This window comes from Ignavibacteria bacterium (assembly GCA_016873775.1).
Classification (GTDB): Bacteria; Bacteroidota; Ignavibacteria; order UBA10030; family F1-140-MAGs086; genus JAGXRH01.
The window spans coordinates 1-57,671 of the sequence record VGWC01000008.1; the positions used below are offsets into that span (position 1 = coordinate 1).

Below are 57,671 nucleotides of genomic sequence, written 5' to 3' on the forward strand. Positions count from 1 at the left end.
ATATGGTTTTTCACCGCATCCGATATCAACTAATATTCCTTTTGCATATATCTTTAACGCTCGATTAATTTCTGGGTTGATAAGCCAGTAAATCAAAAAGTTGTAATAGCGAGAGAGTTCAAACTTTTTCACTTTCTCCCTGCAAGTATAGAAATTCTCTCACCAACATCATCATAGTTATGCAAGGGCGAAAGTTCAAACATAGAAAAATAATTTTGGTATTCTGCAACACTTCGAAAAACCCAATGTTTTCCGCTTGGTTTTTCACTTGTATTTTCTATTAAAAAAAGAAGACCGTGCTTGTTCAGAACACGGTTTATTTCTTTTACCGTGTGTTTCAATATTTTATTTTTTATTCCACCGAGCACTAAACAGCACCACACGATATCAGCGCTACAATCATCAAGAGGAATTTTTCCTTCGTCCATCACTTTGTAACTAACATCAGCATTGTTCGAAGCAAACGAAAGTATTTCCGCAATCGGATCAACACCAATTGCTTTTCCTTGTATCATTGAAGCTAAATCATTCGTGAATCGCCCAGGACCACATCCAAAATCAAGAACTGTTCTTTCTGTTCCATTTAATTGGCTTTTAAACAATGGGTAAATCTCGTCTTTCTGTTTCTGAGTAACAATTTCGTATTCTTCTTCTGTATGCGCAATATTCAGCACAGAACGTTTACCATAATTGCGTACACGTTTCTTCCAATAATTTATATCGTTTTCAAAAAAAGAAATCAAGTGTGAAACTAATTGCATAAAGAAAGAATAATGAAGTGAATAAATTTTCTCTACGCAATCAATACTATTTCCATCGCGAGATATTGTCAAAAATATAATTTAGTTTTTTTGACTTTTGCAATTCTTCATTCTCCTGATATAAAACATAAAAAAACGATATAATAAGACTTCCAAACGCAATCAATAAACTAAAGAGGACGCGGGGAGGATATGATTTTTTTTCCGGTTTTACCGGAGCATCAACTATTTGAAGAACAGGAACATTTTTTTGTTCTTCGAATCGCGCTTGCTCATACATTGGAACAAGGAATTCAAGAATTTTAGAATAAATTTCTACATTACGGTAATGACGTAGATACGCTTTTGCTTTTAGCGGCAATGTATTTAACGCCAAAATTACATTCTCCCCATTTTCTCCTGTCTTCATTTCATTTAATTTCTTTTGAAACTCAACAACTGTTGTTCGTAAGTTTTGCACTTGGGAGGAATTTTCAGAGAATGTCTTTTCTACGATTGATAATTCAATTTGCTTTGCCGTCAGTTCGGATTCGATAATTGAATACGCGTTGATAATAAGTTTTGTTTGTTCTTTTGCTTCAAACATTCCTGTTTCTTGCTGATATACCGACATTGAATCTTCTGCAAGGCGAAGGTTTTCTTTCATCTCATTATACCGTTCTTCGAGAAACATTCGATTGTTTTTCGATTTTGCAACGTTGAGTGCAATTTCACGTTTGTTAATAAGTTCAAGAATATAATTGGAAATATCAACTGCCTTTTCTGGCGAATATGCGTTCACCGTAATTTCATACGCGTTTTCATCTGTAACTTCTGTCTTGATTGATTTTTTAAATGCCTTCACAGTTTTTTCCATACTCTCCGGATCGTAGTCCTTTTGCAAATCAAATTTCCTTATGATATCTTCGAGTGTAGAACGGCTATTAAGAATCGTTGTGTACATATCTATTTCGGCTGAAGCAGAATTTCCTTTCAATCCTAAGGGCAAGTTTCCCAAATTCTTCATCAAAGAAGAAAGCCCGCTGATCTGTTGATTATCGCTGGGAATAATTACTGATTTCGCTTCGAATTCTTCTTGAATAAAAAAATAAATAAAAAGATACGATACAACAAAAACGCTTGCAGTAATAAGTAAAAGAAACTTTTTCCACTTCACCATAAGTACAAGGAAGTCAAAAAAATCTGTGTTCTTTGTTTCGAATATTTTGTCTTCAGTAAGCATTTAACTATTCGCGGACATTATGAAGCAATATTTTGCGGACGGCAGTAACAACATCGTTAACATCGTCATGAGTTAATTTTGGAGAAAGTGGAATTGATATTGTCCTATCTGCTACAAACTCAGTGTTTGGAAAATCTCCTCGCTGATAACCAAATCGTTCACGATAATACGGATGCAAATGCAACGCGGTGTAATGAACTCCACAACCGATATTTTCCTTCTGCATTAAATTCATAAAATCATCTCGAGTGATACGCAATTTATCTGTATCGAGTAAAAGGGTGTAAAGATGGAATGCATGCCGTGTATTGGGTTCAACTGGGGATGGGAGAAAAACAGGTAAATCGTGGAACGATTGATTATATATTTCCCATATCTCTTTGCGTCGTTTAGAGTAATCCTCAATTCGCTTCAATTGGTGAATACCAAGTGATGCTTGTATATCCATCATATTATATTTGAAACCAGGATAAATAACTTCATAGTGTTTATATCCTGAGTCAGAAAATCGTTTCCAAGCATCCTTTGTCATTCCGTGAAGTGCAAAAATTTTAAGTCTGTCTGCAAGATCCTTATCCTCAGTGGTAATCATTCCGCCTTCTCCTGTAACGATATTCTTTGTAGCGTAAAAACTATATGCTGTCATCGCACCGACATTACAAATTTTTTTACCACCATATTCTGTTTCGATTGAATGTGCTGCATCGTTTATGATAAGCGCCTTAGAATTTCTGGCTATCTCTTCAATTTCGTTCATCTCACATGCTCTTCCTGCAAAATGGACTGGAATAATGGCCTTAGTTTTCTCTGTGATTTTTTTTCTAATTTCTATCGGATCTATACACATTGATTTCCGATTAATATCCGCAAATACAGGGGTTGCCGTTGTGTGAATCACAGAGTTTGCAGTTGCACAAAACGTCATAGGCGTGGTAATGACTTCATCTCCTTCAGTAACATCAGAAACTACCATTGCAAGGTGGAGTGCAGCAGTACAAGATGATACAGCGATTGCGTATTTTGCAGCGACATATTCCGCAAACATTTCTTCGAACTTACTCACTTTTGGCCCAGTTCCAATCCAGCCAGAACGAAGTGAAGATACAACTTCTTGTATTTCATCTTCTTCTATCCGTGGGCTTCCAAAAACTAAAAAAGAATTTCTCACTATTGGTTAAATGACATTATTTAATGTTTGAAATTACGACAGCAATGCCAATTACCACACTCAACACACTCGCAACTTGGCTTGCGATTGTAGCATAATACGCAAACGAACGTTCCGGAACCTTTGGAATCCAAATATAGTCACCTTCTTCTATAACGGTTTCATCGGGTTCAAGCCACTGCTTTGATTTGGCTTTTATAATTCTGATATCTCCCTCACGTGCGTTTTCAGTAAATCCACCTGCTTTCTCTATATAATATTCAACACTTTTTCCTGTAAGAAATTCTACATTCCCCGGAGATTCAACCTGTCCAAAGACATAAATAAAATAATTAATACTCGGAATGTTAATCACATCCTCCGACTTCAATAAAACATCCTTCGATTTATCTTTTCGAAGAAATAGTTCTTCAAAATTTACGGTCACTGCTTCCTTCTTTATTCGCAAATTTGTTTCCACGACATAATATGAACTATCTTCCACGGAAACATTTCCACGCTGGCTTAACAATCTATCCAATTCTATCTCTTCCTGTTGAACAGAACGACGAATCAATTCCGCTGTTTTTAACGATGCAAACTCAGTGAATCCTCCGGCAATTTCGATCATACCGCTGAGTTTTGTTCTGTCTTTCGTAATAGGATAAGTTCCAGGATAACGGACTTCGCCGGTAATGGTAACAAAATAATCTTCCCGAAGTTCTACTTTCGGTTTCACAACAACTCTGTCTCCGGGTTGAAGTAAAAAATCTTTCTGCTTAATCATTATTTCATTGGAAGTAAACACTCGCGTTTCCAACGTTTTCCCTTCAAAATCCAAACGAGAAAACTCAATACTATCAAGCAACGCGCGCGGTGTAAAACCGTGTGCAATTTCAATCAAATCGTGAATGCTATCACCTTCGACATATTCATATCGTCCCGGTGTATTTACTTCGCCGTAAATGGCAACAACGTTTTTTGTTTTATCTTTTCTTGGAACAACGATGACATCTCCTTCGCGTAAATATGGATTCGATGTATTGTTTTTTATTGCATAAAACTTTGGTAAATCTACTCGTGTTTGCGTTCCATCTTTTCGTTTCAAAACAATATTGCGTGTTGATTGCTCTTTATCTATTCGTCTCAATTCTGCTTCTTGCTTTATGTCTGCTATGCTATTTGCTTCCTGAATTACTTTATCAACTCGGTTAATCGAATATGCTTGATAGGTTCCGGGATTCAATACCCAACCGCTAATCGTTACAACAATCGGGCGCGGCGTTACAAGTGTAACGGTGATTTCTCCTATAATATATTTTCTTCGAATCTCCGAAGTAACATTTTTCTTTGCTTCTTCAAGCGTTAAATCAGAAACTTTTACTTCGCCAACAGTTGGAATGATAAGCGTTCCTTCCGGTGTAACTGTTAAATTGAAACTCATCGGCGGACTAATCCAAACATTTACACTTATTACATCGGATGGTCCTACAATATAAGTTTTTGTATCAATGACATCTTCCATTGGTAAACCAACTTGCGTTTGTTGCGGAAAAGAAAATTCTTTTTTCTCAAGAAACGAATGTTTCTTTTCATCGGTAAATTGGGAAAAGAGAACTGAAGTTGAGAAAAGAAAAAGTATGAGAATATTTTTTACACTCATCTGTTTGCGTATTGTTGTATGTAATAGTTTTTGTATTCGCCAGAAAGGATTCGCTTCCACCAACGTTCGTGAGACAAGTACCACTCAATTGTTCCTTGCAATCCTGTTTCAAAAGTATGTTGCGGAGACCAACCAAGTTCTTTTTTTATTTTCGTTGCATCAATTGCGTAACGTAAATCATGCCCCGGTCTATCTTTTACAAACGTAATGAGCGATTCGGGTTTTTCTAAATTTTTCAAAATGAGTTTAACGATATCAATATTTTTCCATTCGTTATTACCGCCAATGTTATACACTTCTCCGACAACACCATCGTGCAACACAACATCGAGCGCCGAGCAATGGTCGTTCACGTGCAACCAATCGCGTACGTTTGTTCCTTTTCCATAGACAGGAAGTGGTTTATCATTCAACGCATTGATTATCATCAGTGGAATAAGTTTTTCCGGAAATTGATATGCACCATAATTATTAGAACATCGCGTTACAACGACAGGAATATTAAATGTGTGTTGATATGCTAATGCAAACATATCAGAACTTGTTTTACTTGCTGAATATGGCGAGTTGGGATGCAGTGAAGTGTTTTCTGTGAACTTTCCGCTTTCTCCTAATGAACCATAAACTTCGTCAGTAGAAACTTGTAAAAATTTTTCGACAGAATATTTTTTTGCTATGTCGAGTAATACTTGCGTTCCTAAAACATTGGTGCGAACAAATTCCGATGCGCTCAAAATACTTCTATCTACGTGAGACTCTGCAGCAAAATTTACAATTGCATCAATGGAATATTTTACCATCAATCCTTCTACAAAAGGGGCATCGCAAATATCACCTTTTTCAAAATGATATCGCGGATTGTCTTCTACATCTTCAAGATTTTCTAAATTTCCGGCATAGGTCAATTTATCCAGATTCACAATAGTGTATGCAGGATATTTTTGCAACATCCATTTTACAAAATTGGAGCCGATAAACCCCGCACCGCCGGTAATAAGTATATTCGTCATTTGTTATTTGTTAATCGTATTCGGAATTTTATTTCTATGAACTAATAACAGATAACTATGAACTTCTTCAATCAAGTTTATAAATTGTATTCGCGTCATCTTCGTGGCGAATTTCATCCACTGTTTCTTTCTTTCCGTTTCCCGCAAAAAGTTTATTGGGATAGTTTGTAACCATTCCAAGTTTTCCGCCTACATTTTTATAAGCGTGAACAACTCCAGGAGGAATCAATACAGATTTCGGTGAATCTTCTCCAGCGTACACCACCATTTTGTTATTATATGTCGGGGAGTTTTTTCTGTTATCCCACAAATACACTTTGAAATTCGAGGGACCGATAAACCCGAACAAATCCGATTGTTCAACGTGTTCGTGAGGTCCGCGAGCAATATCGGGATGAGTCACGGATATGTAACTCATAACGGGGAAAAATTGTTCCGCGTTGGGAATACTTTCTTTCATTTCGTCAATGCGAAATGTTTCAGCAAGCCAACCACGCTCATCAATAAATTTGCGAATGTCACGAATAACGACACCTTCGATCGTGCCTTTCTTAAACATAGGGTATAAAAATCTTTAAATAAAATGCCAAATGTATTTCTTGAGGTAAAAATTCTGTTCCTGGACTAAAGAGAATAGTATCAATAACTTGATAGAGAGATATGGTTTTGTGTAAAGAGATATTAAATTTTGGCGGCAAAAATTACAAAAGTTTGAAGGATTAGCAAAGAGAGAAATTTCTTTCTTCCTTATTCCTTATTCACTATTCATTTTCTCTTTTTTTACTTCTCGTTCTTTCAATAGTTTTCTTAACATCCGAACTGCAACTAAATGGTCTGCGTAATTAGTCGTGAACGTATGTCCTCCGCTTCCATTCGCAACAAAAAAAAATTTGTTGTGCTTGCTCGGAAACAGCACAGCGAGAATTGATTTCTTTCCTGGATTATTAACCGGTCCCGGTGGCAATCCATAATGGCGATACGTGTTAAACGGCGATTCGATTTTGTAATCGTGGTACGTTAATCGGCGCGATTTCCTTTCCAAGATATATTGTATCGTCGGGTCTGCTTGCAATGGCATATTTTTTTTTAAACGATTGAGATACACTCCCGCAATTACTGCGCGTTCCGAATCAATATGCGTTTCACCTTCAACAATGGATGCCAGTGTCAAAACTTCGTGCATTGTTAAACCAAATTTTTTTGCGTGTGATTTTTTTTCTTCTGAAAATACTGAATGAAATTTTTTCAGTTGTTTCGCAATGATTTCTTCTTCATTCATTTGCCACATTAGTTCGTACGTAGAAGGAAATAAATATCCTTCAAGGGAATGTGCTTCTATATGGAATTTCGAAAGAAATGTTCGTGAAAAAGCAAGTGACGCAAAACGCGCAGAATCTATTCCCACCGTGTTGCTCAATATGCGCGCCTGTGTTGTTATTCGCGTTCCTTCGGGAATAGTAACAATCACCGGAATTATTGCTCCTCCACTTCGCAACAATGCCAGCAATTCGCGATTTGAGAGTCCGCTCGGAATACTATATTTCCCAACAATTACACGATTTTCTCCCGGGAAAAAACGCATCATAATATCAAAATAAAATCTGCTGCGAAATACATGCTTCACTTCCAACAAGGAAAGCACGTCATCGAAATTCATTCCTTTATTGATAAAAACGATTTTACTTTGTCCTTCGGGAAAATTATTGGAAACAATGATGGCTTCGTACATAATATACACGCCGCCAAGCACAAGCAGCACCATACAAATAAGTAAGGTTGAAAAAAATTTCTTCATTGCTTCTCTTGTGAAATGCGTAAATTCGGAACAGGAACCAAATCAAACTCCGAATGAATGCCGCGTTGCAATTTCATTTCTCCCACTTTTGCAATCATTGCGCCGTTATCTGTGCAGAATTGCAGTTCAGGAATGTGAAATTGTAACGAATTGCTTTTACAAAGCGATTTAAGTCTTGAACGAAGTTCTGAATTTGCGCTTACTCCTCCTGCGATTGCAATAGAACACACATTAAACTTTCTTGCCGCAGTAAGAAGTTTCATTGTCAAAACATCAATTACTGCTATTTGAAAACTTGCACAAATATCCGCCCGTTCCTTTTCACTCAACGATTCGAGTGTTCCGTTTGTAAGAAAATGATTATCGCGTAAGTAATACAACACTGCAGTTTTCAATCCGCTGAAACTAAAATCGAACGAATCTTCATTCATCATTGCGCGGGGAAATTGTATGGCATTGGGATTTCCTTCTTTTGCCGCATTCTCGATTGCATGTCCTCCAGGATATCCGAGATTCAGCATTTTCGCAACTTTATCAAATGCTTCCCCTGCGGCGTCATCAAGTGTTTCTCCAAGAATATGATGTTGCAATGGTTTTTCTACAAGAACAAGTATCGTATGTCCTCCCGAAACGATGAGACAAAGAAATGGATATGCAGGATTTCGAACGGATAATAAATTCGAGTAAATATGCGCTTCGAGATGATTCACTCCAATAAAGGGTATGCGCAATCCGTATGAAAGTGATTTGGCGAAATTCACACCCACAAGCAATGCTCCCATTAATCCGGGACCAAACGTTACAGCGATTCCTTCAAGTTCGTATTTTGAAATGTTCGCTTTGGACAATGCGCTTTCCACAACGGGAACAATAAGTTGAATATGCGCGCGTGAGGCAAGTTCGGGAACAACACCGCCATATTTTGAGTGAACAAATTGTGATGAAATGACATTCGATTTCATTCTTCCGTTGATAAGAACTGCGGCGGAAGTTTCATCGCACGAGGTTTCGATTCCAAGAATTGTCATAATTTTTTCACAGAAAATAAAGAAAAAAGGATAATTATTTTCAAGTCCAATGGCGAATGTTAAAAAGAAAAAATTAAAAAACCCTCAATTTCTGATTGGGAAACTGAGGGTTTTGCATTTAATTCTCAATACTCAATTACACATTACTTCATCAGCAACATTTTCTTCGTTTCCGAAAACTTTCCCGCTTGCAACCTATAAAAATACATCCCGCTCGAAAGTTTGCTCGCATCAAATTCTATTTCGTGTTCGCCTTCTTGGAGTTCTTCGTTGTTGAGTAACGTTGTTACTTCTCTTCCAAGAATGTCGAAAACTTTCAATGTTGTTTGTAGGGACAATTCATGAATTGCCCCTACGGGAATTTCAAATCGTATTGTTGTCGTCGGATTAAACGGATTGGGATAGTTTTGTGAAATAGAAAACAACGGTGGAGTGTTTTCATTTTCATTGACAAATACAGAGCCGCCTTCAACAACTTCGTATGTCTGATTAGCGGAAAGCGATGAGAGAATATCAACCGTTCCCGATTGCCATTGCACAATTATACTATCTGCGGAAGTAAAGTTATTCAAACCAAAATGTGCCGTAGGCATATTTTGCGAACGATATCCGCTGCCGGAATTGATTTCGCGAAGCATACGGAGCGTTCCTATTTTTACCGATATCTGCGCCCCGATTCCCGATTTATTACTTTGCGTTCCGACAAGTTTTATTTTCAACCAATGGTTTGAAGAATTACCGTTGTTTTTGAACAAATGATTGCCATAACTTGAACTCCCTGTTGAATACAAATCCATACAGCCATCGTTATTGAAATCGCCCCAAGCAGCGCACAACTGCTGAATACTTCCGATGCCAACTTCCGCAGTTGCTTTGGTGAACGTTCCGTTGCCGTTATTTTTGTAGAGAACAGATGTTGCGTTTTGTCCTGCGCACGTTACAAATATATCTTCGAAACCATTATTATCATAGTCCGCAGTTGTAACTCCCCACGAAATGACATTATCGGTAATACCTGCTTGCGCCGCAATCTCGGTGAACGAATTATCTCCGTTATTTTTGAACAATTGAATCGGTGTTGGCGTTGTTCCACCTGCGTAGGGAGCAAAACAGAAATCCCAAAATCCATCATTATTGAAATCGAACCATTGCGCGCCGCGTCCTCCGCCGTTGAAACCAAGCGACGAAGCAATTTCAGAAAATGTTCCGTTTCCATTATTTTTATGAAAGAAACTTGGACCGGTGGATTGCAAATTACTGATGAACAAATCGGAAAAACCATCGCGGTTAAAATCTCCCCAATGCGTTGCTTGTTCAAGAATGCCGCTCACCTGATGATTAACCCCCGCTTGTTCGGCAACATTGGTGAACGTATAATCACCGTTATTCTTGTATAACACATCGGGCGAACTTGCAGAATTGGAAACGGAAATATAAAAATCCACAAAGCCATCGTTATTAAAATCAGCCCACGTTGGCATTTGTGCAGCGCCAACATTGACACCTGCATTTGTTTCAATGCTGGTAAATGTGGTGTCGCCGGATTCAAGATTGTTTCGCCATAACCGCACAGGTGCTGAAACGGCAGTGGTTATAAGATCGAAATCGCCGTCGTTATCCATATCGGCAAACGAAGATGCAATTGTATTCGCTATATCGTTCATTCCCACTAGTGAAGCAATATCGGTGAACGTTCCGTCTCCGTTGTTTTTGAAGAATTTATTGGCTGAATTTCCTCCTGTTGGAACATATAAATCCAGTAAACCGTCGTTGTTGAAATCTACCCACGAACATCCGCGAGCGGAGCCGTCTGCTAAACCGATTCCTGCGGAAGAGGCAACATCGGTGAACGTGGTTTGCGATGCAACGAGATGCGAAAGAAAAAACGAGAGAAGAAAAAAGAAAATGAAACGATGAAAAAACATTGGAACTCCGGGAACAAATGTTGTATCTTTTTATAAACCTTCAGGTTCGGAAATCTTGAAGGATTGAGTATTGCGTAATACGTTCAGTACACTTTGAAAATCGTTCGGCACATCGGATTCAAATCGAAGAAACTCGTTGGTTTTTGGATGAAGAAAACCGAGTGTTTTTGCGTGCAACGCTTGACGATGAATGCTCTGAAACAATCCTTCAACAAATTCTTTCTGTTCATTGCCGTGTTCTCCGTACGAGGATTTTCTTCCTCCATATTCACTATCACCAAAGACCGGATGAGCGATATGCTGTAAATGCGCGCGTATCTGATGAGTTCTTCCTGTTCGTAGCCGCAAACGAAGTAGAGTAAGGAACGAAAATTCTTCCAGAACAATATATTCCGTTATCGCATTTTTTCCGTCGTCGCGAACGGTAATGCGTTTTCGATTTTGGTTGCTTCGTCCCAATGGCGCATCTATGATACCGCTTTTTTCATTCGAAGATTTTCGTTTCGCAACAGGGAAAATACCCCAAACAATTGCCCAATATTCTCGTTCGATGGTATGCAAAGAAAATTGTTTTGCTAATCGGGAATGGGTAACATCATCTTTAGCGCAAACTAATAATCCCGAAGTATTTTTATCGAGGCGATGAACAATTCCCGGTCGCGTTTCATCATTTATCGTAGATAGTTGAGCATAGTGAAAGAGCAACGCATTGACAAGTGTTCCTGAATAATTTCCGAATGCAGGGTGTGTTACCATTCCTGCGGGCTTATTGACTACCAGTAGATATTCGTCTTCGTGCACAATGTCGAGAGGAATATTTTCCGGAACAACTTTTGGCAAAGGATTTTTCGGAAGCGTTATTTCAATAATTTCTCCGGGAGCGACTTTATGACTTTGTTTTGTCGGTTCTCCGTTGACAAGAACTAATCCGTGTTGAATAGCGGCTTGTACTTTTGTACGCGTTGCGTTTTCAATGCAATGCGTTAAATATACGTCTATGCGTTCCTGCGTTTTCCCTTGCGGTACATTAATGGTCAATGTTACAGACATCGTTACGAACGAGGAATGTGCTCCGTAGATTGTTTAGACGCCGGTGATATGAGAGGAATAGTTGAAGTAGTATTCTCTTCTTTCAATGTATCTGAAGAATGGTGATGTTGCGAAGTAAAGTAATGCGCAAACAATAAAATTACGATGCCAACCGTAACGGAAGCATCAGCAATGTTGAACACTGGCCATCGCGTCAATGAATAATGGAAAAGGTGAATGTCAAAAAAATCTACGTCAATAAAATCCACAACTTTTCCATAAAACAAATCGCCTTCGTTATAGAACACGCCGTAAAAAATTCTGTCAATAAGATTCCCGATTGCACCTCCTAAAATCAATGCAATAGGAAACTTCACGATGAAGCGTTCTCCGATAATTTTGTAAAGATAGACAGCAATAACAATACTCGCAACAACAGAAAAGAGAGAGAAGAAGAGTTTTCCCCCAATATCAATACCAAATGCCATCCCTGCATTTTCAATATACGTGAATCGAAGTAAATCGCCGAGCAACGGAATGCTCGTGTACAAAGGAAATCCAATCCATTCGATACCAAAGAATGGAAGAGAACAACCTTTAACAAAGACTTTAGTTGCCTGGTCAAGAATAACGATGATGGAACTAATGTAAAATATTCTCATGCTTCCTTGCTTATGAGAGGAGTTCCACTAGAATGATTTTTACAATCGGTGCACATTTGCGCATGAGGAACTGCTTCTAACCGTTTCTTTTCAATGAGGTTTCCGCACACCTTACACCATCCGTAATTCCCGCGTTCGATACGATTCAGCGCTTCATTCAAATTATTCAAAAATTTTGCTTCGCGCGAAACCATTAAAAACGCCTTTTCACGTTCCATCGAATCTGTTCCGTGTTCCATATGCAGCGAATAGAGCGAACTGCCTTGCATATACTCTCCCGTTGTAGGGTCAATAACCGTATCGCGTTCGCGTTCGATGTCTTCCAATACTTCTTGTTTTTTTTCAAGTATCACTTCCTTAAAAAACTTCAAATCTTTTTTCGAATAACTGCCTTTTCTCATTGGTGCAACAATGATGCTATCTTCCAGTCGCTTTCTCCTTGACTGTTTTCTTCGAACAGGAACTTTAATAATAGTAACGGTTTGCTCCGTTTTCTTTTCAACTTTTGGTGTTGTTCTTTTTTTCTTCTGAACCGTTGTTTTTTTCTTTGTTGTCGTTCGGGTTGTTCTGAATTGAGTTTTATTTCTAGTAGTTTTGGATGAACGGTTTTTTTTCTTCATCGGTTTTATTGTCATTTTTTTGGGTAAGTTAAAGTGTAATTCGGTGAATAACTATTTCGCACATTTCTCCGTTCACATCAAACGATTGAGAAACATCTCCATTATTGATTGTAGAGAATAATGAAAATGCAAGCGTCTCATTCTGAACATACTCTTTCATTGTTGAAATCGCGTTGTGCAATCGTTCTGTGGTTTTGTAAAAAATTTTTATTCTATCTGTAATTTCAAAGTTGGAATCTTTGCGCAAGTTTTGAATGCGGTTGACAAACTCACGCGCTAATCCCTCGTTGACAAGTTCTTCGGAGAGTTCTGTATCGAGCGCAACGGTGATTTCGTTATCCGATGCAACGAGCCAACCTTGTATATCTTCGCTCAAAATTTCTACATCACTTTTTTCGATGAGAACATTTTGCGATTCAACTTCGAGAGAAATTTTTCCTTCTACATCAAGGTGAAGTATTTGTTGCGAAGAAAGTTGCTGAACTGCCAGCGCAACTTTCGGCGTTAGTTTTCCGTGTTTTGCGCCAAGAGCCTTGAAATTCGGTTTTACTTTTCTGCGAATGATTGCATTATCCATTGCAACGTACTCAATCGCTTTCACGTTAATTTCTTCGATGATAACATTTTCCATTCGTTGAATCATTTCTTTATCGCGTTGATTTGCAATCGGGATGAGAATACGTTTCAACGGTTGACGAACTTTCAAATTAGATTTTGTTCTCATTGAGCGAACGAGAATGACAATGCGCTCTGCTTTGTCCATTCGCTGTTCAAGTTCTTTGTCAATCGCGTTTTCATTCACTTTCGGAAGCAACGCAAGATGAATGGATTCAACGCTTTCTTTTTTTGTTACGGAATTTAAATTGCGAAATAATTCTTCTGCAATAAATGGAGCAAACGGCGCGATGAGTTTTGAAATTGTAATCAAACATTCGTAGAGAGTTTGATACGCGGCAAGTTTATCGCTTCCCGATTCGCTCTTCCAAAAACGTCTTCTGTTTCTTCTCACATACCAATTAGAAAGTTGGTCAATCGTAAAATCGGAAACAGCGCGCGCGGCTTTCATTATCTCGTATGCATCCATCATTTCATCATACGATTTTACTAATGTATTAAGCGAAGAAATTATCCATCTGTCAATTTCCGGTCGCTCATTTAATGGAACTTCTCTCCACTGCGAGTCTTCGACTTTTTCTTTGAACGTAAATCCGTCAACATTCGCATACAACGAAAAGAATGAATACGTGTTGAGCAACGTTCCGAAAAACTTTCTTTGAACCTCCGCTAACCCCGCTTCATCAAACAATGTTGGTTTCCACGGCGGCGATGTTGTAACCAAATACCAGCGTGTTGTATCAGCGCCGTATTTTTCCAAAATCATAAACGGGTCAACGGTATTTCCTTTCGACTTCGACATTTTTTGTCCGTCTTTATCGAGAATCAATTCGTTCACAACAACATTTTTATACGCCGGCTTATCAAACAAAAATGTTGAAATGGAATGCAGCGAATAAAACCAACCGCGCGTTTGGTCAATGCCTTCGCAAATATAATCGGCGGGATGTTGCGCGTCGAAAATATGTTTGTTCTCAAATGGATAATGCCACTGCGCAAATTGCATTGCACCGGAATCAAACCACACGTCAATCAATTCCGGCGTGCGTTTCATTGTTCCGCCGCAAGAACATTTCCACGTAATTCCATCTACAAATGGTTTGTGCAAATCAAGTTGCGAGTTGCGAGTTGCGAGTTGTGAGTTATCCTTTCCCAAACTTGTAACTCGTAACTCGTAACTCGTAACTCTTTCCTCTAATTCTCGAACACTTCCAACACATTCCAACTTTCCACAATCCGCACAAATCCAAATCGGAAGCGGCGTTCCCCAAAATCTATCGCGCGACAACGACCAATCTTTATTTTCTTCAAGCCAATTTCCGAATCGTCCTTCGCCAACTTCTTTCGGATACCAATTTATTTGCTTGTTCAATTCCACCATTCGCTTTGCATATTTCGTTGTTGCGATATACCACGAATCTCGCGCGTAATACAACAACGGATTTTTGCAACGCCAGCAATGCGGATATTCGTGCGCGTATGGAAGATGTTTGACAAAATTATTTTTCTCTTTAAGATGAGAAAATATTTTTTTCTCTGTCGCTTTATCTTTCACATACAAACCGGCAAGTTCTTTCACATCACTTTTGAAATTGCCGCTTCTATCAACAGTATGATATTGAGGAAGTCCAACACGCTTTCCGAGTTGATAATCATCTTCGCCATACATTACTGCCGTGTGGACAACTCCCGTTCCATCGGTTGTTGTTACGAAATCTGCTGTATAAACTTTGTACGATGTTTCCGATTTCAACGTATCAACTTCAAACAATGGAATGTATTCTTTGCCGACTAAATCTTTTCCAAGAATGTGTTCAACTATTTCATACGAACCAAGTTGCGAGTTTCGAGTTTCAAGTTGCAAGTTTTCCTTTTCTGAACTCGTAACTCGCAACTCGGGACTTGAAACTTTTCCAACATCAGAAATTACACCAAGACAATCATTTGCAAGGATCCAAAATTCATCGCCGACTTTTATTTTTACGTAATCAATTTTTTCTCCAACAGCAAGCGCAATATTTCCGGGAAGCGTCCAAGGAGTTGTTGTCCACGAAAGAATAAACGTGTTCGCTTCATTCTTCAATTTAAATTTTATGAACACGGAATTATCCGTAACATTTTCATAACCAAGCGAAACTTCGTGCGACGAAAGCGGCGTTTCACAGCGAGGACAATACGGTTGAATCTTAAATCCTTTGTAGAGCAAACCTTTGTCGAAGTATTGTTTGAGCGCCCACCAAATACTTTCGATATAATTATTTTCAAACGTTACATACGGTTCATCGAGATTTACCCAATAACCCATTCGCGTTGTCATTCGCTCCCAATCGTTTTTATATTTCCAAACGGATTTTTTGCATTCCTCGTTGAATTTTTCAATGCCGTATTTTACAATTTCATCTTTGTGTTTGAAGCCAAGCGATTTTTCAACTTCGATTTCTACCGGCAAACCGTGCGTATCCCAACCGGCTTTGCGATGCACTTGAAAGCCGCGCATTGTTTTGTACCGGCAAATCAAATCCTTCAACGTTCGCGCAAACACATGATGAATTCCCGGTTTTCCATTTGCTGTCGGCGGACCTTCATAAAACGTAAATCCCGATTTTCCATCGCGCGTAGAAATACTCTTCTCGAAAATGTTTTGCTCTCCCCAAATCTTGAGAATTGCCATTTCAAGTTGCGAATAATTTATTTTATCGGTAAGTTCTTTGAACACTATCGTTTACTTAAATATGAAATCAACCAGAGAATGAAACTTAATCCAATGCTCAATACTATACTCGTCGTTAACGGAAAATACAATTGAAAGTTTTCTTTCTTTACGCTTATATCGCCAGGAAGTTTTCCGAGTAATGGAATTTTATCGAAGAACGTGAGCAGTATTCCAATTCCAACAATGATAATTCCAAGTATGATAAATGTTTTTCCAAACTCATTCATCTAATCTACTGACTTCTGACTACTGACTACTGACTACTTACTACTTACTACTCACTACTCATTTCATTCTCTTCACAACTTCCTTCATCATCGCAGTCAACTTCGGCTCTGCTTTATCTGCTACTCCAATTACTTCTTTGAGCGAAACAGGTTTCAGCGAATCAGGAAAACACTCATCCGTAATAATAGCAAACGCAAGCACTTCCATTCCCATATGCACTGCAACAATGTTTTCGGGAATCGTTGACATTCCCACACTATCCGCGCCAATCATTCGGAGGAAACGATATTCGGCGCGCGTTTCTAAATTCGGTCCTGCGACAGAAACATGAACACCTTTTTGCAACGGAAGTTTTAAATCGAGCGCGACGTGTTCTGCAAGTGCTTGCAATTTTTTTGAATACGGTTCGCTCATATCCGGAAATCGCAGACCGAGTGAATCATCGTTTGTTCCAATCAACGGATTATCACCGAGCAAATTGATGTGGTCAACAAGCATTTCGATATCGCCTTTGCGAAACATCGGATTGAGTCCGCCGGCAGCGCACGAAATGAGAAGCGATTTCACGCCAAGAAATTTCATTACGCGCACGGGAAACGTAACTTGCTGCAACGTGTAACCTTCGTACTTGTGAAATCGTCCTTGCATTGCAACAACATTTTTGCCTGCAAGTTTTCCGAAAATCAATTTGCCGTGATGCGATTCTACAGTCGAAACGGGAAAATGCGGAATGTGTTCATACTCAATCACAACTTGATTCGTAATTTCTTTTGCAAGTTTTCCCAATCCCGTTCCGAGAATTATTCCAATCGTTGGCTTCATCGAAGTTTTCGTTCGGATGAATTTTAACGCATCGTTTATGTTATTTTGTAATTCACTCATATTTTAATTTTGCCACTAAACCACGAAGACACTAAAAATATTTTTGTGCTTTTGTGTCTTTGTGGCTATTACAAATCTACCCAACTAATACTTTGACAATTTCCTCAATCTCTGCGTCGCGCTTTCGTTTTTCTTCCATCGCATCTGCATCGAGTACATCGCGCGGCAATGATGATTCTGCTTTATTCACTATTTCTAATTCGGTGGAAAGAAACTGTTTTAAATTTTCAACGATATTTTTTTGCTTCATTTCAAGAATGGAAATTTCTTCGCTCAGTTTTATTTTCTCTTTGTGCGCTTCTTCTATTATCACTGCCGCCTGCGCTTCTGCTTCTCTCCGCGATTGTTCTTCGTACAGTTTTGCGTTAGAGAGAAACTTGTTGCTCGATTCTTGCGCTTGAACCAGTGTTTGTTGTATTGTTTGTTCGAGTTGATGATACCGTTCCAATTCTTTCACTGCTTCGTTCAAACTTGTTTTCAGTGAAGCATTTTCCGTTTGCAGCGATTCAATTTCCGATGCAAGTTGCGCAAGATACGAGCCGACTTCACGGATATCATATCCACGTAAAACTTTTTTGAATTGTTGTTGTTGTATTTCTAAACGAGTCAAAGACATAAAATACCTTTTATTTCATCACGTAATTAAATTCCAAATTTCAAAACTCAAATTTCAAACAAATTCTAAAACACAAAATCCAAATTTTTTGGATGAAGTTTTCGAAAATGAAATTTGGGTTTTGTTTGACCTTTGTAATTTATCATTTGAAATTTTTCCAAAGCAAACGCAAAACTATAATGATGAATATTTTCTTTCTCCAAACAACGCCGTCCCAAGTCGAATCATCGTTGCGCCTTCTTCAATCGCAATTTCGTAATCGCCGCTCATTCCCATTGAAAGTTGCGGCGCGTCAATTCCGTTGTAGTATAGATCAGTTTTCAGTTTTCGTAACATTTTAAAACTTGGTCGCGCATCTTCTGCATTGTCCGATAGCGGTCCCATCGTCATAAGTCCGTTCAAATGTATGTTGGAAAATTTTTGCATTTCTTTTGCTATCAAAATTGTTTCTTCCGGTTTGATTCCGTGTTTTGTATCTTCATTCGTTGTGTGTACTTCGAGAAAAACTTCGATTGTCCGAGACGATTGTTCCGCGCGTTTGTTAATTTCTACTGCAAGTTCAACGGAATCAACCGAATGAATCACCGAAATCCACGGAGCGATATATTTTACTTTGTTCCTCTGTAAATGTCCAATGAAGTGCCAACGTATTCTTTCATCGTGAATCTGTTCTTTTTTTTCACGAAGTTCTTGAACAAAATTTTCGCCGATGTCAAAAAGATTTGTTTGTAATACTTCAAGAATTATTTCTTTCGGAAAAGTTTTTGTTACGGCAACGATTGTAATTTCATTCGGATTTCTTCCAGTGCGCTTGCAAATAGAAGCAATATTTTCCTTTACAGAGCGAACATTTTCAGCGATAGACTGCATTTTTGAGGGACAAATATACACTAATTGAAAACTGGAAAAAAACTTGTTTGGGAAAATGGAGTCCACGTTTCCTTATACATTCCAACGAGTATTTAATACAAATCTCTACTTACTAATCGACGTGGACTCCAATTGATACTTTTTCTGAAGTTTCTTACCTACGCTTTGATGAAACGCAAAATGTTTTGTATGTTTTGCATGTAAAAAATGAAAGCGAGAAAGCAATAATAAATGTCGCAGATATTTTTATATATCTACGCTAAACCGACACTTTTATTGCGGATTTGTAAATTAAAAATTATCAGAGAAGGATATGTCTAAAAATAACCTCATCAATGTAAAAAGGAACGGAGATTATTGTAATCAGTTCAACGGAAAGCGACTTCATTTCCATTACGGATATTGCCAGACATAAAGACAACGAGCACACCGATTCGATAATTCAGAACTGGATGAGGAATAGAAATACGATTGAACTTTTGGGATTTTGGGAAAGTATATATAACCCCAATTTTAAACCCCTCGAATTCGAGGGGTTTAGAAAACAAGCCGGGTTGAACAGTTTTGTAATGACTCCCAAAAAATGGATTGAAGCAACAAATGCCATAGGCATTACTTCCAAGTCAGGCAGGTATGGGGGAACGTTTGCACACAGAGACATTGCTTTGGAATTTGCTTCATGGATTTCTATTGAATTCAAATTATTCCTGTTAAAAGAATTCCAACGCCTCAAAGCAGATGAAAATGACCGACTGAAATTAGAATGGAATCTTCAACGCACTTTGGCGAAAGTGAATTACCATATTCACACCGATGCAATAAAAGAACATCTCATTCCTCCAACTCTTTCAAAGGAAAAAATAAATTTTGTCTATGCCGATGAAGCCGATATGCTCAATATGGCGTTGTTCGGTATGACTGCAAAACAATGGAGAGATGCAAACACGAAAGCCGAAGGAAATATTCGTGATGCGGCAACTCTTGAACAATTAGTTGTGCTTTCAAATATGGAAAGCATAAATTCTGTTTTGATTCATCAGGAATTAAAGCAAAACGAACGACTGGCACAACTCAATAAAATTGCTATCACGCAAATGAAATCGTTGATTGACAACTCACAAATCCGCAAATTGAAAAAGTAACGGATGAATTTGCTGTAGCAATAGATAAGTTTCCGAAAATTGTTTTCTCTCATACGTTGAAAAATATAGAATGGGAAAGTGCAACGTTGGCAAAAGGAGAACTTAAAGAAGAAGTTTTAGAACTCAAGCAGCAATCGGGAAAAGACATTTTTGTTTGCAGTCCGAGTTTAATTGTATGCGCAACGAAACTAAATTTGATAAACGAATATCAACTTTGTATTCACCACGTAAAAGCAGGAAGCGGTTTGACGTTATTTAAAAACATAAGTGAGAAAATTATGCTTAAACTTGTAAAGACAAAAACTTTTGGTTTTGGGGCGATAATTCTTTATTACGAGCCGATAAAAAATGACTGTGAAACTTGACGAGACACACTTCGTGCGAATAGCAATGTTTCACTTTCTCGTTACAGTCATTGCAGTTCAAAATTTTCAAAATATCGTTTAGATTTCAGTTCAGAATTTTAGTATTTTCAAAACGAATTTTTTTCAATGAACGTGAAACGTATCGCAATTCTCGGTTCCACCGGTTCTATTGGAAGGAACACGGTGGAAGTTATTTCCTATTTCCCTTCTGAGTTTCGTGTTGCATATTTAACTGCGCATAAAAATCTTGATTTATTGCAAGAACAAGTAAAGAAATTCCGTCCAAAAGGAATTGTCGTTACGGAAGAATGTGATGCTTCTGTGTTGAAAAAGATTTTCGATGCAAAGTTAGAAGTTCTCGTTGGCGAAGAAGGGTTATGCGAAATTGTTTCTCGCAACGATGTTGATATTGTCGTAAGTTCGCTCGTTGGATTTGCCGGATTATCTTCGACCATCAAAGCAGTTGAGTGTGGAAAAACTGTTGCACTTGCGAATAAAGAAACGCTTGTTGTCGCTGGAGAAATAATTACTTCGCTAGCAAAAAAATATAACGCGAAAATAATTCCGATTGACAGCGAACATTCCGCAATTTTTCAGTGCTTGCTCGGAGAAACTGTTGAAACAGTTTCAAAAATAATTCTCACAGCATCGGGAGGACCATTTTTTCGTCTGCGAAAAGAGGAATTGGAAAACGTAACTCTCGAAGAAGCGTTGCAACATCCGAATTGGAATATGGGAAAGAAAGTTACGATTGATTCCGCGACGATGATGAATAAAGGATTGGAAGTAATCGAAGCGCATTGGCTGTTCAACGTTCCGAAAGAAAAAATTGATGTCGTGATTCATCCGCAATCAATTATTCATTCAATGGTGGAGTTTATTGACGGCTCGGTAAAAGCGCAACTTGGAATTCCCGATATGAAACTTCCGATTCAGTTTGCGTTGAATTATCCCGAACGAAAACAATTTACATTTCCGCGAACAAATTTTTCGCAACTTCGTGAATTGACATTTTACGAACCGGATTATGAAAAATATAAATGTTTGCAATTTGCGTTTGATGCGTTAGAACTTGGCGGAACGGCGACAACAGTTTTGAATGCCGCAAATGAAATCGCAGTGCAATTATTTCTCGAAGAAAAAATTCGCTTTACTGAAATTCCGGAATTGATTCGCACGGCATTAGAATATCACACGCCGATTCAACATCCAACACTTAAACAAATTTTTCAAACTGATAAAGAAACTCGTAGTTACGTTTCAACGTTATACAAAGAACAAATTTTGATACACTAAAAAATTACTCACACACTTGTCATTCCCGCGCAAGCGGGAATGACAAATTGAACAATACAACTAAAACAACTTAATGCAATTTCTCAACTCACTACTTTATTTTGGCATCACCATTGGCATACTCGTTTTTATTCACGAGTTAGGACATTATCTCGCAGCAAAACTCAGCGGAATGCGCGTTGATAGATTTTCGCTTGGATTTCCACCGCGTGCAATCGGTTTTCATTTCGGAACAAAAAAGTTGCAACAAAAATTTTTACGCGATATCAAGCAATCCATTTTTGCTCATCTCACATTTCACCAGATTCATCATTTACTCACAGAACAACAACTTTCCAAAACGCACGATGAATCGCTTGAATTTCTTGCGACTGTTTTTTCCATCGAAGAAAATGAAATACAGCATACTGTAAAAAACGAAAAAGAATACAAACCTTCTCATTTAATGATGAACGAAGAATTTTTTCCTTCGCATATTGATGAGCGGTTCAAAGACGAATTGTTCGATTTATTCTCTAATACCCAATCACTCGTAGATGATTTCAGCGAGTATCTTGACATTCGTGATTGGAAACGATTCAAAGAATATTATGCAACGGATTATTGTTTGTCGTGGCTTCCGATTGGCGGCTTCGTAAAAATCAATGGAATGATTGACGAAAGTTTCGATACAGAATTTCTACACCACAAACCAAAACCGTGGGAATTTCGCGCTCGTCCGTTGTTACAGAAAATGTTCGTCATCACTGCAGGAGTATTGATGAATCTAATTCTCGCTCTCGGAATTTTTTGGGGAATAAATTACACGCAAGGAAAAAATGTTTTGCAAACAACAGAAGTAAGTGTTCGCGCAAATAGCCCTGCATCACGATTTGGATTTTTACTCGGCGATAGGATTTTGAAAATCAACAACACCGAAGTAACAAACTGGAACGATGTTTTTGAAACGCAACATCTCGCCGCATCAACAAATGAAAACAATGGCATCGTAAGTTTTCTTTTTGTCCGAAATGGAAGAGAACAAACTATTTCCGTTGATAGAAGCGCAATCAATGATACGTTTGGATTATTTCCACGCGGCATTTTACCGAAAGTCAATCTTGTGGAATCAGGGAAACCTGCGGACAAAGTCGGCTTGCAACCAAACGATATAATCACCGCAGTAAATAATAAACCGATTGATTTCTTTTCGCTTTCTTCGACGATTCACAGTTATGCGGGAAAAGAAATTGCGCTTGAATGGAAACATAACGGCGAAACAAAAACCGCAAACATAACCGTTCTTGATGAAGGAAGAATTGGTATTGCGCTCGATACTGCAAACACGATTCCAACTCAGCATATTCAATATTCTCTGCTTGAAGCGCTTCCCATTGGTATTGCGTATGGAATTCAAATTTGTGAAGTATCGTATTCCAATATTCTTCAACTCATCACGGGAAAAGTTTCGTTGAAATCTTCTCTTGCTGGACCAGTTCGTATTGCGCAAATGTCAGCACAAGCGGCGGAAAATGGTGTGTCGCAATTTCTCACCTTCGTTGGATTGCTCAGCATTAGTTTGGCGATTCTCAACATACTTCCCTTTCCTGCGCTCGATGGCGGACATTTTATGTTTCTTCTGTATGAAGGAATTTTTCGCCGTGAAATTCCGGTGAAAGTAAAACTCGTAATTCAACAAGCGGGATTTTATATGTTATTGTTGTTGATGGTAATTATTTTGTATAACGATATTTCGAATTTGTAAAAAGTGAAATCTAATTTGTTGACTTTACTTCCTGAAACATTTTCTAAAGAAAAAGAAAATGGAGATAATGGTGTGTACAATCCACTCAACAAATTGAATAATCTAACAGGAAAAGAATGGATTAAATTCACAAAGAGTTGGTTTATTCATCGCCCGATAGCGAGAAAAGAAAATGAAATTTTACATCCAGCAAAATATCCCGAATCGCTCGTAAAAGAATTCATCGAGTTTTTTACGAAGAAAGGTGAATGGGTTTTAGATCCTTTTCTTGGAACTGGCTCTACATTAGTTGCGGCAAAATCGTGTGGCAGAAACGGAATAGGAATTGAACTTCTCGAAAAATATTTTCGCATTGCAAAAAAACGAGCGCAATACAATGAAGAAGAACTTGGATTCGTCAATGAGGTTTCTGAAATTGTTTTGAAAGGAAATTCTTTAAAACTCAAAGAACTTTTCAAAGAACATCATTTAGAAAAAACTAAAATAAAATATTGCATTACTTCTCCTCCCTATTGGAATCAACTCAAACGAAATTCTATTCGACAAAAAAATAGAAAAGTTCAAGGATTAGATACGCAGTATAGCGAAGTTTCTAATAAAGAAGATTTAGGCAATATTGATGAATACGATGAATTTGTAAAATGGCAAGCAAAAGTTTTTGATGCAGTGTATGACGTTTTAGAAAATGGTGGTTATCTTACAGTAATTACGAACAATGTTTTTGCCGATGGTCGAGTTTATCCTCTTGCATACGATACAGCAATAAGTTTAACGAAACGTGGGAAAAAAAGTTGGATAATGAAAGACGAAAAGATTTGGTGTCAAGACGATAAAGCATTGTTGCCGCTTGGTGTCAATAGTGCTTGGGTTGGAAATCGCCACATCAATATTGTTTGATATTTCGGAAAGAAGAAAACATCGAAGTATAATGGAAGAATCACAAGTCGTCGCTCATTTCAAAGCGTATTTGCGGAATGAAAAATGGAGAGTAGAATCGAAAGTTACTGCTGGAGAACTTTTTGAGCGATGGAAATTTGAACCTGATGTTGTCGCAATCAAAAATAAAATTATGTTGGTTGGTGAAGCAAAAGGTTCTGTAGATTTACACGAATTGTTTACCGGTATAGGACAATGTATTTGCAACACACAATACGGTGGAAATCTCGTTTGCTTAATTGTTCCTTATGATATCGAACAAGAAGCGAGATTATTGATACGAAGTTGTTCACTCGTCGGAAATGGAAGAATTGGTTTGTATGTTGTCAAAAAAACTGGTGATGTAATTAAAGCAATTGAATGTAAAGCAATAAAACTTAATCAAAGACAACGAGAACTTGGCCTTTCACATTTACACAAATTAACATTTATTCGTGATTTAAGAATCAGTGAACTCGGACGATTGTTGGAAAAAATATATTTGCTCAAAAATAATTTTGAAAACAAATCTTCTCTCTACACAATCTTTTCCAAAAGCGATAAAGATTATTTTTTTCGACAAGAAGTACAATGGGAGATTTAAAAGAAAAATCGTTCGGCAATGCTTTTATTCCGCCTACAAATTTAGGATTGATGGATAAGAACGGGCATCTTACATCAGAAGGTATTTCGTTAGCGAATACTTTTATTTCAAACAGAAAAGATTTTCATAATGAATTAGCATACCTGCTTTTGACGCGTGGTAATTTTCTTGCAATTCTTCAATCCATAGAAAAATACGACCACAAGATTTCTCCAACCGAACTTATGAATAAGATTACTGAATTTTTGAACAAAGAAAAACTTATCATTGGAAGTAAAAACTTGAAAGATTTTGCAAATCGTTTAAGCGGAAATCATCTTCATTGGCTTGTAGAATTGGAACTATTGACTAAAGACAAAAAAGGTTATAGAGTAAATTGGGTTCGCGTTTGTAACATTTTACGTTCATCACAATAATTTTTGAAAACAAATGTCCTATCTCGTAACAGCACGAAAATGGCGACCGAACACATTTGAAGATGTGGTCGGTCAAGAGCACGTAACCAAAACGTTACAAAATGCAATCGCGCAAAACCGCATTGCACACGCGTATATATTCTCCGGTCCGCGCGGATGTGGAAAAACAACTTCGGCGCGACTTCTTGCAAAAGCAATTAATTGCGAAAGCAGAAAAGGATTTAATCCGTGCAACAAATGCTCGCAATGTTTGGAAATCACGGAAGGTCGCAGCGTTGATGTGTTTGAAATTGACGGAGCATCGAATCGAGGCATTGATGAAATACGCGACTTGCGGGAAACAGTTCGCTACAATCCCACGCGCGCGAAATATAAAGTGTATATCATTGACGAAGTGCATATGCTCACTCCACAAGCATTCAATGCGCTGTTGAAAACGCTTGAAGAACCTCCTCCCTATTTACTTTTTATTTTTGCGACAACGGAAATTCAGAAAGTTCCTGCAACAATTCTTTCGCGTTGTCAGCGATTTGATTTCCGGAGAAACTCGATTGAAGAAATAACTTTGCGATTACAATTTATTGCGAGCGAAGAAAAAATTTCTATTGACGATGAAGCGCTACTGATTATTGCGAAGAAAAGCGATGGCTCGATGCGTGATTCACAAAGTATTTTTGACCAACTTATTGCTTTGTGTGGAAAAGAAATTGCAGGAGAGCAAGTTCGTCACTCGTTGAATATTGTTGACCAGGAATTGTATTTCAAAATCACGGATTGTATCATTGCAAAAGATATTTCTTCTGGATTGAAACTTGTGGAAGAAATTGTTGAATTCGGTTACGATTTTCGTGAAATGATGCGTGGATTGATTGAGCATTTCCGAAATTTGCTCGTCGTTGCAACGACACATTCGACAAAACTTTTGGAAATGACAGAAGAATATAAGAAGCGTTATGAAACACTCGCGGCTGAATTTTCCGAAGGAGATATTCTGCGCTATTTGAAACTTGCAATCGAGTTGGAAAATGATTTGCGCTTTTCTCCCGTTCCTCGTTTTCGTATTGAGTTGGGATTAGCGCAAATGATAAAAATGGAGAAAGCAATTTCGCTCGAACAGTTACTTTCACAACTTGAAGAATTGAAAAAATCAAATTCAACTTCTGTTACAAAAGAACCTTCCAACAAATATTCTACGATTTCTTCGTCTTCATTATTTGAAAAACGCGAAACGCGATACGCTTCTCCTTCACTTGTTATGGAACCACCTATGAAACTCGCAGTTGCGAAAGAACCATCGGTTGGAATTCCGGGAACAAAACCAACATCCGCATTGCGAACGGAAATTTCACTCGCAGAGTCGAATCTGAGACAAACATTGAAACCGATTTCCCTTTCCGAAATTTCCAGTCAATGGCAGAATATTGTAAGCGAAGTGCAAAAAGAACGCCGATGGATTGGAACTGTTCTCTCCGAATCGAAAGTAGTACAATGCGATAACGGTTTGGTAACGCTCGGCTGCACAAATAAAGCATTTGTTTCTTCGCTGAAGCAAAATCAAGATGTTGTAAGTGCAACGTTGGAAAAAATTTATGGAATGAAATTTCGGTTGGAAACAATAATGATGGAAGGCGAAAAAGGAGAACTCGAAACAGTTTCATCACCGCAAGAAACCGAACATCCGTTTATTGAAACATTGAAACGGGAACTTGGCGCGGTAGAAGTAATTTAATATCCGCGAAGTTCACGAACAAACACGAAGACTTTTTTTATGAAATCTATTTACACATCAATACTGTTGCTATTCTCAGCAATGCCTGTATTTTCTCAAACAACAATCGGAAAATATGGCGGAGAATTTCTTTCTCTTGGCGTTGGAAGTCGTTCGTTTGCAATGGGCGGCGCATCGGTTGCGTTAGTGAACGATGTTACAGCGGGTTATTGGAATCCTTCCGCGCTTACTTCATTACGCAACACACAACTCGCTTTGATGCACGAAGAACGTTTCGGAAATATCCTAAACTACGATTATGTAAGCGTAGGATTACCGTTCGAAAATAATTCCGCATTGGGAATCAGCGCAATTCGTCTCGCTGCAGATAATAATTTCGATACACGAGGCGCATTGATTGATGTGAACACGGGGCAAACAATTACTAACATTAACAATCCGAACGCGCGCATTGACGTATCAAAAGTAAAAACATTTTCTGTAGCCGATGTTGCAATTTTTTTCAGTTACGCGAAACAGCAGTTCGATAATCTTTCGCTTGGCGCAAATGTGAAATTGATTCGCAGAGATAATGCTGAGTTTAATGCATTCGGGATTGGTTTTGATGTTTCAGCACAATATTCGGTGAATGAAAATTTTCTTCTCGGCGCAAATTTTCAGGATGTAACGACAACGTTTCTCTCGTGGAACACCGGGAGAAACGAACTCATCTCTCCTACTTTAAAAATCGGCGGCGCGTATTTGTTCGATGTAATCGGAGGACAATTTGCTCCCGCGGTTGATTTCGATGTTCGATTTGAAAACAGACAATACGCTTCCAATTTTCATCTTGGCGGAATGAGTTTTGATGTGCATACCGGAGTGGAATATCTGTACAAAAAACTGCTTGCCTTTCGAGCGGGATATTCGGAAATCGGGCAACTAACGTACGGCGGCGGAATTCATCTCGGAAAAATGTTGATTGATTATTCCTTTATGCAATTCAGCGCTACGAATCAATTCAATACTCACAGAATTTCACTTCTCTTTTCCTTTGAATCGCAATCGAATATTTTGAAAACTCAGTGAACACAAATTGGCTGTTTATTCTCTGTTATCAATCCACATTGCAAAACTACAAATCAGAATTAAGCCCTAATGATGAATTGGGATGACATCAGTAGAAATTTATTCTTGACTTTTCCCCCTCCATTTCTCCACCGTTTCTATTACCTCTTTGAATTCCAAACACTTCATCAATTCCATACGCAATGCAGATGCTCCGGGAAAACTGTGTAAATAACCGCTGTAGTATTTACGAAACTCTATGACTGCTTTTCGTTCTCCTTTGTACTCAACGGATGAACGTAAATGTTCAAACATAACTTCAATTTTTTCTTCCACCATACTGTGCATTGGTTCTTTTCCTGTGTTCAAAAAATATTTTATCTCGCGAAATATCCACGGATTTCCTATTGCCGCACGCGCAAGCATTACTCCATCGCATCCCGTCACATCGAAAACAAATTTTGCTTTTTGCGGCGAAGTAATATCGCCGTTCACAATTATCGGAATTTTCACTGCTTCTTTTACTTTTGGAATCAGTGAATAATCCGCTTCTCCCCTATGTCCCTGCGAACGTGTGCGACAATGAATAGTTAAAGCAGAAGCGCCGCAATCTTCAACCATTTTCGCTACTTCAACAATTTGAATTGTCTGTGCATCCCATCCTAATCGCGTTTTTACCGTAACCGGAAGTGCAACGGATTTGACAACCGTGGAAACAATTTCACGCATCTTCGGCAAATCGCGCAAGAGTCCGGAACCTGCTCCCTGTCCCGCAACATTCTTTACCCAGCAACCACAGTTAACATCGAGTAAATCCGGTTGCAGTTCTTCCACCATTTTTGCCGCCGATTCCATCGAAGAATTATTTGCTCCGTAAATTTGTATTCCAAACGGACGTTCTTCTTCACTGAAATACATCTTCCGTTTTGTCTTTTCAGAATTTCGAACAAGTCCTTCTGCGTTGACAAATTCTGTGTACACAATATCGGCGCCAAATCGTTTGCAAATGTTCCGAAACGGATAATCCGTAACATCTTCCATCGGCGCAAGCAACACTGCATTATCAATTGCAATCGTTCCGATGTTCATTATGCATTATTCATTTCATTTTTTCTTGTTCTTCCCACAACCATTTCCAACAATGCAAACACAAGAGCGCATACAACAAAAAATTTCCACAACTCCACACCGTACCGCGATTGCATAATAGACGATTCAATTCGCTCAACATCATTCAGTTGAAATACATCATCGGAGCGAATACCGATTGAAGCATACAATCGTTCCATTTCGCCATCAGCAATTACCCGTATATCTGATTCACGCGCATCAATATTTACCGATAGTATTCCAATAGTTTTTTCATTTGCAACAAGAGTATAATTCCCCGCTTGTTCTTTTTGCGAAGCAGTAAAAACAGTTCCAGCAGTTCTTTCTGCTTGCGCGCTCTTGAGTTTTTCATCTTGATAAACTTCATTGCGAAGCACAAGTTGTTTTGTTCCTTTCAATGCGCTGTACGGAACGTTGATTGTCGGTTGTTCTCCAACAAGAAACGCATACGAACGCCCAGTTCCGCGAGCGCAATACAGTACGGAACGATACATCAACGGAACAAAAATTCCTCTGCGTGGAAAATCGCTCCATGCAAACGTTGGTGCAATTGCATACACAAGTAATTTTCCTTCACCAATAGTGTACTCACTCAACAACGAAAAACTTGAATGCGCCGCCATTACCGATGTTCCTTCTTTTCCCGCAATGCGCTGCACCATTGTATAAATTATCGGCAATTCAATTTTTCTGTTCGGTTGTGTTTTCATTTCACTTTCATTTTCAAATACTCCGGAAAACAACGGATGCCCGTAATCAATATTTTCAACGAAAGAAATGCGTTGCCCGTTTTCCGAAGGACGAAGTATTCCCTGAATCTGCGGCACGTTCATTGGTTTGAAGAAATTGATATTGAATGACGTTATATCCATTTTTTCTCCCGGGAAAAATATTACACCGCCGCCGCGTTGCAAAAATTGCATTAACTGTTCTCCTTCCGATTTTGAAAGTGAAGCGACGTTCGATACAACGATAACATTATGCATATTCATTTGTATTCTTGAAAGTTCAGAATGAATCATCGTTTGCGTATGAAAAAAAGAATGCAACGAATCATCGCTTGCATTCATCGCAAGTAAAGGAAAATGAATATCGCGTTCGCTTTCGGACACAAACGCAATGGAAATACTTTCAGGAACGTAAAATGAAAAATATCGTTTGTTATCATCGTCCAACGCATCCGATTCGATTTCTGCGTAGCCCTTTATCCATCCGTACGAATTCGGCAACACGGAAAATATTTCGGTTTTCCTGCTCCAAGCATCAATACTGATATTTTTTTGTGCAACGCGTTTTCCTTCAAGAAAAATACTGAGCGCATAATCATTCATTTTATGTTCACCGTAATTTCTTGTCGTTATGGAAATATTTACCGGATTATTGTGTTCGATAATTGATGTCTGCACCGCTACGGTATCAAGCGCAATGTTCTGTTGCTGCGCTGAAAATTTTGCGACAAACACACGCGTGTTTTCCAATGTAAAAACATCTGTTGTATCGTTTTTATTTCTCCAACTTGAGTATTGAAAATCGCTAAACACGTACATTTCTTTGTTCGAGTTCTGCGATTCCTGCAGTAAGCGCTTTGCAAGAATCAACGCATCGTGAAACGCAAAAGATGATTGACTTTCTTGCGTTTCGCGTATCATTGTTTTAATTGCGACAACATCATGCATTGGCGTTTCGGTAACGGGCAAAGGAAGTTGAGACGTACGAATCAGAAACAATTCATCGCCTTCGTTCATCATATCTGCAACACGAAGAGCAAGTTCTTTTCCTTGTTTCAACAATGCGCCGTGTTCGTTCCGGAGTCGCATACTCATACTGTTATCGAGAATCATCACGATTGTTGTACGAGCGCGAGTTCCCACCGTTCCGGCTATTGTTCCTTTCATTGCAGGACGAGAAAACGCCAACACAATTGCAACGATAAGCAACGTTCGCACGATAAGCAGCAGAAATTGGCGAAGTTTGATACGCCGAATTTTCGTAGTTTGCAATTCTTTGAGAAATGCAAGTGTGGAAAATTCTATGGTTTTCAGTTTGCGAAGATTCAAGAGATGAAGAATTACGGGAATTGCCGCCGCCGCAAGTCCGAACAACATCAGTGGATTAAGAAATTGCATCAAATTGTATAAAGAATATATTTATGTGGTAAAAATACGAAAGCATTAAAGAACAAAAAACCCACGAGTTTTACTACTCGGGAGATTGGTAAGTACGAATACCTGCACAATCCTTTCGACGATGCAATCCAAAGCACTCCCGAAGAATCAACAGAATATGAAAAAGTATTTCAAAAATTTCAAGAGAAATTTATCTTGAACTTATCAAGTACCTAAAAAATACAAAAGCGAAAGATAACCGTTCACATACATGTATGAATCCAATACAATATTTGGATTTGAATTTGTAGCATTGAAACGTTTTTCATTGTTGCATAAGAAATGGAACGACGATTTTGCATTCGCAATATCGCTTCAGAACGAAAGATTGTAAAATGTTTTTCCTTTTGCTTGGAGAGTTTTCATATTTGCGCCGACAAGTACGAATGTAGAATTTTCCTCATAAAATTTCCCAGTGATAAACAAATTCCAAAATACCACAAACGTCGGCGTTGCTTCCGAATCCACTTTTACTGTTCCTGTAATTACCATATCGCGTTGAATGATGAGCGAATCGCTGTTGGAAACTATCAATGTTCCAATCACATTCAACGAAGAAAATGTACCTCCATCGTTTCATTGAAGTTGGGTAATACCATCAATGATTGAGGAGAAACGGATAATACAGAATGGCTCGTACGGATGGAATCAATTACAAGAGTTTGCGACGAATTGTTCGTAGCCGAATATGAAAAAAGCAATGTTGCTCCCAAATGCAAAAACAACTTCGCTTCCTTCGGTTTTTGATGAGATAAACAAACGAATAATCAGCACCGAAAGAATATGTTCCACTGCAATAATATGCCAGTCATCGCTTGTTTGCTGAACGGAATAACTCCAATCTTCATCACTTCCACTATACGTTTTCAGAAACCTCATTGGTTGCGTAATTCCTTTTGTTATCAAAACGAAAAGCAAAATGTCATACCAACTTATACGTTGTTTCGTACGAGTGTCTTACAGTTCATTATGAAAAATTTTGTTTGGATTATTACGGGTTATGACCAATAAGTAACTATTTTAGTAAAAGTAAAAAAACGGAAAATTCATAATGTGTAGTTTCGAGGAATTTTTCTTGTGTGTAAAAAAAACCCCACGCGCAATAAATGCACGTGGGGTTTTGTAGAATGTATTATTTTTCTGATTTATTTCATCAGCATTAATTTCTTTACATTGGTAAATTCACCATTGTTAATATCAATGCGATAGAAGTACACACCGCTTGCAAAACTCGAAGCATCGAAATCAACATCTTGCAATCCTTCCTCCATTATCTCGTTATGAATGAGCGTGGAAACTTCGCGTCCCAAAATATCGTACACATTGAGCGAAACAATAGAAGTTCGCTCCAAATAGAACTCAATCGTTGTTACCGGATTGAACGGATTCGGATAGTTTTGTTGCAGAGAGAAAACTTCCGGAATATTCCTTGTGCGAACAATCGTCGTCGAAGTACGTTCTTCTGAACGATCACGTGTTAAATATGGAATGTCCACAAGTTTTACTTCGCCGCGAAGAGTCAATGCAGGTTTGAATGTCGTGTACACAATATCAATGGAATCAATCGGCGTCGCAAAAGCGGAATTAAGTTTTTTCAGCATTACTGTTATCGAATCATACAAAAGATGGTGCGTGGTGTTGGAATCTTTGAATACGTTCCAGTACGTCATAATACTATCAACACGCAATGCAATGCTTGAAAGTTTCATCTGATTAAACGGACTTCCAATCTGTAAATACAATAAGTCTCCGAACTTCGCCGGTGGAATTGCTGGGTCGCTTTGAAACACCACTTGTTCAGAAGCCGCAATATTCAATTTGAAAACTCCTAATTGTTGCGCAAGAGGATTGATATATTTTTTCCTATCGGCTTTAAATTCTTTCGCGAGTTTTTTATCCACTTTTCCAGGAAGACGAATCGAATCAAAGCCGTACGATTTTCCTAAATCTATCACCGTATAAAATTTGGATATATCGCCACCTGTTTTCCAACGAATCCACGAAAGTGTTTTTGCTTCAACGCTCCCTTTTGTTTGCGAAATTCCAACAACGATTCCAGAGTTCCGTTTAGCGACAGTATCGCGTACATTTGCAACGGTGGGAAGCGGATATGGTTTTCCGGTTTTAATCGCAAGTTTCGTTGCTTTTGCCGATAGCTCTGTTGTTGCAGCAATCGAACGAAGTTTTACGGTATCGGGAACGTATCTATCAACAAAATCCACAGTTAAAACTTTACCATCTTGAATAAATGTTGTATGATACAATTCTGTAGAATCCACTACATGCGTTCCGTCAATAACTTTTCCAAGTTGTGTCCAATACAATGAATCTTTTTGTGTAACGGTATATGTTCCCGGGTTTAAATCGGTAAGTGTAAGTATCGTATCGGTAACAGAAGCAATAACTTCTCCGTTTAATAAAACAGAAAATGGCCACATAACATTGATGCGGTCTTCCGTTGTAATAAAATCGAAATCACTGTCAAAATATTTTCGAATGACAATCGTGTTTCGATGATAATTCCCGAAATTCTTACCCGTGAGATGTTGTCCGAAACTTAAATCAATAGCATACGAACTGCTTGCAGGAAACGTTTGCACCCATCCCGATTGAATTTCTTCCGATACGGTGTATGTTCCCGCATCTAAATCGGCAAAGAGATAGTTGCCAGAATTATCTGTAAGCATGGAATCAATGACAACGTCGTTTTGTGAAAGATAAATTTTCCAGTTTGCAACTCCGGTCTCATTGTCATCTTTAATGCTATCGGTATCCAGATCGTTGAATTTTGTACCGGCAATAGAACCTAATTCTACCACGCCAAAATTGTTTGCATTTATTTCAGAACCGCTCTGAATGGAAACATTGTACGTTTGTTGTACCACAGGAAATGTTTGTTCCCATCCATTTTTTACACGTATTGTTATCGTATATGACCCGACAAAAATTCCATCTATAGAAAAATTTCCTCCTTCAGAAGTTGTTGAAGAATCAATCGGATTTCCTTCTTGTTCAAGAACAACGGTCCAGTTTTCTATACCAACATCATCAAAATCTTTTGTTCCATCACCATCAATATCTTCCCAAACAGTACCGGAAACAATGCCAAGTTCAAAATTTCCGAAATTTTTTTCTGTGGAAAATGTTCCACTGAAAATATCTACCGTGTAAAAAATCGGTTCGGAAGGTAATGTTTGCGTCCATCCATTTTGAACAACTTCTGCAACAGTATATTCTCCTGCAAAAAGGTTCGTAAAACTATAAATTCCACTTTCATCCGTTGACTTTTGATCAGATGATGCACCAGATAAATTCACGTTCCAGTTTTGCAATCCGTTTTCTCCTTCATCTTTCATTCCGTTTCCGTTCACGTCAACAAATACCGTTCCGCTGATTGACCCATATTCAAAGTTGCCGAAATCTTTTTGTGTATGCGTATTTCCGCTCGTCATTGTAATCGCAAAGGTAGATGTAGACACGGGAAATGTTCGCGTCCATCCGTTTTGCAATACTTCGCTCACCGAATAATTGCCTGCAAGAAGATTGGAAAATGAATATTCTCCATTTTCATCAGTAACAGTCGAGTCGGTTTTCGTACCTGCAAGTTTTATTTTCCATCCGGAAAGAATACTTTCGCCTTCCTCATACATTCCGTCGCCGTTCATATCGAGAAATACTTTTCCACTGATGGAACCCTTGAAGAAATTACCGAAGTCTTTTCCAGATACACTATTGCCACTCGTAAGTGTAACTGAATAGGTTGAAGGAGAAACAGGTTTTGTTTGATACCATCCGTTTTGAACATCTTCACTAACAGTATAATTGCCTCCAAGTAAATTGGAAAATAGATAATTTCCGTTTTCATCCGAAAGAACAGAATCCACTTTTGCCCCGGAAATTCGCACCTTCCATCCAGAAAGTGTTGCTTCTCCGACATCTTTTATACCGTCTCCATCGTCATCAAGAAATACTGTTCCGCTGATAGAAGTAAGTTGATAATTTCCAAAAAATTTCCCCGTAACGATTGTTCCGCTGAAAATATTCGAAGATGTTGGATTTGGAGAAGTTTGCTGCCATCCAGCAACTTGTTCTTCGGTTAAATTATACGTTCCGCCCAAAAGTCCTGTGAACGAAAAATCGCCGCCGGCATTTGTGAACGTTGAATCTTCTTTCGGTCCGTGAATATAAATTTTCCAGTTTGCAATTCCTTGTTCATTGAGGTCGCGAACGCCGTTTGCATTTGCATCACGATACTTTGCGCCGGAAATAGAACCATACTGAAAATTTGCAAAATCATTGTTTTCGGAAACCTGCATTTCTTGCAAATTGATTATATACGTACCATCTCCTCCCGGATGTGTATGCGCCCATCCCGATTGTAAAACTTCGCTTACTGTATAAGTTCCTGCTGGAAGATTTGTAAAACTATACAGCCCGTTTGAAGTTGTTGTATAATTAAAACTCAATGGTCCAGAAATAGATACTTGCCAACCGGAAAGCGGATTTTCATTTGCATCTCGCACACCATTACCGTTCACATCCGTGTAAATAATTCCAGAAATTGAACCTCCCGGAGGAAGATTACCAAAATCTTTCCCCGTTGCATGTTCACCTTGCGTTAGTGTGAACGAATATGTTCCCGGTTGCGAAGGAAACATTTGCAACCATCCGCCTTGTTGTTCTTCACTTACCGTATATGAACCGGCATTCACATTGAAAACATAATTTCCGTTTCCATCGGTAAAAGCAGAATCTGTTCTTGAACCGCTTAAACGAATCTTCCAATTTTCAAGACCGATTTCTCCTTCATCTTTTGTTCCATTAGCGTTTGCGTCTTTAAATTTCATTCCTGAAATAGAGCCGACTTGATAATTTCCAAAATCGCGCGCAGTAGAATTTATTCCGCTATATATACTTACTGAATATGTTGATGGATTGGATGGTTTTGTTTGTGACCATCCGTTTTGTTGAACTTCACTCACCGTATATTTTCCGCCGAGCAAACCTGTGAATGCATAATTTCCATTTGCATCGGTAAATAGCGAATCATTTTGGGGACCTGTAATTTTTATTTTCCAGTTTTGAAGTCCAACTTCGCCGACATCTTTTACACCATTGATATTCGCATCGTTGAATTTCATTCCACTGATAGAACCTTTTTGAAAATCTCCAAAATCTCTGTTTGTTATTATTTGTCCAGCAAGAAGATTTAATGTATAAGAATTGTTCGGCGGATACGTTAACACCCATCCCGAAGGAACATCTTGCGTAACAGTATAGGAACCAGGAGTTAAATTGTCAAAAAGATAGCCACCTAATTCATCCGTAACGACTGAATCCACGACTGGTCCACTGATGCGAATCGTGACGTTATCTAATAACATATTATCGTTCTTTACACCATCTCCATTGTAATCAATAAATACACTTCCCGTAACCAAAGCAGTATTGCTATACGAGTGATAGGCATTTACTTTTTTCACCGTTTGACCATCGGGATTTTCGACGGTAAGTGTATATTTTCCCGTTTGACCAAGAATCGGAACTGTTGCTGTAAATGAGTTAGCATTTACAAAAACTACATTTGTTAAATTGACATTTCCTAATTTTGCAGTAAGTCCACTTACAAAATTTTCACCCGAAACTGAAACGTTCACCAATTGATTGTATAATCCGCTATCGGGAGTAACGGCAGAAATAGAAGGAGGCAATGTGTTTGTTACATTGATTCCATTGTACAACGTATCCGATAAACCGTTTTTGTTGATAACAATAACATCATAATTTCCTGCTGGCAATTGCCCCGAAGAAATATGCACTTCAATGAGCGACGTAGCAATTGTTGCATCAGTAAGAGTATATATTGTACCGTTGGAAACGTGCCGGAATTTCACTTGTGCCGCAATCGAAAAATGTTCTCCATAAATTTCAACACCGTTTTGTTGCAACCGATAAATGACCGCAGGCTCAACGCTCGTAATATTCGGCGCAGGCGCTTGTCCTGCAGTTACCGAAATATCATCAATAAACCATCCGCGAAAACCGTTGTAATAATTGTCCACACTGTTGAAGTCAAATTTCACGACTACTTGATTGAAACCAACATACGACGTTAAGTCCAACATCTGCTCTCTCCACACTCCAACTTGTCCTAAACCACCGGAAGAATACGGAACAAATGATGCGCCGTTGACATCGTTTACCGGATTTAATTGGTCAACAAGTACATAACTAGAACCTCCGTTTGTTGAAACGTACACTCGCATCAAATCGTACTGATCCACATCTACGCCTTCTATTTCCCACCAAGACCAAAATTTCATTGTAACGTTTGTTTGCCCTGATAAATCAAGCATTGGTGAAATCAATCCTCCTTGATTTGCTGCTACGCCATTTCCACCGGAATTGGCGGCTTGATTTGGATTCCACCCTGGACCTATGAACGTTCCGGTAGAATCCTGTCCGTACCACCAATCATATTGTCCACTGTGCGATTGCGGAAGATTTCCGTTATCGGGCAAGGAAACTAAACGTGGAGTGATTCGTGGACTTACAAAGTATAATTGCGGATTTTGTATGCGATGCCAGAATCCTGTGGTTGTCCATCCGTTTGTGCCTCCTTCAACATCGTCTTCAAACGGAAGTGAAACCGATGTGAGTTTGGAAATTTGAATCGGAAGTGATGCAATATTTTTCCCGTTTTCATTCATTTGCAATGAAGCGTTGTACTCTTGCGAAGTTATTCCTACAGTCGAAACTTCGATTGTGAGCAACATCGTTTCGTTGGGAAGGATGACAATCTTTCGTTGCATTTCTCCTGAGAGAATTTCTTGTTGTTGCAATTCATTATCATCATAACGAATGAGAGAAAACGGATATTCTCCTTCGTTTGGTATTGTACGCTGCGCATTGCGTGTGGTATTTTTCCCGGGACGCGAGTGTGTTTTTTGTACAAGTATAAATTGTGCAATTCCAATATCGGATGAAGTAATTGTTATCGGTTGCTTGCCGATGTTTGCTACTGCGACTTGCCGTTGAGTTGTTCCTCCTTCTGTAAGTCGTATTTCTAATTTTTGAGGTTCAAATTGTATTGTCGTTTGTGCAGAACTTTCTTTGATAAAAGAAAAATTCATCAAACATACATACACGAAAGAAAAAGTGAAAAGTTTACGCATAGAACATTCTTTATTGAAGTATTTTTGGGAAAATGAACTCTCCCTGAATTTGTATAGACTATTTAGAAAACCACGGTGTGTTCATTGTAGTTTCTATGCCTAAACGAATTGAAGTAAGAGCGTGAGGATAATAAAACTTTGTAGAACCAATACGATAACCGAGAGAATTAAATTCGGATCCAAGGAGGTTTGAAAAATCTATATACGCTCGAATGGTTTTCCGTTTGAACGAAATACGTACGTTCAACACATTGTATGAACTGAGCGATTCGGTATTTGCATCATCGAAGAATCTGGCTCCCGTAAAATTCCACGAAAGCGTTCCTGCAATATTCGTTCGATGTTTATAGGTAATTCCAACGGATGCCGCGTGTCGAGGAACTCCTTTCAATTGATTATGTTGGTACACACCTTCTGAAAAAATCGCTGATGTGTAAGTATAATTTGCAAAGGCAGTGATATTGGGAATCCAATGAATACGCAATCCGTTTTCTATTCCGGTGTGATTGGTTTTTACAATATTTCCATACTTTAACGTTGCCAAATCGAAATCAATTTCGTCGGAAATGCGATTGAAATACAAGGACGAATGAAGTTCTCCATAAATTTTTTCCTCAATGATTCTTCCGCGCTGATACAATCCAAGTTCAAGATTCAAACCGCGTTGTGGTTTCAACTTGTCGTTCGATATTGTTGTTCCCAATAACGGGCGTTGGTCAAACAATTGATTCATTGTTGGAGATTTGAACGAACTGGAAACATTGATATACGCATTTCCTGTATAGACGGGAACATCATCATCAAGAACAGTTGCAAAAAGATAATTCAATCCTGCTTTGGGAGAAAATGCAGTGTATGAATTGGATGAAGATGTAACATCGTATGAATCCGTAAAACTGTCGAAACGAAAACCAGCATTTAATTTCAACGGAGGAATAATCGGAACTTCATCGTGAACAAAAATTCCTACGTGTTGCCGATTTCCCGTTCCAAATGAAAGCCAATCTCCACGTGAATCCGTTGTTCCATTATAATTATAGTACCCCGTTTCGATATTGCCGACTTCAATTTCGCCGCCTAAAATAAAATGATTAGGAATATCTTCAATCGTATCTTGCACATCAACGAGAGCATCGAATCCGAACATTCTGTTACGAATGTTATTTTCTTTTGTATCAAAAAAAATCGTCTCCGCTGTTATCGGTATGGGAAGAGTGCGAATAATATCCGCATCGCGTGTTTGAAATGAAAAACCTGTTCGAAGATTTGTATTGGAAAAAATTTTATTGGAATATTGAACGCGAGAATCCCAGCGATTTTCATTATTGTTATCCGATGCGTAATTTTCAATCATCGCTTCTCTATTAACAGATAGCGAATCTTCTGTTAACGGTCCCGCATCTTCCGTATTTCTTTTTCTGTACGAAATATTCCAAACAATGTTAGAATGTTCATTGATAGGAACTGTTACATTCCATCCTATCGTTGTTCCACTCCATCCGCTATGTCTTCTGAATCCATCCATTGCTCCGGATTGAATATAAAAACGATACAGAATATCTTTCACTTGTCCCGCAGTCCGAAGATACGCATCTCTGCTCCCGAAACTCCCTCCGCTGAGTGACGCGGAACTAATGTCCGCTTTTGCTTCTTTCGATGTTATATTGATTACACCTCCCATTGCAACATCACCATAGAGAGCGGAAGTAGGTCCGCGCACAATTTCCATTTTTGCAATCTCATCAACGGGAATAGCATTCCAATCAACAAGTCCCGTTTCTAAATTATTCATTCTCACGCCATCAATATACACAAGGATATATTCCGCTTCCCCGCCACCATAATATCCGCGTGTTGTAGCAATAACATCGCGTCCTAATCCATCGCGCTGAAACATCATAAATCCGGGAAGCAGATGAATAATGTCGGAAAAGTTATTAGTTGGCACTGTTTGAATCTCGTTCGCAGTTAGAACGGATGACGAAGAAGTCGTGTACGCAAGTTTATTTTCTAAACGTTCGGAAGTAACGACGACTGCATCCATCACATAGTTCGGTGGTTTTGTGGTTCGCTCTTCCTGCTTAAGTTCTAATTGTGGTTTTTCCGTTCCTATTCTTAATGTTCGAATACCTACACCACGTTCCGGGATGAGTACACGCTGTTTTACGGGTTTTCTTTTTTTCGTTTTATGATAACCCGATTCCGTCGTATCCTGAGCGAATACGACAGCAGTGCATACATTCACTGCGAACAGAAGCGCAAGTATTCGAACAAAAAATATCATTTATGAATAATTGAATTTCTTAAAAATAGTTTTCAAAAAAACGTTATTTCAGTAATAACATTTTTTGCATCAATGGCATAAACATTCCGTTCGTTTCCAAGCGGACAAAGTAGACACCACTCGAAAGTTTGGATGCATCGAATTCAATTTCCTGATAACCGGATTCGAAGAATTCTCTGTTGAGAATTGTCGCAACTTCCTGTCCAAGAATATTATAGATTTTCAAAGTTGCAAAACCATCTTCCGGCAAATAAAACTCGATAGTTGTCGAGGGATTGAACGGATTCGGATAGTTTTGATATAATTCTACTTGCGTCGGAATAAGTATTCCATCCGGTTTTCGTTCGTTGTTGGAACGCTGTGCCGGCGGTAATAAATAGGGCACATCAATTACGCTTCGAACTCCTGCTATGGAAATAAGTCTATTCGTAGTGCTTAAATAGTTTATTGATATATCGGTCACGTCGAGAGTTTTATGAAATGCTCTGTTGATTCTTGTAAGTATAGAATCTGCAAGTTCATAATCCTCGTCGGGATAATACATATAATATGTGGTAATTGAATCAATTCGTTTTGAAATATCACTTAGTTTCATACCATTGTATATACCCGATTCATCCGTTCCGTCGTCGTAAATAACGTTTTCTAAACCACCGGGTGTGTACAAAAATGAACTTGCAAGCAAGTTAAATTTTGTTACATACATTTCGCCTGCGAGATGGTTATTGTATTTCTTTGGCGTTGGATTTTTCAATTCTTTCAAAAACTTTTTCGGAACTTTTCCAAAAAGTTTAATCGTATCAAAACCGCGCGATTCTCCGGTTTGTGAAAGGAATTTTGCCGCACCGCCTTTGTCTAATTTTATCCAAGCAAATCGTTTAATACTGTCTTTATTGGTTTGTGGAATACCTAACGTCAAGGCAGGTTTTCCTAATTTTTTAAACAACGTATCGCGCAGGTGCCCAAAATTTGCAGAATACGTGCCAAATGTTTTCATATTTAATTTTGATGCTTTGGCTGCAAACATCGCACTGTCAGAAATGAATGTTCGCATATACGAAGTATCTCCGGTGAAATTAACGAAAGCAACGGTTGGTCGTGCTCCCGGTTTCAATGTGAACGTAATTGTATGCTGTCTATTTTTGATGGTTGCTCCCTCTTCGTTCACATAACCAAGTTGGAGATAACCGCTAACGTCCGCTTCGACTGCAACATATACTCCGGGATTTACGGAATCTGCTTTTACGTATGAAGAATCAATTGTTGAAGCAATTAAATTTTCCGGATCTACAGAATTTTTGTACAAATACATTTCGTACGGTGTTTCTATCCAATCATCTGTAGTACTGATATTTCCGTCGTAATCAACATATTTTTTAACAGTGATTTCTGCTGCGCGGGCGTTGACAAAATGAATTTCTTTGTTTTGTCCGCCGATGAGCGAAACACTCATAGCACTGTACGAACCCGCTCGGTTTTGTGAACCAGTATTATCAATCAACGTAGTTCCAAGAATAGCCCATTGCACTGAACTACTATCTTCTTGAACAGCAATGTAAATTCCGGAACCAAGATTTTTAACAGTTAATACCGAATCATTGGTAACAGATTCAACTAAATTATTTGCGGCAACTGCATTACGATATAAAGAAAGTTTCCAAGGTAAAGCAATGCGGTCATTGCTGGTGTTAAAGTCTCTATCTACATCTGCAAAACATTTAATAGTAATAGAATTGATTAGATAATTAGTGAACTCTACAACTTTCGCCTCTCCGCTATTCAAAGTAAATGCAACAGTAGAACTCGTTGAATCATCAACAACACCATCAACAGATGATGAAAGATGTCTCCATCCGGCACTATCCGCCTCCACAGCAATATAATTTCCTGCAGGAAGTGAATTTGCTGCTAACGTAGTTGAATCAATAGACGCAATAAGTGTGCTTTGGGAAATCGAATCCTGATACAATGAAAGGAACCACGTTTTGGATTGACGGTCAGTAATCGTTGACGATTTTCCATCGCTATCGCGTAATTTACGAACCGTAACTGTATTGGGATGCCCTGCGGAAACAATAACATTTTTACGATTATCTATTTCATTCCACTCGTTAATTTGCGAACTTGCGTCATAGTACACATAGATAGCATGATTACCATCTGCAAATGATGGTGGAATGGTAAAATTAACTTCTAATGTATCTCTTCCGCCGACTGGCAAACTTACGAAATAATCTGTTCGTCCTAAACGCGAACCGGAAGTTAACGGGTCATTGTCATAGAAGCGAACTAAGATGTTATTCAACGCTTGATCCGACAATGCATCGTTTTCAAAAATTGCAGTCAAACGCATTGTGCTATCTTTAAATACAACACGCGGCTGAATATCAAATGAAACGACAGATACGTTACGTTGCGCTGATACAACTCTGAGATTGGCAGAATTGGTAGAAGTTGCACCTCTGCTATCAGTAACACGAAGTCCAATTTCTCCGTCAAACTCTGAAGCGTAAACGCGAGTTACGGTATCCGTTGTTGCGTCGCCGTACGTTCCATTGCCATCTAAATCCCAACTGTACGAAATAATTTCGTCACCCAAATCCGGGTCGTACGAATCGCGCCCATCAAATAAGAGCGGCAAATTGTATCCAATCGCATAAAACGGTTGTCGCGCTTTGGGAATTGGAACTGCTATAGGAGCATGATTTGCGCTTGAAACTGCAGAATCAATTGTTACGTTTATTGTCACCGAAGCAAATAACGGGTCATCAGAATCATCTTCGATACGAAGTGATATTGTATAGGTACCGGGAGTTTCATACCCTGGATTAACAGGATTTGGACCATAATCATCGGGACTTTCCCAATCAACACCATCCGATATATCCCAATCCCATAAATATTCTACGATAGATTTTTCCGGATTTTGATGGAACGATTGCGATGCGCTCACATCAAACGGAAACAACGCTGGTTTTGAACTTATGGAAGAAATTACTGCTACCGGAGGAGCAATAATAACTCCTTGCGTCAAAACAAGAATTGATAGGGGAGTTACCATTTCATTCCAAGTAATTGGCCATTCACCGCATTGCCAATGACCATCACTATATTGACCGTATGAGTTCGAAGTCGTGTAATTCGTAGTTACACCAGGAGGCGCTCCGCCTGCAAGAGACCAATCTCCAAGTAAATAAGCGGTTAAATCATCTTGCCAGTTTCTTGTAACAGTATTACTATTGTATGTATAAGTAATATTTTGAATACCTTGTCCCGAATTAATGAGAACAAGACCTTTCTTAACACCATACATTGCATACATATTCGCAATCCATCCGGCATCATTTGATCCGCCGTAACCATGATTATACCAGCGATCAGACATATATTTTATTGCGTTCTTTGCGTAAGAATAATTATCAGTCGAATCTAACCATGCATAAACAATGAGTGCGCTTGCAGTTTTTGCTGTATTCAACCATGAAGAATTGGATGTGTATCCAACGCCGCCATTTGCATTTGTTAAGGCATTCATAGCATTTCTTGCTCGTGGTTTAATATAACTTGGAACATCAATTCCCCAAGCATCTTTTGCCGCATCAAAGATTAATACAGGCCATTGATTTGCTGAACCGTCATTCTCTCCACTTTCATTTATTGCGTTGTTATGTCCGTTATTACCGGTTCCTGACAGAATGTTGTATCGCCATCCACCCGCAGTTTGTGAAGTTCCGTCGCCTTGTGTGTGACAGAACAATTCTGTTGCATCAACCATATAATCGTAGTATGTTGGATAGTAACCTTTTGTCGTATTGAAGAACGTTGCATACGTACCGACTTTGATGGTATCAGTTTTTGCATCTTCGCCGCTTGTAAATGCTCCGACAATTCCAAGTATTGCACAAGATGCAGCGTACGTTCCGTGATCATTCGATACATAAGGAGTAACTCCTTTTCCGGTTAAACCATATCCATATTGCGGCATAGATACATTTTTACTCAACTCTTCCGGATCGCCACCTCCGTGTGATGATATATTTATCGGCGCTGAATTCGTCATTAACCAATTTAATCCAAGTCGAACATATTCAGCGTAAATATCTTTGTTTTCATCATTGAGTGGTCTATGACCATTTTCTTCGAATGCTAAAAGTGCGATTCCCGTTGTACCAGAACCGCTATATCCTGAATTGCTGTACCACCAACCGGATGCGTTTTGGGATTTATACAAATACACTAAACCCTTATCAATCGCTTGATTGATCCGAATTTGTTTGGTACTAGATGAGAAAACGCGAATTACGGTTTGATCAGAATCCCGAAGTCCAACGTTATCAATAACTAAAAGTTTCGCTGTTTTTACTCCAGCAAAAGCGTAGGTATGTGATGCTCCGATAAATTTAGGATTTGAAACAGTTCCAGAATCAATTGTTCCGTCGCCATAATCGAGGTAATATTTATACGGTGAAGTTCCGCCGTTCACATTTCCCCAAACATTGCCTGCTTGGTTGATAACAAAGTTTGCATAGTTGCCGCTTGTGTAAAAACTCGGCATCATATTGACGTGATAACCAAGAGTTTTCGATACACTTGGATTTGGCTGTTGATAAAATCTCTTCCACGATTCTTCGGGTGTTTCTGAAGAAGGCGGAGTAGGATTATCAAATTTATAGTTCTCCAGCATCTGTTGGGCGCGTTCGAGATAATTATCCTTTACTTGGCTATAACTTGTAAGTACAGTCATCGAAAAAATAACTAATATTGTGAATAGTTTTATGTGTAACATAAAATAGTTCCTTATTATTTTTTTTGATTAGTGAATTAAAAAATAAAGTGAATCGTAAAAAAAAATACTTAAACTTTTATCGTAATGCATACTCTATCGAAATAAGTGAATATGCGGTAACTAATGTTTTTTGATTTTCCCACCAGCGATTATTTTGATTAACCCAATATCCGTCGCCGTGTTGCAGTGAAATCAACTTTTCTAAAAACTCTTTTCGCCAGTAGTGCGATTTTCCTGTTTCATCAATGATTACTTCTTCCCCTAACGCATCAAGCGATTTTGCCATTGAATGATAATAATAAAATAAACCTTGTTTTCCCATATTGGGATTTTCTTCCAACGAGAAATGTTTTTGAATCCATTGGTACGCCGATTTTACTCGTTTATCATCTTTATTCACATTTGCATAAATCAAACTTTTCATTCCAGCGTACGTCATACTACCGTACGAAGTATAATCTCCCGCCTTACTTTCTGAGGGTGAATAAATAAAACCTCCGTCATCTCCCGCCCAACTTCTATCGTTTGTTCCTTGTAAATTCTGACAACGTTGAATAAAGAGCAACGCATTATCCCAAAACAATTCCTTGCTTGCAAGCACTGTTTCTTTTCTCCCCGTTCCAGAAAACTCTTTCTCTTTACTCGTTGATTCAGGAATTTTTTTGTACTTCTCAGATTCTTTCAACGCTTCTATTGCCCATTGTAAATTCGATAAATCCGGTCGCTCTTTTTGTCCATATCCAATTCCACCGAATAACGGTTCAGAGTTATCGTAACCTTTCGTTTCATCCCATTGTAACGAAAGTAAAAAATCGCGCGCGCGTTGGATTGCCGTTGTATATTCAGGATTATCTGCTGCAACTAATGCAAGCAAGCAAATCGCGGTATTATATCCTGCAAGGTCATCTACATAAATTCCACCGTCGTCTTTTTGACACGATAAAATAAATTGAATACCTTTCTCGGGTGCAACGTTTTTATTATCGAAAACTGATTGTGGACTTTTTAGAAACGAAACAACGGCAAGTGCAGTAATTGCCGGATAGTGTCCCCACGAACCATCAAGTTCCTGATTTTTTTCTAACCATTGCAAACCTCGTTGAATTGAATGTTCAGTTTCTTTGCGGAGTGAAACATCTATTTCCGCAGATTGCGAAAAAAGATTTGAAGAAAAAAGAAAAAGAATAAATAAAAAGTACCAACGCATCATATATTGAGTATAAACCTTATCGTAAAAAATTTACGTAGTATATATCATTATTTTCTAAAACCTCCAACTTTTCGCATCACTTTTTTAAAAAATTATTTCTGCGAAACAATTCGTACACTAATTAAACTTCCCTTCTTTGGAACAATGTTTGAATTCACACTGTAAATAGCATCATCTGTTCCTCCCTGCAGAGGATTGTCCAAAATCGTGTACGGGTCTCTATATGTTGTCATCAACGATTTTTCTACATCAGCCATAAATTTTCCCTCGATAAGTTTTGAACCGGTAAATATCCACGCCGTATGTTCCATCGGTTTATTTTTTATGAGATCGAATACAACATCTTCTGCGCGATACTCAATTGACTTTCCTTGTTCTTTCCAACTTACATAGACGTACACTGAATCCCCAATCGGTGTCGTCGTATCACCTTGAACGGAAACACTTTTTCCATTTTTTAATCCAAGAAGTAACAATGCTACTTGCAAATGATAAGGAATAACATCCCAAACAAATACACTCTCGTGTGTTTTCCCACCAGGAGCGCATGCAACCAATTCGATCATTCCCGAATCTTGATTGACGACGCCATTTAACGTAAGTTCTCTCTTTTCAATATCAATAAATATTTTCCCAACACGATATTTGTTTTCAGAAATTTTTTCTATCTGTTGTCGAAACAAAGAATCCGCTCCCGAAGACTGAGAGAAAAGCGTTAATGAATTAACAACAGTTAAAAGAACACAGAATAATATTTTGATTTGCATACAGATTTTTTTTACTGTTTATGTAATTCGTTCCACATCGCTTGAATAAGTTCTTGAATACCTTCGCCGCTCACAGCGGAAATCGGATACGTTTCTATTCCTCGTTCCAGTCGAGTTTTGAAAATTTTTTCCCGTTCTTTTTCACCGAGAACATCTGTTTTTGTCAATGCAACAATGCGTTTGCGATTGAGCAAATCGTCGTTAAATAATTTCATTTCTTGAATTAGTGTTTTGTACGTTTCCGGTATTTTTTCCGAAGCCGCATCTATCATCAACACCAATGCTTTTGTCCGCTCAATATGTTTTAAAAATTGAATGCCAAGTCCTTTTCCTAAATGCGCACCTTCAATAAGTCCGGGCATATCTGCAACAACAAAACTTTTTTCTTCATCAATACGTACAATTCCAAGATTCGGTACAAGCGTTGTGAACGAATATTCCGCAATCTTTGGTTTAGCCGCAGAAATTCGAGCGATGAGTGTTGATTTTCCAGCATTCGGAAATCCAACAAACCCTACATCAGCAAGTAATTTCAACGAGAGCCGCACGTGAATTTCTTCTCCCGGTTTTCCTTCTTCACAAATGCGCGGCGTTTGATTCGAAGGTGTTGCAAATTCTTTATTCCCTCGTCCGCCTTTTCCGCCTTTTGCTACAATTTTTTCTTGCGCATCGCGTACTAAATCAATTATTAATGCATTGGTATCAGCGTTGTAAATTTCCGTTCCGCATGGTACACGTATCACAAGTTTTTTCCCATCTCTTCCTGTTTTATTTGCGCCGCTTCCGTGAATCCCTTTTTCTGCAAAATATTTTTGCTTGTACCGAAAATCTATAAGTGTCGCAAGATGCCTATCGGCACGAAATATAATATCGCCGCCGTTGCCACCATCCCCCCCATCGGGTCCTCCTTTCGGGATATATTTTTCCCTTCGAAAACTAATGATTCCGGAACCGCCATCGCCCGCTTTGATGTAAATTGTCGCTTCATCAATGAAGTGCATATTTTTTTTAAAAAGTATTGATTTGTATTGATATGAGAAAAATTATTCCGAGAAAAATTTTTTTTCTGTTTGAAACTTTCTCACGAATTAGTAATTTTGAACGCAAAAATTATTCTTATGGAACTTTCGAAAGAAGATAAACTCGTACTTCTGCAAATTGCACGTTCTTCGATTGAACGCGTTATCGCCGGAAAACCCGATAAACTTCCGAACAATCTCTCACCGAATTTACTTTCGATGTGCGGGGCATTTGTTACTCTTAAAGTTAAAAAAACATTGCGCGGATGCATCGGTTATGTCGAAGCAAAAAAATCCTTGCATCAAACTGTTCGCGAAGTAGCAGTAAAAGCCGCAAAAAATGACCCGCGTTTTTTTCCACTCACGCAACGAGAACTGGATATTCTTCACATCGAAATTTCTGTTGTTTCTCCGTTGCAGCAAATTGCATCGGCAACGGAAATTGAAATCGGGAAACACGGTATTTATATAGTACGCGAACAATATCGCGGTCTTCTTCTACCGCAAGTTGCAACGGAAATGAAATGGAACGCGGAAGAATTTCTCAGCAACACATCTACCAAAGCAGGATTAAAACCCGATACGTGGAAAGATTCTGCGACAACAATTTTCATATTCTCCGCAGAAATTTTCAGTGAACACGGATTAATTGATACTGTTTTATGAATGCAAAACAACTAATTCGCGCTCCCTCCGTTGCGGGAATATTTTATACGAAAAATCCTGAAAAACTTTCTCAAACAATTCTTCATCTACTCGAAACTGTTCCTTCCTTTTCTGTGAAAGAAGAAATTCTTGCACTCATTTCTCCCCACGCTGGATATATGTATTCCGGTTTAACTGCGGCGTACGGTTACAAAACTCTCGAACAAAGAATATTGGAAACTGCTGTTATTATTGCGCCAAGCCATTTTGAATTTTTTGAAACCATTTCTGTTTATCCAGGGAAATGTTACACTACTCCTTTTGGTGAAATGGAAATTGATGTTCAACTTCGCTCGGAATTACTGAAAGAAAATTCTTTCGTGATGAATGACGAAATCGGTCATCGCAAAGAACACGCCATCGAAGTTCAACTTCCATTTCTTCAATTATTGTTTGGAAATAAGATTAAGATTCTTCCAATCATTATTGGAAATCAAACAAGGGAAAATTGTTTTTCGCTTGGTGAAACATTGGGGAAAATTTTACGAGAGACAAATGCAATACTGATTGCGAGTTCTGATTTGTCACATTATTACAATTCAAAAACGGCTGATGAACTCGATGAAAAATTTATCAATTGCGTAATGAATTTCGACGAAGATAAACTTATGACGAAATTAGAAAACAATGCAACAGAAGGCTGCGGCGGCGGTTGTGTCGTTGCAGTTCTTCACGCGGCAAAACTTCTCGGCGCAACGAAGACAAGAATTTTGCATCATTGCAATTCCGGCGATGTTACGGGAGATAGAGAAAGAGTTGTCGGATATATGAGTGGTATCGTGATTTGTGAATCGTGATTTGTTATTCGTTAATTGTCAGTTGTCATTTGTAATTCTAAATTTTTATCACAAACCCACTAATGACAAATTACCAATGACAATTTACTTTCTCCTTCAATCCTAAATTCCATTAACTACTCAGGAAAATGAAAAAGCATCCAAACAAAATAACTATCATCGGCGCGGGACAAGTTGGTTCAACTCTTGCTTTGCTTTTTAAAGAAAATGGTTTTGAAATTGTTTCTGTTATTTCCCGAACAAAAGAATCTGCGAAGAAACTTGGGAAACTTGTTCAATGTAAAAATGTTTCTACTTCGATAAAAGATATTTCTATACAAACAGAATTTCTTCTCCTTGCTGTTCCAGATAATCTTTTAAAAAATATTGCTGATGAAATTGCTTCTGTTTCTCATTTGAATTTCAAAAAAATAGTTGTCGCACACACTTCGGGAGTTCATTCCGTTGATGTTCTTTCTTCACTTAAAACAAAAGGCGCAAACGTTGCTGGCTTTCATCCGATTCAATCTTTTCCGAAACATTTTTCCGTTCAGCAATTGAAAAAGAATATTACGAACAACATTTGTTTCGGCATTGAATGTGAAAAGAAATTGCAACCAAAACTTTCTTCTCTTGCAAAAAAACTTGGAGGAAAATTTGTTTTCGTTCCTTCTGAATTGAAACCATTGTATCATCTCGTTTGCGTTGTGAGTTCAAGTTTTTCTGTTACGTTATTGAAAGTGATTGAAGAAATTTCATCTCATTTTCCTTTTGCAAAAAATTGGAAAGATGCTTTCTCTCCTATTCTTCTTTCTTCAATTTCTAATGCGCTTGCAACTTCTCCAACAAAAGCGCTTACAGGACCAATTCCCCGTGGCGATTTGCATACAATTGAATTACATTTAAATGCTCTCGTGCAATTTTCTCCCGAACTAATTTCTTTTTATAAAGAACTTTCTACAAAAGCAGTTTCCATTGCAATAGAACGAGGAAGTATTTCGAATGAGCAAGAGAAAAGACTTTTACAAGTCCTGAAAAAGAAATAGAACACAGATGACACGGATTGAACGGATTTACACAGAAAAAAATCAGTGAACATCAGCCACATCAGTGTCATCCGTGTTCTATTAACTCTATGATAAACTTTTCGTATTGTTGCCAACACAAAATCGCATAATCATTATGAATAAACAATAACTGACTTCTCGCATAACTATCGTTCCGGAAATCTGCGGATCGTAAGTCGCGTCATTTCTCCGATGGTCGCGGTGTTCATATCAACGGGATTGAATCGTTCTGGAGTTTTGTGAAGCGACGGCTGCATAAATTTAACGGCATAAAACCGTATGTTGTGTTGCATTTGAAAGAATGCGTGTGGCGGTGGAAGAAAACAGAACACCACCTCATTCCCGAGTTAGAAGCGTTGTTGAAATGTGGGAAACTCACGAAACCTGCGAGGGTTTGAGTTTCACTCATTTCAACGATTCAATGATAATTTTTATTCAGCATTTTTTCTTCATTTCCTAGTCTATAGCCCTAAGAAATAGTCGTATAATCATTATGGTAATTCAATAAATGGTAGCGTTGAATGTGTTTGCCTATCACTCCAACGCTATCAAGAAACATATACAGTCTATATAATTTGAAATGGCATAGAAATTTTTAGTATCATATTTCGTCCAGGATTGAGAGCATACAATTTATATCTGCTCAAATGGTCAACGTATGCTTTGTCGAAAATATTTTCTATTCCAAAATCCAATGTCAAAATATTTTTACCTGTCGGAATATCAAAACCTGAAGAAATACCATAGAGTGAATAACCACCTGTTCGGGTTTCTAACGGGTCAATACGTTCTTGGCTTTGAACAATTTTCGTTTTGAATCCAATATATGGTCGTTTTAAACTTCCAATGTTTTCCTGTTGAAATCGAATTCCTAAAACAATTTTCGATGGAGGTATAAATGGTAATGGATTATTTGTTGCTTTGTTTTCTGCGCGAACAAAATCCACACCAACATTAACGACACACCACGAAGCCAGTTCCGACTTCAACGAAAATTCTCCTCCAAATAATTGTGCATTCGTTTGCTTCAAAAAATATATCGGGAACGTGGATGCCGAATCTATCAATCCCGTTGGGCTTCGATAAATGTAGTTTGAAATTGAATTACTGAAAAAAGTAATCTCCGCAATCGCATCAGCAGAAACATAGCGTGTAGAAATATCAATATTAGTAGAACGTTCCGGAATCAACGCGCTATTACCAATTTCGTACGCCGCAGTTCCTTCGTGAACACCTTGAGCGAATAATTCAAATGAAGCAGGGGCACGCCATCCTTCAGAAATATTAGTTGCAAACACAATATTTTCTACTGGTCTCCATGTTGCGCCTAAAGAACCCGAAAGCGCATTATAGTTTCGCGCTTGAGCAGTTATGTTTAAGTCATTGCTGTAATCAACGTCAAGTTTTCGCGTATCGAATCGAAGCCCAGCGGAAAACTCCATTTCTTTGTAATGATATTCTTCAAAAAGAAATGCTCCTATATTATTTGTTTTTGAATCGGGAATAAGTTTTTCTTCTCGAAGTGAAACTAAGTTCTGTTGCAAGAAGGAAAAACCAATTGTGCCAAAAAGCGAACCAACTGGACGATGATGCGCGTGAACATCGAGCGTGTACGTATTGGTAACAAGTTCTAATCCCGGTTCTGTTGCAATCGCTTCCTCAAATTCACGACGCCAATTTTTTTGCCAACCTCCCTGCATTTCCAACCGAAAACTCTCGACATTAAAAATGCTATGAAAATTTATTTTATCGTGAATGACTCGCTGAAATGGTGTAGCAGTCGGGTCTTCTGCAGGGTCTTCGTGCATTTTAAGTTTAGAACCAAAATGAGAATACGCAAGATTAAATAACCCAGCATCACTGTGATAACCGAATGCGCCATTTCCGTTGAGTTCTTGAAAACCGGAGTTGAATAAATTTCCATTCGGAGTTTTTATATCACTGGCATTTTGCAAACTTAACGCTCCACGATAACCCAATTTTCCAGTTGCGCCATCAAGAACAAATCCACCGTTAAATTGATTATTGTTCGTAAATCCATTCAGCGATAATTTTGATTGCAATATTGTTTTCCCTTCATCCGTTGTCATCAAATCAGGAGAAATAACATTCACGACACCGCCGATTGCATCCGAGCCATAAAGAACACTTCCCGGACCTCGCACGACTTCGATTTTATCAGCTTGAAGAACATCAATTTCCGGTCCGTGTTCATCACCCCACTGTTGTCCTTCTTGACGAACACCATCATTAACAACAACAACACGTTGCGATGTCAATCCACGAATGACAGGTTTTGCAATTGCGCCACCAGTTGAGAGACAAGAAATCCCAGGAAGATTTGCTAACGTTTGCACAATTGTTTGCCCACGTTCACTTTCAAATTCTCTTCCTTCAACAACCGAAGTAGATTGTGGAGAAAGAAGAACATTTGCTGCTTGCGGATTTCCCGTTATAGAAACAGTCGGAATTTGAAGCGAACTTTGTTTCATTGAAACGTTCAATATAAATTCTTCGGATTCAACTACTATCGAACGAGTTTCTGATGCGTATCCAAGCAACGAAAATTTGATGACATACGCGCCTTCATCAATATTTATTATTGTGTATTCACCGCGTTCATTTGTGCTCGCTCCGTGTTTAATTGCTGGTATCGTTACATTCACTCCGACAAGCGGTTCTTTTGTTTGTGCGTCAATAACTTTTCCAGCTATATGACCACTCAATTTATCAGTTGCTTTTGCTGTTGAAAAAAGAAGTACGAACAGCAACGTACATAATAACATTAGTTTATGCATAGAAGTAAATTCTTATTAAAATTGTTTTTAAAATAAATACGATGCTCATTGACGTTACGTTTTAGCATCAAATAGAAAAGACGGATTTATTTAAGAATTTACAGTGGGAGGTCCTCGACTTTCGAAAAAGGAAAATTGAGGTTGTAAAAATTGATGGGAATGTTCGAATGAAACAAATTCTATTTCATCGAAACATCGAACAGTAAATGAAGAAGTGAATGATTGTGGGTTACTTGTTCGAACACACGCAAGACAATCGTCTTTTTGATACGTTGTATGATGATGCGTTACACCGCAACCAACATCATCTTTAAATGAAACATTTCCGGATGAAATAGCATTGTGCGTATGAAATAACTCGCCAACAAATCCAATTCCGATGTAAAACATCAGAAGAAAAATTGTTACTGTTTTATAGTATGTTGAATTATTTGAAAACACTATTATGTTTTTGTGAACAAGAATTAGCGAAAAATTGTATAATAATAAATTTTGTTGATTAACAGCGATGAAACGGTTTGAAAACAGAAATAGTTTCGTATGAAGAAATTATTACTTCTTCATCGCTCTCCCTTTTTCTTTTCCCTATATTTTGCTCGTGAAAATTGACCATAACTATTCGTCATTTCTTGCAAGGCGTTGTTCCTTCCACTTACTTTCTTTTTATTCTCTCAATTTATTGTATTCATTCTTACTTCGATAATTAAGCGCGCTAAAATTACAAAACAAAAATATAATACCAAATAAAAGTCTTGATTTGCATACAATTGAATTAAATTTAAATGCTCTCGAGCAATTTTCTCCCAAACTAATTTCTTTTTATAAAGAACTTTCTACAAAAGCAGTTACGATTGCAAAAAAAAAACGAGGAAGTATTTCAAAAGAACAAAAGAAAAAACTTTTCAACATTCTGAAAAAGAAATAGAACACAGATTACACAGATGAAACAGATTTTACACGGATAAAAAATCAGTGAACATCTACATCAGTGTCATCCGTGTTCTATTAACTCATCAATAAACTTTTCGTATTTTTGTCCGCAAAAATTCTGAACAAAATATGAAAGCACTCATCGCAAGCGGAGGACGCGGCACTCGACTTCGACCGCTCACGCATACGCAAAACAAACATCTCATTCCCATCGCAAACAAACCGATTTTGCATTACGCAATCGAACACGTTGTTGATGCGGGAATAAAAGAAATTGGCATTGTTGTGAACGCGGATGATACCGAAGTTCAAAAAACAATCGGTAACGGCGACAAGTGGAATGTGAAGATTACGTTCATTCCACAAACTATTCCCGGCGGATTATCGCAAGTGGTGCAACTCGCAGAAAAATTTATCGGCAAAGACAATTTTATTTTTTATCTCGGCGATAATATGGTTGTCGGCGGCGTGAAGCGTTTCATAGACGAGTTTGAAAAAAGTAAATGTGATTGTTTTCTCACGCTCGCAAAAGTAAAAGACCCGGAACGATTTGGCGTTCCTGAAATCAAGAACGGAAGAATTATCGGTGTGGAAGAAAAACCGAAACTTCCGAAAAGTCAATTTGCTGTTTCGGGAATTTACATTTACAATCACCACATTTTTGAAGCGGTGAACAGCATAAAACCATCGGCGCGCGGCGAGTTGGAAATTTCCGATGCGCATCAGTATTTGATTGACAAAGGTTTTACGATTGGTTATGCGGAAATTACCGGTTGGTGGAAAGACACGGGAAAACCAAATGATTTGCTTGAAGCGAATCGTCTTGTGCTGGATAATATTCAAACAAAAATTTCCGGCAATGTTGATGCGCTTTCTTCGATTGCGGGAAAAGTAATTGTTGAAAGCGGCGCGAAGATTACAAACTCGATTGTGCGCGGTCCTGCAATCATTGGAAAAAATTGCGTTCTCGAAAATAGTTATGTTGGTCCGTTCACTTCGATTGGCGATAATTCGCTCGTGCAAAACAGTGAAGTGGAATACAGTATCGTGATGACGCATTGTAAAATTCAAAACGTGAACATTCGCATCGAAGGAAGTATTCTCGGTAACGATGTTGAAATTGTAGAAGCAATGGGAAAGCCACGCGTTCATCGTTTTATGATTGGCGACCAAAGCAGAGTTGAAGTTGCTTGAAAAGATTTGGGATGTGGGATTTGAGTTTTGGGTTTATTTAAAGAAAGGTATTGATGATGGAAAGTGGTTATGAGAAATTAGAAATTTATAAACTCTCTTATGAGTTAGCAATTCAAGTTCACAAAATGACTTTAACACTTCCAAAGTTTGAAACATATGAAGAAGGAAGTCAAATTCGACGTTCATCAAAATCAATCACTTCAAATATTGTTGAAGGATATTGCCTTCGCAGACATCAAAACGAATATTTGCAATATCTACATCACGCATTTGGTTCTTGTGAAGAAACTCGATTACATTTAAAATTTTTATTTGAAACAAAATCATTTACGAATGAAGAACTCTACAATCAACTTTCAGAAAAATATTTACAACTTGGTAAAATGATTTATCGTTTTATCGAAAGCATCTTTTCTGAACATGGAAAACCATACTACGTTAAAGAACAAGAAGTTATTTACGGCTCAAATCCCACATCCCAAATCTCAAATCCAAGTTTATGACATTTCAAGATCTTTTCTTCTCAACACAAAACAAAATTGCAACTGTAACCATCAATCGTCCCGATAAATTGAATGCGCTGAATGCAACAGCGAAATCGGAGTTGAAAAATCTTTTTGAGTGTTTGAAAACTTCCGATGATGTTGATGTCGTTATTCTCACTGGTGCGGGAGAAAAAGCATTTGTTGCAGGAACAGATATCGGTGAACTCATAACGCTCGATGGAAATTCGGGAAAAGAATTTGCAAGCGGCGGACAAGAAATTTTCGACGCGATTCAACATCTCGGAAAACCGGTTATCGCTGCAATCAATGGTTACGCGCTCGGCGGCGGATGTGAACTTGCGCTTGCGTGTCATATTCGCATCGCAAGTGAAAATGCAAAGTTCGGACAACCTGAAGTGAATCTCGGAATTATTCCCGGTTACGGTGGAACGCAGCGGCTTGCGCGAATTGTCGGCGTGGGAAAAGCGATGGAAATGATTCTCACGGGAAATCCGATTGATGCGAATGAAGCGTTGCGCATCGGGTTGGTAAATAAAGTTGTTCCGATTTCCGAATTGTTGAAAACGGCAAACGACATTGCGCAAACCATTGCATCGAAAGGACAAATTGCAATTCGTATGGCGCTCAAAGCCGTGAATATGACGCTCGAAACTTCACTCAGCGAAGGACTAAAACTTGAAGCGAGTTTGTTCGGCGTGTGTTGCGATTCCGCCGATATGAAGGAAGGAACGAAAGCGTTTCTTGAAAAACGAAAAGCGAGCTTTACTGGAAAATGATTTTAGATTACTGATTATGGATTTCTGTTTTCCGTAATCTAAAATCTGAAATCTGAAATCTATAATGCAACTTCCCAAATACATAAAAGTTCGCCTCGTCATTGTCGCAATACTTGCAGTGTTGTGTTCAGCGTTGAGTTACAATAACATTGTTGCAAATTTTTCGACTAAAGAAATTCCAAAACGCAATGATGATTCGCTTCTTGTTGTGCTGGATAAAAAAATTGATTCTGCTCTATTTCAATTTGGCGTAAAAGATTATTGGATAAAGAAAAGCGAAACGGAAATTCCGAACGCGAAAAAGAAACGCTTTACGCGAAATGTTTTTCTCGCAACGGGAATTTCGCAAACGCTGATTA

General features: G+C 38.4%; 43 protein-coding genes and 3 pseudogenes (1 of these 46 running past the window's edge). 17 read left to right on the forward strand and 29 right to left on the reverse strand.

Annotated elements, in window-relative coordinates:
- Positions 1-128: 128 nt before the first annotated feature.
- From FJ218_02155 to FJ218_02235, 17 genes are all read right to left on the reverse strand, one after another.
- Positions 129-833, reverse strand: a complete 705-nt coding sequence (locus FJ218_02155) for a class I SAM-dependent methyltransferase (GenBank protein MBM4165715.1) — start codon at positions 831-833, stop codon at positions 129-131.
- Positions 808-1,983: a hypothetical protein gene (locus tag FJ218_02160; GenBank protein ID MBM4165716.1), complete on the reverse strand. Its 1,176-nt coding sequence runs from the start codon at positions 1,981-1,983 to the stop codon at positions 808-810. Before FJ218_02160 ends, FJ218_02155 begins: the two co-directional genes overlap by 26 nt.
- A 4-nt stretch (positions 1,984-1,987) precedes the next feature.
- Positions 1,988-3,151 carry a DegT/DnrJ/EryC1/StrS family aminotransferase gene (locus FJ218_02165; protein ID MBM4165717.1) on the reverse strand — a complete coding sequence of 388 codons (1,164 nt, stop codon included), beginning with the start codon at positions 3,149-3,151 and terminating at the stop codon, positions 1,988-1,990.
- 16 nt (positions 3,152-3,167) lie between these two features.
- Entirely contained in the window at positions 3,168-4,793 is a 1,626-nt protein-coding gene (locus FJ218_02170; protein ID MBM4165718.1) for a hypothetical protein, read from the reverse strand.
- Positions 4,790-5,803, reverse strand: a complete 1,014-nt coding sequence (rfbB, locus tag FJ218_02175) for a dTDP-glucose 4,6-dehydratase (protein MBM4165719.1) — start codon at positions 5,801-5,803, stop codon at positions 4,790-4,792. Before rfbB ends, FJ218_02170 begins: the two co-directional genes overlap by 4 nt.
- Positions 5,804-5,870: 67 nt before the next feature.
- Positions 5,871-6,362 carry a dTDP-4-dehydrorhamnose 3,5-epimerase gene (locus tag FJ218_02180; protein MBM4165720.1) on the reverse strand — a complete coding sequence of 164 codons (492 nt, stop codon included), beginning with the start codon at positions 6,360-6,362 and terminating at the stop codon, positions 5,871-5,873.
- A gap of 195 nt (positions 6,363-6,557) precedes the next feature.
- Entirely contained in the window at positions 6,558-7,598 is a 1,041-nt protein-coding gene (mltG, locus tag FJ218_02185) for an endolytic transglycosylase MltG (GenBank protein ID MBM4165721.1), read from the reverse strand.
- Complete coding sequence (gene tsaD, locus FJ218_02190; GenBank protein MBM4165722.1) at positions 7,595-8,626, reverse strand: tRNA (adenosine(37)-N6)-threonylcarbamoyltransferase complex transferase subunit TsaD; 1,032 nt, start codon at positions 8,624-8,626, stop codon at positions 7,595-7,597. The genes mltG and tsaD overlap by 4 nt, the downstream gene beginning before the upstream one ends.
- A gap of 143 nt (positions 8,627-8,769) precedes the next feature.
- The gene (locus FJ218_02195; GenBank protein MBM4165723.1) at positions 8,770-10,551 is read right to left on the reverse strand and encodes a T9SS type A sorting domain-containing protein; all 1,782 of its coding nucleotides are present in this window, start codon (positions 10,549-10,551) and stop codon (positions 8,770-8,772) included.
- Between the two features lie 30 nt (positions 10,552-10,581).
- Positions 10,582-11,601 (reverse strand): RluA family pseudouridine synthase, encoded by a 1,020-nt coding sequence (locus FJ218_02200; protein MBM4165724.1) that lies wholly within the window; start codon positions 11,599-11,601, stop codon positions 10,582-10,584.
- Positions 11,602-11,603: 2 nt separating this feature from the next.
- On the reverse strand, positions 11,604-12,242 hold the full coding sequence (locus FJ218_02205) for a signal peptidase II (protein ID MBM4165725.1): 639 nt from the start codon (positions 12,240-12,242) through the stop codon (positions 11,604-11,606).
- Positions 12,239-12,643, reverse strand: a complete 405-nt coding sequence (locus tag FJ218_02210) for a TraR/DksA family transcriptional regulator (protein ID MBM4165726.1) — start codon at positions 12,641-12,643, stop codon at positions 12,239-12,241. Before FJ218_02210 ends, FJ218_02205 begins: the two co-directional genes overlap by 4 nt.
- Before the next feature lie 247 nt (positions 12,644-12,890).
- On the reverse strand, positions 12,891-16,148 hold the full coding sequence (locus tag FJ218_02215) for an isoleucine--tRNA ligase (protein MBM4165727.1): 3,258 nt from the start codon (positions 16,146-16,148) through the stop codon (positions 12,891-12,893).
- Between the two features lie 44 nt (positions 16,149-16,192).
- Positions 16,193-16,417, reverse strand: a complete 225-nt coding sequence (locus FJ218_02220; GenBank protein MBM4165728.1) for a DUF2905 domain-containing protein — start codon at positions 16,415-16,417, stop codon at positions 16,193-16,195.
- 58 nt (positions 16,418-16,475) lie between these two features.
- The gene (locus FJ218_02225) at positions 16,476-17,300 is read right to left on the reverse strand and encodes a purine-nucleoside phosphorylase (GenBank protein MBM4165729.1); all 825 of its coding nucleotides are present in this window, start codon (positions 17,298-17,300) and stop codon (positions 16,476-16,478) included.
- Positions 17,301-17,376: 76 nt separating this feature from the next.
- Positions 17,377-17,916 (reverse strand): DivIVA domain-containing protein, encoded by a 540-nt coding sequence (locus FJ218_02230; GenBank protein MBM4165730.1) that lies wholly within the window; start codon positions 17,914-17,916, stop codon positions 17,377-17,379.
- 174 nt (positions 17,917-18,090) lie between these two features.
- Positions 18,091-18,786, reverse strand: coding sequence for a YggS family pyridoxal phosphate-dependent enzyme (locus tag FJ218_02235; GenBank protein ID MBM4165731.1), 696 nt, complete (start codon positions 18,784-18,786; stop codon positions 18,091-18,093).
- A gap of 311 nt (positions 18,787-19,097) precedes the next feature.
- Here FJ218_02235 and FJ218_02240 point away from each other — a divergent pair.
- The 9 genes and pseudogenes from FJ218_02240 to FJ218_02280 all read left to right on the forward strand — a co-directional run bounded on the left by FJ218_02240 (position 19,098) and on the right by FJ218_02280 (position 28,065).
- Positions 19,098-19,928: pseudogene (locus FJ218_02240) on the forward strand (KilA-N domain-containing protein).
- The gene (locus FJ218_02245) at positions 19,916-20,293 is read left to right on the forward strand and encodes a hypothetical protein (GenBank protein ID MBM4165732.1); all 378 of its coding nucleotides are present in this window, start codon (positions 19,916-19,918) and stop codon (positions 20,291-20,293) included. Before FJ218_02240 ends, FJ218_02245 begins: the two are co-directional and overlap by 13 nt.
- Before the next feature lie 132 nt (positions 20,294-20,425).
- The gene (locus tag FJ218_02250) at positions 20,426-21,589 is read left to right on the forward strand and encodes a 1-deoxy-D-xylulose-5-phosphate reductoisomerase (protein MBM4165733.1); all 1,164 of its coding nucleotides are present in this window, start codon (positions 20,426-20,428) and stop codon (positions 21,587-21,589) included.
- 73 nt (positions 21,590-21,662) lie between these two features.
- Positions 21,663-21,812: pseudogene (locus FJ218_02255) on the forward strand (RIP metalloprotease RseP).
- Positions 21,813-23,336: 1,524 nt separating this feature from the next.
- Positions 23,337-24,230, forward strand: a complete 894-nt coding sequence (locus tag FJ218_02260) for a site-specific DNA-methyltransferase (protein ID MBM4165734.1) — start codon at positions 23,337-23,339, stop codon at positions 24,228-24,230.
- Positions 24,231-24,261: 31 nt separating this feature from the next.
- Positions 24,262-24,852, forward strand: coding sequence for a hypothetical protein (locus FJ218_02265; GenBank protein ID MBM4165735.1), 591 nt, complete (start codon positions 24,262-24,264; stop codon positions 24,850-24,852).
- Positions 24,840-25,268, forward strand: a complete 429-nt coding sequence (locus FJ218_02270) for a hypothetical protein (protein MBM4165736.1) — start codon at positions 24,840-24,842, stop codon at positions 25,266-25,268. Before FJ218_02265 ends, FJ218_02270 begins: the two co-directional genes overlap by 13 nt.
- A gap of 13 nt (positions 25,269-25,281) precedes the next feature.
- Positions 25,282-26,997, forward strand: coding sequence for a DNA polymerase III subunit gamma/tau (gene dnaX / locus FJ218_02275; GenBank protein ID MBM4165737.1), 1,716 nt, complete (start codon positions 25,282-25,284; stop codon positions 26,995-26,997).
- Between the two features lie 39 nt (positions 26,998-27,036).
- Positions 27,037-28,065 carry a PorV/PorQ family protein gene (locus FJ218_02280; GenBank protein MBM4165738.1) on the forward strand — a complete coding sequence of 343 codons (1,029 nt, stop codon included), beginning with the start codon at positions 27,037-27,039 and terminating at the stop codon, positions 28,063-28,065.
- A gap of 99 nt (positions 28,066-28,164) precedes the next feature.
- On the opposite strand, the gene dusB is transcribed toward FJ218_02280, so the two are convergent.
- The 10 genes from dusB to obgE all read right to left on the reverse strand — a co-directional run bounded on the left by dusB (position 28,165) and on the right by obgE (position 48,542).
- Positions 28,165-29,136: a tRNA dihydrouridine synthase DusB gene (gene dusB / locus FJ218_02285; protein MBM4165739.1), complete on the reverse strand. Its 972-nt coding sequence runs from the start codon at positions 29,134-29,136 to the stop codon at positions 28,165-28,167.
- Positions 29,133-31,280 (reverse strand): VWA domain-containing protein, encoded by a 2,148-nt coding sequence (locus FJ218_02290; GenBank protein ID MBM4165740.1) that lies wholly within the window; start codon positions 31,278-31,280, stop codon positions 29,133-29,135. Before FJ218_02290 ends, dusB begins: the two co-directional genes overlap by 4 nt.
- 354 nt (positions 31,281-31,634) lie before the next feature.
- Complete coding sequence (locus tag FJ218_02295) at positions 31,635-31,853, reverse strand: hypothetical protein (protein MBM4165741.1); 219 nt, start codon at positions 31,851-31,853, stop codon at positions 31,635-31,637.
- Positions 31,854-31,967: 114 nt separating this feature from the next.
- A complete protein-coding gene (locus FJ218_02300) occupies positions 31,968-32,198 on the reverse strand; it encodes a hypothetical protein (GenBank protein MBM4165742.1) in 231 nt (76 codons plus the stop codon).
- Positions 32,199-32,464: 266 nt separating this feature from the next.
- On the reverse strand, positions 32,465-38,494 hold the full coding sequence (locus FJ218_02305) for a T9SS type A sorting domain-containing protein (protein ID MBM4165743.1): 6,030 nt from the start codon (positions 38,492-38,494) through the stop codon (positions 32,465-32,467).
- A gap of 58 nt (positions 38,495-38,552) precedes the next feature.
- Complete coding sequence (locus FJ218_02310) at positions 38,553-40,778, reverse strand: hypothetical protein (protein ID MBM4165744.1); 2,226 nt, start codon at positions 40,776-40,778, stop codon at positions 38,553-38,555.
- A gap of 43 nt (positions 40,779-40,821) precedes the next feature.
- The gene (locus FJ218_02315) at positions 40,822-45,564 is read right to left on the reverse strand and encodes a T9SS type A sorting domain-containing protein (protein ID MBM4165745.1); all 4,743 of its coding nucleotides are present in this window, start codon (positions 45,562-45,564) and stop codon (positions 40,822-40,824) included.
- Positions 45,565-45,640: 76 nt separating this feature from the next.
- Positions 45,641-46,771 carry a hypothetical protein gene (locus tag FJ218_02320; protein MBM4165746.1) on the reverse strand — a complete coding sequence of 377 codons (1,131 nt, stop codon included), beginning with the start codon at positions 46,769-46,771 and terminating at the stop codon, positions 45,641-45,643.
- Positions 46,772-46,866: 95 nt separating this feature from the next.
- The gene (locus tag FJ218_02325; protein MBM4165747.1) at positions 46,867-47,541 is read right to left on the reverse strand and encodes a hypothetical protein; all 675 of its coding nucleotides are present in this window, start codon (positions 47,539-47,541) and stop codon (positions 46,867-46,869) included.
- Between the two features lie 11 nt (positions 47,542-47,552).
- The gene (gene obgE, locus FJ218_02330; GenBank protein ID MBM4165748.1) at positions 47,553-48,542 is read right to left on the reverse strand and encodes a GTPase ObgE; all 990 of its coding nucleotides are present in this window, start codon (positions 48,540-48,542) and stop codon (positions 47,553-47,555) included.
- A gap of 111 nt (positions 48,543-48,653) precedes the next feature.
- Here obgE and amrA point away from each other — a divergent pair, with 111 nt between their 5' ends.
- The 4 genes and pseudogenes from amrA to FJ218_02350 all read left to right on the forward strand — a co-directional run bounded on the left by amrA (position 48,654) and on the right by FJ218_02350 (position 51,431).
- Positions 48,654-49,226: an AmmeMemoRadiSam system protein A gene (gene amrA / locus FJ218_02335; protein MBM4165749.1), complete on the forward strand. Its 573-nt coding sequence runs from the start codon at positions 48,654-48,656 to the stop codon at positions 49,224-49,226.
- Positions 49,223-50,062 (forward strand): AmmeMemoRadiSam system protein B, encoded by an 840-nt coding sequence (gene amrB / locus FJ218_02340; GenBank protein MBM4165750.1) that lies wholly within the window; start codon positions 49,223-49,225, stop codon positions 50,060-50,062. The genes amrA and amrB overlap by 4 nt, the downstream gene beginning before the upstream one ends.
- A gap of 128 nt (positions 50,063-50,190) precedes the next feature.
- Positions 50,191-51,087: a DUF2520 domain-containing protein gene (locus tag FJ218_02345; GenBank protein MBM4165751.1), complete on the forward strand. Its 897-nt coding sequence runs from the start codon at positions 50,191-50,193 to the stop codon at positions 51,085-51,087.
- Positions 51,088-51,314: 227 nt separating this feature from the next.
- A pseudogene (locus FJ218_02350) lies at positions 51,315-51,431 on the forward strand (transposase).
- Positions 51,432-51,674: 243 nt separating this feature from the next.
- Here FJ218_02350 and FJ218_02355 read toward each other — a convergent pair.
- A complete protein-coding gene (locus FJ218_02355; GenBank protein ID MBM4165752.1) occupies positions 51,675-53,906 on the reverse strand; it encodes a TonB-dependent receptor in 2,232 nt (743 codons plus the stop codon).
- Between the two features lie 90 nt (positions 53,907-53,996).
- Entirely contained in the window at positions 53,997-54,347 is a 351-nt protein-coding gene (locus FJ218_02360; protein ID MBM4165753.1) for a hypothetical protein, read from the reverse strand.
- A gap of 618 nt (positions 54,348-54,965) precedes the next feature.
- Here FJ218_02360 and FJ218_02365 point away from each other — a divergent pair.
- The 4 genes from FJ218_02365 to FJ218_02380 form a co-directional block, all read left to right on the forward strand.
- The gene (locus FJ218_02365) at positions 54,966-56,030 is read left to right on the forward strand and encodes a glucose-1-phosphate thymidylyltransferase (GenBank protein MBM4165754.1); all 1,065 of its coding nucleotides are present in this window, start codon (positions 54,966-54,968) and stop codon (positions 56,028-56,030) included.
- Positions 56,031-56,086: 56 nt separating this feature from the next.
- Positions 56,087-56,533 carry a four helix bundle protein gene (locus FJ218_02370; GenBank protein MBM4165755.1) on the forward strand — a complete coding sequence of 149 codons (447 nt, stop codon included), beginning with the start codon at positions 56,087-56,089 and terminating at the stop codon, positions 56,531-56,533.
- Positions 56,530-57,312, forward strand: a complete 783-nt coding sequence (locus FJ218_02375; protein MBM4165756.1) for an enoyl-CoA hydratase — start codon at positions 56,530-56,532, stop codon at positions 57,310-57,312. The genes FJ218_02370 and FJ218_02375 overlap by 4 nt, the downstream gene beginning before the upstream one ends.
- A gap of 64 nt (positions 57,313-57,376) precedes the next feature.
- Positions 57,377-57,671, forward strand: the 5' portion of a protein-coding gene (locus tag FJ218_02380) for a hypothetical protein (protein MBM4165757.1). The gene runs 212 nt beyond the window's last position; the window shows 295 of its 507 coding nt (coding positions 1-295); it begins with the start codon at positions 57,377-57,379; its stop codon lies beyond the right edge, outside the window.

Bases quoted from the DNA above. Each gene is read 5' to 3' on its own strand.
- FJ218_02315 (MBM4165745.1), bottom strand. From the start codon at position 45,564: ATGTTACACATAAAACTATTCACAATATTAGTTATTTTTTCGATGACT.
- FJ218_02225 (MBM4165729.1), bottom strand. From the start codon at position 17,300: ATGAGTGAATTACAAAATAACATAAACGATGCGTTAAAATTCATCCGA.
- FJ218_02215 (MBM4165727.1), bottom strand. From the start codon at position 16,148: ATGGCAATTCTCAAGATTTGGGGAGAGCAAAACATTTTCGAGAAGAGT.
- FJ218_02270 (MBM4165736.1), top strand. From the start codon at position 24,840: ATGGGAGATTTAAAAGAAAAATCGTTCGGCAATGCTTTTATTCCGCCT.
- FJ218_02160 (MBM4165716.1), bottom strand. From the start codon at position 1,983: ATGCTTACTGAAGACAAAATATTCGAAACAAAGAACACAGATTTTTTT.
- FJ218_02375 (MBM4165756.1), top strand. From the start codon at position 56,530: ATGACATTTCAAGATCTTTTCTTCTCAACACAAAACAAAATTGCAACT.
- FJ218_02290 (MBM4165740.1), bottom strand. From the start codon at position 31,280: ATGCAATTTCTTAATCCACTGATGTTGTTCGGACTTGCGGCGGCGGCA.
- FJ218_02220 (MBM4165728.1), bottom strand. From the start codon at position 16,417: ATGAATGAGTTTGGAAAAACATTTATCATACTTGGAATTATCATTGTT.
- tsaD (MBM4165722.1), bottom strand. From the start codon at position 8,626: ATGACAATTCTTGGAATCGAAACCTCGTGCGATGAAACTTCCGCCGCA.
- FJ218_02345 (MBM4165751.1), top strand. From the start codon at position 50,191: ATGAAAAAGCATCCAAACAAAATAACTATCATCGGCGCGGGACAAGTT.
- FJ218_02195 (MBM4165723.1), bottom strand. From the start codon at position 10,551: ATGTTTTTTCATCGTTTCATTTTCTTTTTTCTTCTCTCGTTTTTTCTT.
- rfbB (MBM4165719.1), bottom strand. From the start codon at position 5,803: ATGACGAATATACTTATTACCGGCGGTGCGGGGTTTATCGGCTCCAAT.
- FJ218_02365 (MBM4165754.1), top strand. From the start codon at position 54,966: ATGAAAGCACTCATCGCAAGCGGAGGACGCGGCACTCGACTTCGACCG.
- FJ218_02200 (MBM4165724.1), bottom strand. From the start codon at position 11,601: ATGTCTGTAACATTGACCATTAATGTACCGCAAGGGAAAACGCAGGAA.
- FJ218_02370 (MBM4165755.1), top strand. From the start codon at position 56,087: ATGGAAAGTGGTTATGAGAAATTAGAAATTTATAAACTCTCTTATGAG.
- FJ218_02325 (MBM4165747.1), bottom strand. From the start codon at position 47,541: ATGCAAATCAAAATATTATTCTGTGTTCTTTTAACTGTTGTTAATTCA.
- amrB (MBM4165750.1), top strand. From the start codon at position 49,223: ATGAATGCAAAACAACTAATTCGCGCTCCCTCCGTTGCGGGAATATTT.
- FJ218_02210 (MBM4165726.1), bottom strand. From the start codon at position 12,643: ATGAGAAAAGGCAGTTATTCGAAAAAAGATTTGAAGTTTTTTAAGGAA.
- FJ218_02300 (MBM4165742.1), bottom strand. From the start codon at position 32,198: ATGAGGTTTCTGAAAACGTATAGTGGAAGTGATGAAGATTGGAGTTAT.
- FJ218_02230 (MBM4165730.1), bottom strand. From the start codon at position 17,916: ATGTCTTTGACTCGTTTAGAAATACAACAACAACAATTCAAAAAAGTT.
- FJ218_02265 (MBM4165735.1), top strand. From the start codon at position 24,262: ATGGAAGAATCACAAGTCGTCGCTCATTTCAAAGCGTATTTGCGGAAT.
- obgE (MBM4165748.1), bottom strand. From the start codon at position 48,542: ATGCACTTCATTGATGAAGCGACAATTTACATCAAAGCGGGCGATGGC.
- FJ218_02310 (MBM4165744.1), bottom strand. From the start codon at position 40,778: ATGATATTTTTTGTTCGAATACTTGCGCTTCTGTTCGCAGTGAATGTA.
- FJ218_02235 (MBM4165731.1), bottom strand. From the start codon at position 18,786: ATGCAGTCTATCGCTGAAAATGTTCGCTCTGTAAAGGAAAATATTGCT.
- FJ218_02180 (MBM4165720.1), bottom strand. From the start codon at position 6,362: ATGTTTAAGAAAGGCACGATCGAAGGTGTCGTTATTCGTGACATTCGC.
- FJ218_02280 (MBM4165738.1), top strand. From the start codon at position 27,037: ATGAAATCTATTTACACATCAATACTGTTGCTATTCTCAGCAATGCCT.
- FJ218_02355 (MBM4165752.1), bottom strand. From the start codon at position 53,906: ATGCATAAACTAATGTTATTATGTACGTTGCTGTTCGTACTTCTTTTT.
- mltG (MBM4165721.1), bottom strand. From the start codon at position 7,598: ATGAAGAAATTTTTTTCAACCTTACTTATTTGTATGGTGCTGCTTGTG.
- FJ218_02170 (MBM4165718.1), bottom strand. From the start codon at position 4,793: ATGAGTGTAAAAAATATTCTCATACTTTTTCTTTTCTCAACTTCAGTT.
- FJ218_02205 (MBM4165725.1), bottom strand. From the start codon at position 12,242: ATGAGAATATTTTACATTAGTTCCATCATCGTTATTCTTGACCAGGCA.
- FJ218_02305 (MBM4165743.1), bottom strand. From the start codon at position 38,494: ATGCGTAAACTTTTCACTTTTTCTTTCGTGTATGTATGTTTGATGAAT.
- FJ218_02320 (MBM4165746.1), bottom strand. From the start codon at position 46,771: ATGCGTTGGTACTTTTTATTTATTCTTTTTCTTTTTTCTTCAAATCTT.
- dnaX (MBM4165737.1), top strand. From the start codon at position 25,282: ATGTCCTATCTCGTAACAGCACGAAAATGGCGACCGAACACATTTGAA.